This window comes from Herpetosiphon giganteus (assembly GCF_016907925.1).
In the GTDB taxonomy this organism is placed as follows: Bacteria; Chloroflexota; Chloroflexia; order Chloroflexales; family Herpetosiphonaceae; genus Herpetosiphon; species Herpetosiphon giganteus.
Genome location: NZ_JAFBCZ010000027.1, coordinates 1 through 57671, shown reverse-complemented (window position 1 = coordinate 57671; position 57671 = coordinate 1). Strand labels below are relative to the sequence as shown.

The following is a 57671-nucleotide window of genomic DNA, read 5'->3' as shown; positions in this document are numbered from 1 at the left end:
ACACATTCGCAATCTTTCGGGCGGGCAGCAACAGCGGGTCTTTTTGGCCCGCGCCTTGGTTGCCAAACCAGCCATGTTGGTGCTCGATGAACCAACCACCGGGATTGACCCACGGGTGGCCGAAACAATTTTGCACCTGCTGGCTGAGCTAAATCAACAAGGTATGACGATTTTAATGACCACCCATGATTTGAATGCTGCTGCAGCCCATGTGCCGTGGATTATCTGCATGAATCAAACAATTATCGCCCAAGGCACGCCCGAAGCGGTGTTTACCCCCACCGTACTTGAGCAAACCTATCATAGCGAAATGGTTGTAGTGCGTCATGAAGGCATGCTGTTAATTCAACAACGCCCGCATGGTCATAGCTACCGCGATTTAATTCCCAACCCAATTATTGGCGAAGTGCTTAAACCAGCCATGGAGAATTCAAGTGAATCAGCTTTTAGAACCGCTGAGCTTTAGCTTTTTTCGCTATGGCATCGTTGCCGCAGTGCTGATTGGCAGTTTGTGTGGCCTATTGGGCGTGTATATTGTGCTGCGTGGCATGAGCTATATTGGCCATGGTTTATCGCACGCAATTTTTGGCGGCGCAGTTGTTTCGTTTGTGCTGGCCTGGAATTTCTACCTTGGGGCTGGTTTGTGGGGGTTTGCTGCCGCAGTGCTGATTAACCAAACCGCGCGGCGCACCAAAATTAATGCCGATGCCGCAATTGGCATTGTGACAACAGCAAGTTTTGCGATTGGCGTGGCCTTGATTAGCCGCTATCGCAACTTTACCCGCTCGTTTGATGCAGCCTTGTTTGGCAATATTCTGGGCGTAACCAGCAGCGATCTTTGGGCAATCGGCGGAGTATGCATCATGGTCGGGCTGGTGGTGTTTTTCAGTTACAAACAACTGCTGTTTATGACCTTTAATAATGATGTGGCCCAAGTCTATGGCGTGCGCACCAACTGGCTGGATACGTTGTTTTCGTTGATGTTGGCTGCAACCTTAATCGTTTCGATGAAAATTCTGGGCGTGACGTTAATCGCTGCTGCCTTGGTTATTCCACCAATTACTGCGCGGCTTTTGACCGATAGCTTTCATCGGATGCTTGGAATTTCAACCGTCATTGGCGGGGTAACCGGCTGCGTTGGTATGTACCTGAGCTATTTCTTCGATTTGGCATCGGGAGCCACGATCGTCTTGACCCAAACTGGCTGTTTTATGCTGGCCTTGGGTATTGCAGCCTTGCGCAAACAACTGCGCAGCCGCATGATTCACACCCACGTTTAGCGTGCCAAGGCTCGCAACTGGGTTGGATGCTCGATATAGCGCGTCAAGATGCCCCGTAATTCAGCCAATGAGAACGGTTTCGCCAGAAAATCGGTAAAACCTGCTTCGCGGCACGCTTGGCGCGTATCCTCACCTGCATAGCCACTGACGGCAATCACCGGAATATCAAGGCACTGTGGATAACCACGCAGTTGTTGCAACAGCTCAAAGCCGTTTTCGCCAGGAAATGAGAGATCGAGGAAAATTAACTGGGGATGGAGCGTGGTAAGCGCAGCCCGCATTTCATCACCGCTGCTCACCGTCACCACCGTATGCTGCGAGCGCGACAAGATGCGCACCCAAAACGCTTGCATCAAGCCACTGTCATCAATTGCTAAAATAGTTGCCATCTACTTCCTCCTTGGCAATGCTCCATTCACGCTAAAATGCAGCCTCGCGTGCAACAGCACAACTTCAATATGGATAGTCTACCCCTAACACGTAGGCAGAAATGAGGCGCAATAGTGTTGTCTTCAACGGACGGAGAGTAATATAGCCATGGGGGACAATTGGCCTATGCATTGTAGTTTTTGCATGCATGGAAATGCTGAGCTTGGTAAGATCCCCTCACCCTAACCCCTCTCCCACGCGGTGGGCGAGGGGCTTTTCATGGTGTGGTTCTTGGACAATTCGTTGGAAAACACGGGCGAGGGGGCTGGGGGTGAGGGATTAAAAGCTCATTTGAGCTAAATCGTGAGTGCTGGTTGTCCACAGCAAACTATCCAAAACGACAGCTTGTACGCCAAGCGCTTGCAGGCTGGTGATGCTAGCAAGGCTCGGAGCACTACAAATTAATGATTTATCGCTCAGTTCGCGCAGCCGTTCAACCCCCCAAAGCAACAATGGCTCAACCGCAGGCCCGAGCAAACGCCCATAGTGCTCTCCATGCTTGGCTCGCGGCCCCGAACCAAGCATGATGCCATCGATTGCTTGGGGAATCGTGGTTAATTGGCTAATTTGATCGGTTGCAACGTGCAGCAGCAGCGGAGCTTCCCACTGATGTCGCACCAATTCGACCCAGCGCGCAAGGTGTTGCAATTCGCCACTTTGCTCCAAATCGAGCACAACTGCCGCCCACTCGCCTTCCTGCAAATTGCGCAATAATTCCTGGAGGTCTTGCAGGCTGCGTGGTTGTAACGTCAGCAACACAGGCAGATTCAGGGTTTGCCAATGCGCAGCATCGCGTTGCGCCCGCCGCCATGTGCGGGTCGATGAGCGATACAACACACCGCCAGTGATTGGTAGCAGTTGCAGCGCTTGATCGCGGGTTCCCAGCGGATCGGTAATAATTGCCCCAAGATTCGCCATATTTGCCAAGCGATCAGTGCCTGCGCCAAAGCCACCGCAGCGCCCAAGCACAGCGTTGGTGAGCGTCAAGCCATACGGGTTGTGGGGCGCAAGATCAATTGGCATCGCTTGGGGTTCCTTGGGTTTGGTCGTGCTTTTTCAAGGCTTTTTCAATATCATCAACCAACGTGCGCGCTTCTAAAAGATCCAAGTGGGTTTGTTCGTGGGCATATTGAATCGCCGCCAAACGATCGCCGCGAATCAACAAGTCCAAAATATCTTGGCGCACATCATCGCGAATGTTGGTAGTACGCACATGGCGATCCATCGCTCGCGCCTGAAAGCGCAAGCGTTCGCGATAGGTTTTGGTGCGCATAATCAGCAGGGTAATTAAGCCAATTGCCCCGATAATAACGACCAGCGCGCTCATAATTCCGTCCATAGCTATGCCCTCGATAGTTTAAGCTTGTGGCCATTCAATGCTGGCAAACGCTTGTTGGCCTGGCCCTTCGGAAACCCAAACCCCAACCATTTTAAGCGTATTAACCCCATCTTGGTGCAAGCGCTCGCTTAATTCGGCACAAAAATAGCTTGCCAATAGCTCAGCCGTGGTGTTTTCAATTGGCAGCAGAATCACTTCGGCCAGCGGAAAAACATAATATTTTTCTTCGTAGCGCACCGTAATGTGCTGCTCGGCTTGGCTATAGGCAATTTTTGCATTCTCAGCAGCCAACAACACCCGATGATCGAGCGTGCGCGCAATTTCAGCGGCATGTTTTTTCAACACGCCAAAATCTACCACATACTTATCTTCACCCAAAAAGCCTTCGACCTCGACGGTTACGCGATAATTATGCCCATGCAGGCGTTCACATTTGCCGCGCATGGTAATAAAATGCGCCGCTGCAAACCCAAGCTGATCCTTGGTGACTTGCAAGCGATAAATACGTTGGCTCATGCCAGAGACTCCTCAATGTGGCAGGTATAACAATGTTGGCACAACCGAAACGGTACGCCTGTATGACACGGAGTAACTAGATTTTCCCGCGAACCACAACAGCGACAAACACTGAGATTTTCAATATCATCAGCGCGCCAAAGTTGCGCCCGTAGCTCCAATTTGGGAATTGGCTCAGTGCGGAGAATTGCTAAATTGACACAAACCGCCGCCGGAAAAATTTCCTCGACGTTGGCATACAGCAATTGGGGATTCCACACCACCTCGTCACCGACACAAATATCTTTCATGCGTGGATGTTGGCGAATTTTAAATTTCATAATGTCACAACGACTACTAGCAATGGGCTGATTAATAAACAGTGCTAGTCATATTCTAGCGCATCTGTGCAGCGGTCGCCAAATCCGCAGGCGTTACAGCGCCATGGTTCTTCGTGCGAACGGTCAACCTCAGTTAGCGTCAGATCAGCGCGCATGGTTTCGAGCGTTTCGATCAAGGCCTGATAGAGCTGATCTGTCCAATCGACCTGAAAAGTATGCTGGGCGTAGCGCAACAAGCCATAGCGCGGCGCAACCCCAGTTGCTTCTTCAAGCAACAAACAATAGGCCGCCAGCTGCAAAATATCGCCTTGGCGTGGGCTGGTTGCTTGGCGCTGCGGCTTAACCTCAACTGGAATCAAGGCCTTACCATCGGCCAAAACGTAATCGGGCTTGCCAGTTAATTGATAACGGGCTGAAAATAAGGGTTTGCTCAATTCGCGCCGCGTTGTATCGTGATAAACCACTGCACGCCAAGGCAGGCCAGTGCTAGCACGCAAGGCATTGCTTCGCCGCCACAGCCACAGACCAAGCAAACCCAAAATAATCGCTAGCCAAATCATGCAAATACCAAAGCTAAGGCTGCTAGCAACAACAAACCAATGGCTACAGTACGCAACCATTGGCTTTGTTGAAGGTCTCGGCCATGGCGTTGATGCGCCAGTTCGCCTTGGGCTAAACGTTCAGGAAAGCGTCCTTGCCAGCCGCATTCACGCCGCAACCACCAAGCTCTGGCACAAAAATCATATTCGCCAAGCTCGCTGGCGCGGATAATCGGCTTACGCGCTGGCATTGGCTTACGGTCTAACGATTGGGGTTGGCGTTGGCGGCATGGTAATCGCTGGCTCGCCACTAATGATATTGCGCACGTCGGAAACCGTGATTAACAGCATCAGACCAAGCAACATCATCATGCCAATTGCATGCACCACTGCTTCGCGCTCGGGCGGAATTTTTTTGCGCCGAATGGCTTCAATCAAGGCAAAAATAATCCGGCTGCCATCAAGCGCTGGAATTGGCAGAATGTTGATCAAGGCCAAGTTCAAGCTCAACAAGGCGGTAAAGTTCAGATAATCGCGCAAGCCTGAGCGAGCTACTTGCCCCGTCAGGCGGGCGATACCGACTGGACCAGCCAAGCCACCTTCTGGCGCTGGATTCGTGCCCAGCAAGCCGCCAATCAACATCGCAAAACCCATAAACATTTCGCCAAGCAAGCGAAAACTATAGGTAAAACCATTGACGATTGCTTGAAAAATGTTAACTGATTCGCGCGGATTGCCCAAGCCAACGCCAAAGCGGTAGCGTTGCGCTTCGGCACTATATTGGGGCGTAACGCTCAAAGTTTGTTCGACACCATCGCGTTGCACAACGACACTGACTGGTTTACCATCGCTGGTTTCGACCAATTGCCGCACTTGTTCATCGGCGCTAATTGGCGAGCCATTGATCGAGACAAACACATCTTCAACCACAAAGCCTGCTTTCGAAGCAAATTCGTCGGTTGAAGCAACCATCACTTTATCAAGATTTGGGTAGCCCCAAATTGCAAAAATGATTGCAAACATAATGATTGCCGTAATCACATTGGCAATCACGCCAGCTGCCATCACTGGAATCCGGCGGCGTGGTGGCGCAGAGGCAAGGCTATCAGGGTCGTCGAAGCCACCTTCTTCGCCAGCAAAGCGCACAAAACCGCCAAGTGGCAACCAATTGAGCGTAAACGGAATGCCCTTACGCACGAACAACACTTTGGCGCGTGGCGGTAACCCAATGCCAAATTCTTCGATCTTAATGCCCATTTTGCGGCCAACCCAATAGTGGCCTAGCTCATGAACAACAACTAAAAAGCCTAAAGCGGGAATAACCGCAAGCCACGCCAAACTGCTAAAATCCATAAAGATCTCCCGTGGATAGTGGTGTACGGCTACGCAAGCCGCGATTGAATCTTACTTGAGTTACCTAGTAGCGTCAACCGCTTTTGATGAGCAAGTTGTTAACAAGGATGAAGTCAAAAAAGAGCATAGAGCATAGAACATAATCCTCACCATCTGTGGCAATCTGTGGCCAACGGCAAGGATGAAGGATGAAGGATGAGGGATGAAGGCAAATGCAAAAGCTAAAATGGGGATCGGGAATTGGGGATCGGGAGTCGGGGATTAGATGCTGATTTTTGTAAATAGAAACAGTATTCGTGAAATTCGTGGAATTCGTGGCTAAAAACTTGTACTTTGTGAATCAATAGCTTGATTGCTAATTTCTATGTTCTATGCTCTATGTTCTATGTTCTCATTTAACCAACTTAGCAATTTGGATTATAATCAACGTGCTGGCCAATACAGAAGTAGGGCTGAATTGGTCTTGTCGTTTTCATTTTTGCGGGAGGTCGAAGATGCCCTTCTACCACAAACTTGGCAACATTCCACACAAGCGCCATACCCAATTTCGCAAGCCAGATGGTTCGTTGTATTCGGAACAGTTGATGGGAACCAAGGGATTTAGCGGGGTCGAAGCCCTGTTGTATCACCATTATCCCCCAACTGCGATTCTCAAAGTCGAAGATCTCGGTTCAACCGCGATTGAGTTGGAGCCAGATGGGGCGCTGCGCCATCGCCACCTCAAAACCTTTGCCCACAAACCAGGCGGCGATCCCATCGGTGGCCGTAGGATGTTGTTGGTCAACAACGATGTGCGCATGGGAATTGTGCACCCAACCGAGCCACAAACCTATTTCTATCGCAATGGCGAAGGCGATGAAATGCTCTTCATTCACGAAGGCGAGGGCGTGCTCGAAACAATTTTTGGCAATATTCCCTATCGCCGTGGCGATTATTTGGTAATTCCGATTGGCACAACCTATCGGGTCAACACCAACGGCACGCCAACCAAAATGCTAGTGCTCGAAACCGTGGGCGAAATCACCACCCCCAACCGCTATCGCAACGAACATGGCCAATTGCTGGAGCATGCGCCGTTCTGCGAACGCGATATTCGGGTTCCGATGGAGCTTACGCCCCACGATGAAAAAGGTGAGTTTGCCGTGCATGTGCGCGCCCATGGCCGCATGACCAAGCATGTGCTCGACCATCATCCATTTGATGTGGTTGGCTGGGATGGCTATCTCTATCCATTTGCCTTCAATATCGAAGATTTCGAGCCAATTACTGGGCGCGTGCATCAGCCGCCACCAGTGCATCAAACCTTCAGCGGGCCAAATTTTGTGGTCTGCTCGTTTGTGCCACGCATGTTTGATTATCATCCTGAGGCGATTCCAGCGCCCTACAATCACTCAAATGTTGAGAGTGATGAAGTGCTGTATTACGTTGAAGGGAATTTTATGTCAAGACGCGGCGTTGATCTTGGCTCGATTACCTTGCACCCATCGGGCATGCCGCACGGGCCGCACCCAGGCACGGTCGAAGGCTCGATTGGCAAGGCGGCGACCGAAGAATTAGCGGTGATGGTCGATACCTTCAAGCCACTGTACCTGACCAAAGAAGCCTTGAGCATCGAAGAGCCAAGCTACACCTATTCGTGGGTCAACCACTAAACACCGCCACAGCTCAATAATTAAGATCCCTCACCCCAACCCCTCTCCCGTCGAACGGGAGAGGGGCATTTATTTGGCATTTTTTAGTAAATCATCAGCGATTATTGCTGCAACATCACTCACGTTTGACGGAAGCTAGGAACTAGCTACTCAAACGGCAATAATTAAATTTAATAATTATGCCTTCAAGCACGCATTTTTGCGAATCACACGGCGTAGTACAATTTGGTTATGCAGATCGCGCCAATCCTACCTTGGTAACGATCCCATCCTGAATCAAACTTCGGTGCTGACTGTGGCCTTTGCGCATGATTGACAAGCATTCGACAACTCGCTACAATAGCACCACTAGGCAGTGGTGACACCAATGCACGATGAATCTCTCATTGATCAACTCAGTGATTTAGGCTTAAGTCGCTATGAATCAACGGCCTATTTGGGGCTACTCGGTCGGCAATCGTTCTCGGCGGCGCAGCTCGCAACCCATACCAGCATTCCGCGCCAACGGATCTACGATGTGTTGCAATCGTTGTCCAGCAAAGGCCTAGCCCATGAACGGATGGGGCCACGCCGCACCTTTGTCGCGGTCGCTCCAGAACAAGCCTTGCCAGCCCTACTTGCCGAGCGGCGCAGCGTGATGGAACGCGAATTGGCCGATGCCCAAACCATCGCCCAAAGCCTTGTCGCTACCATGCAGCCAATCTACACCGAAGGCAGCAACGAAGATAATCCGTTGGATTATATTGATGTGTTGCTTGACCCACGCCAGATTAGCGCCCGTGCTTGGACCTTGGCCCAACAAGCCGACCACGAAATTTTGGCCTGTTTCAAACGGCCACTCGTTTCGAGCCTAGAGGAAAATGTGGCCGAAGTGCGCGAACCACGCTCGCGCGGCGTGCAATACCGAGCTTTGTATGAACTGAGCGCCTTGGAAGATGAACAATTGCGGCCAGTGTTGGCCCAATTTCGTAGCCTTGGACAAGAATTACGGTTCGTGCCACAACTACCAATTAAAATGAACTTATTTGATGGTCGGGTGGCCTTGCTTTCACTGCAAGATCCCATCACGGGGCGACCATCGATCACGGCGTTATGTTTGAATCACCCATCGCTAGCGCAAACCCTGCGGGTCGCGTTCGAGGCATTCTGGGCGCAAGCTCAGCCCTATAGCGATTAATTGTTGCGGCGTTTTCATCAGAAGGAGCCTATCAATGACGATGGCAGAACAAGAAACCACCACTACGACTGATCCTTTAGCATTACGTGGCATCGATTATGTCGAGATGTATGTTGGTAATGCGCGCCAAGCAGCTCATTACTATCGGACGGCCTTTGGTTTTACGCCAGTTGCCTATGCAGGCTTAGAAACTGGCAGCCGCGACCGCGTTTCGTTTGTCATGCAACAACGCAATATTCGCTTGGTCTTGACTGGCGCGCTTAATCCGGATTCACCAATTGCCGAGCATGTGAAATTGCATGGCGATGGCGTAAAGGATATTGCGCTCGAAGTTGACAATGCGACTTCGGCGTTTGAAGCAGCCTTGGCTCGCGGCGCAACCGCTGTGCTAGAGCCAACCGTCTTGGAAAGCAAATGGGGCAAAGTCGTCAAAGCCACGATTCGCACCTATGGCGATACAGTCCATACGTTCGTTGAGCGCGACGGCTATACTGGCACGTTTATGCCTGGCTACAACAAGGTCAAAAACCCACCCAAGTCGGAATCCACTGGCTTGGCAGCGGTTGACCATATCGTAGGCAACGTCGAGCTTGGCAAAATGGATGAATGGGTCAATTTCTATGCCCGCATCCTTGGTTTTAGCCAATTGCAACAATTTACCGACGACGATATTTCAACCGAATATAGCGCCTTGATGTCGAAAGTTGTGCAAAATGGCACAGGCCGGATCAAGTTCCCAATCAACGAGCCAGCAGAAGGCCGCAAAAAATCGCAAATCGACGAATATCTCGATTATTATTGTGGCCCAGGCGCGCAGCACATTGCCTTGATTACGCCTGACATTATTCAAACTGTCAAGCATTTACGCGATAATGGCGTAGAATTTTTGCGCACGCCAGATACCTACTACTCAGCGTTGGCAGGCCGCGTCGGCCATATCGACGAAGACTACAATACCTTACAAGAACTGGGTATTTTGGTCGATCGCGACGACGAAGGCTATCTCTTGCAAATCTTCACCAAACCAGTTGGCGACCGCCCAACCGTGTTTTACGAGATTATTCAACGCAAGGGCAGCCGTGGCTTTGGCGCAGGCAACTTTAAAGCCCTCTTTGAAGCGATTGAACGCGAACAAGCCAAACGTGGCAATTTGTAATTAATCGCCGCACCAAGCCCGCAACGCTGCCCTACTCAGCACTGCGGGCTTGGTGTTTCTCACATTAATCCATTAATTAAATAGCTGCCCAGCCTGCATCGGCGGGAATAATCGCGCCGTTAATTTGGTGCGACTCGTCTGAGGCCAAAAACAAGGCTAAATTGGCAATGTCGGTTGGTTCGAGATAGGCTGGGGCAAGCGCAGTAAACTCGCTCACCCGCGCTGCATCAGTTGGATCGATCGTGCTGCGATTCATCGATTCGACGATGTTGGTTTTGGTAGCGCCTGGGCAAATTGCGTTACAGCGAATATTGCGTTTGGCGTAGATCCAGGCTGTGTTGCGCGTTAGCCCAACCAAGGCATGTTTCGAGGCGGTATAGGCCGCACCCGCCGAGCCGCCATGAATTCCCGCGGTTGATGCAACATTGATGATCGAGCCGCTGCCCTGCTCCAACATATGCTTGATTGCGCGCCGACTGGTAAACATCGGGCCTTCAAGGTTGATGCCCAACACCCGTCGCCAAGTTTCGTCAGAAACCTCAGCGATACCTTGCATCGAATCCATCACGCCAGCATTATTGCAAAGCACATCGATCTGGCCATAGGTGCTGATGGCTAAATCAACCAAGGCTTCAGCGCTTGCTTGCTCGGCAATATTGCCTTGAGCACCAACCACCGCTGCCCCAGTGGCTTGAATTGTGGCCAGCGCAGCTTCCAGCCGCTCAGCATTCCAGTCGCCAAGCACCAATTTGGCTCCTTCGGCAGCAAAACGAGTTGCCATCGCCAAGCCCATCCCTGAGGCCGCCCCGGTAATCACCACAACTTTATCCTGTAAACGCATCGATCAACTCCTGTAGGTAGCATGAAAATTTGAAAGTAACAGCGAGCTAGAAGTTTACTGGTAGGGCTTTGAGACCACGTAAATTGATGTTATCGCGCCAAGTGATTTGCTCGCGCGGCACTGCTAAACGCAAATTAGGCATGCGTTGCAATAAGCTTGTGAAAGCAATTTCGCCTTCTAAGCGGGCCAGCGGCGCACCCAAACAGAAATGCACGCCATGACCAAACGCCAGTTGGCGGCTAATTTGGCGCGCAATATCTAATTCTTCGGGGTTTTCGAACACGCTTTCATCGTGATTGGCTGAGCCAAGCGCCACCAAGACCAAATCGCCACGCCGAATCTGCTGGCCCGCCAGCTCCAAATCTTCGAGCGCAAAGCGTGGGGCTGGGCTGAAAATTGGCCCATTAAAGCGTAATAATTCTTCAACCGCCGCCGGAATTAAACTTGGGTCTGCTTGCAAACGGGCACGTTGCGCGGGATAATCAAGCAACATCAACGAGCCAATACTCAATAAATTCGAGGTTGTTTCGTGGCCTGCGAAAATCAACAAGCCAGCAGTTGCTAATAATTCCGATTCGCTGAGTGCATCGCCAGTTGCTTCCAACTCGACCAATTTGCTAATCAAATCATCCTGCGGATTGCGGCGTTTATCGGCGATTAGCTTTTGCACATACATGGCAAATTCACGCAATTGGCCTTGGCTTTCTGGTCTATGGCTGGTCAGCGCATCCGACCACAAACGCATCTGGTCGCGCTCATGAGCTGGCACGCCCAGCATCTCGGAGATGACGTTAATTGGCAGCGGATAAGCATAGTCATGCACCAAATCCATCGAGCCTTGGGCATGCACCTGATCAAGCAATTCGTCGGCTAGCTCTTGGATGCGTGGGCGTAACTGTTCGATATAGCGTGGCGTAAACGCCTTGGCAACCAAGCTGCGCAAGCGCGAGTGCTCGGCTCCATCAGCACTGACCATCGATTTTGCACCCAAGAAGCTACGATCTTCTGCTCCGTCAGCGGCAGTTTGGCCAAATACACCAGCCCCAGGGTTGAGAATGGTCGCATCGACCGTAAAGCGGCTATCTTTTAACACCTGCACTGCTTCTGCATAACGGGTTACCAGCCATGTATCGGCTTTAATAAATTCATAGGGCGAGGGTACTGCCACAACTGCGGCTTTGGCGCGCAGATCGGCAAACAACGGATACGGATTTTCAATTGAGCTTGGTTGAAAAATTCGGGCAATTGAATCATCGGCATATATGTGCGCTTGTTGTTGGGTCATAGAAAGCTCCTTGCTTATTCGATGGCAAAAAATGGCATTAACTGCTTGTGGTAACGATGCCGCGAAAGAAGATCTGGCTAATATGCGGAATCAAATCGGCAGGGCTGAATTGGTTGCTGGCGATTAATTGCTCGTAGCCACGCAACGATAACAAGCCAATAAATGTGGCCACCATAATTGGCGTTGGAATCTGAGTATTGAGTTCGCCGCTGGCTTTGCCCTCGTCAAATAAGCTGCTCAGGCGGTTCGTGGCCTGGACAACTTGGGCTTGAAGCTGAGGACGTTTTTCAATCACTGCGTTGGGCAAGCCAATCCGATGATGCAGCTCGAGCAGCACCCCGCTGTGTTGGCTATTCAAGCCAGCATAGGCATAGGCCAAAATCTGCTCCAAACGTGCGCAAACCGAACTCGGTTCTTGCAATACGCGATCAAGCATCGCCAGAAAATCGCTAATTTGTTGGGCAATCAGGGCCTCAACTAAATCCTCTTTGCTAGCAAAATGTTGATAGATTGCGCCTTTGGAGATGCCAACTTGGCCTGCAATCTCGTCAATCGAAGCCTCGTGATAGCCCTTGGCAAGAAAGACTGCATGCGCCGCCGCCAAAATCATGGCCTCACGCTGCTCGCGCTGCCGCTCTTTCAAGGGACGTACCAGCTCCTGAGAATGTTCGCTTGCTTGATTCGCTGCCATATTTGCCTGCTTCTAACGCTATTTGTGAGCAATTTCGACTCATCAGTATTTTAATGACTCATCAGTCATAAATATACTATCGATTCAAAGAAAGTCAATACACGAAAGATTAAGGATAGAGAAGAACATAGAGCATAGCGAAAGGATGAAGGATGAGTGATGAAGGATGAAAGGCCAAGTCAGAAATCAGAATGCAAAAAACATTTAATGCAGCGGCGCAGAGCAAATAATGTATGAATTATGAATTATGAGGGATGAAAGGCAAAATCAAATAAATCTGGGCAATCTGTGGCTAGAAACTTAACCTTCGCGCCCTTCGCGCTCTTCGTGGTTTCACTGCTTCGTGGATCAAATTTAACGCAGACGCTCAAGGAGAAGGATGAAGGATGAAATTTAACGTAGAGGCGCAGAGTTGCGAAATTATGAGGATGAAGGATGAATCCCATAGGCTATAGCCAAAAGTCTATAGCCTAATCATCATAATCTGTGCCAATCTGTGGCTAAAAACTTAACTTTCGCGTTCTTCGTGGTTTCGTGCGCTTCGTGGAGCAAATTTAAAGCCCAAAGGACACGAAGCATCATTTTTCGTGTCCTTCGTGGGTAAAAATTAATCTACCGATCCCCAGCCCCTAACAACCGATCCCCAATTATTACAACGGCATATTGCCATGTTTGCGCGGGGGCAGGCTTTGACGCTTAGTGCGCGATAAGCGCAACGCTTTGATCAAGGCTGGGCGGGTTTCGCGTGGCTCGATCACCGAATCAACATAGCCGCGTTCGGCAGCAATGTAGGGGTTAGCAAAGCGTTCTTCGTAATTGTGAATTAGCTCGGCATTGGTCGCCACTGGATCTGCTGATTCGGCAATTTCTTTGCGGAAGATAATCGAAACCGCGCCGCTTGCGCCCATTACGGCAATTTCGGCGGTTGGCCAAGCAAAGTTGAAATCGGCGCGAATATGCTTCGAGGCCATCACGTCGTACGCGCCGCCATAGGCCTTACGCGTAATCACAGTCAGCTTTGGCACGGTCGCTTCGCAATAGGCATACAGCAATTTTGCACCATGGCGAATAATCCCGCCATACTCCTGATTGGTGCCAGGCAAGAAGCCAGGCACATCCACAAAGGTAATCAACGGAATATTGAAGGCATCGCAAAAGCGTACAAAGCGCGCACCCTTGACCGACGAATCAATATCCAAGGTTCCGGCCAACGCGGCTGGCTGATTGCCAACGATGCCCACGGGCATGCCATCAAGCCGCGCAAAGCCAATGACCAAATTGGGCGCAAAATGCGGCTGAACTTCGAAGAAAAAGCCATCATCAACAATTAATTCGATCACGGCTTTCATATCGTAGGGCTTTTTGGGCTGATCGGGAATAATGCTTTGCAACGCGTCATCCATGCGCTCAGGATCATCGGTTGGCTCAATAACTGGCGCATCATCCATATTATTCAGCGGCAGGAAGGAAAGCAGGGTGCGCAATTGCTCGAAACATTCATCTTCATCATCGGCGGCAAAATGGGCAACCCCAGATTTGCTGTTGTGGGTCATCGCGCCGCCCAATTGCTCTTGAGTCACTTCCTCGCCGGTCACAGTTTTAATCACATCTGGACCAGTGATGAACATCTGCGATGAGCCTTTGACCATCAAAATGAAGTCGGTCATGGCCGGCGAATAAACTGCGCCACCAGCACATGGCCCGGCAATAATCGAAAGCTGCGGAATCACGCCCGAAGCCACAACATTGCGATAGAAAATTTCGGCATAGCCGCCAAGCGCCACTACGCCTTCTTGGATGCGAGCACCGCCGCTATCGTTGATGCCAATCAGCGGCACGCCCATGCGCATTGCCAAATCCATCACTTTGACGATTTTTTCGGCAAACACTTCGCCCAACGAACCGCCAAGCACCGTGAAATCTTGCGAAAACACGCAAACTTGGCGGCCATCGATGGTGCCATGGCCAGTAATTACGCCATCGCCGAGGATGCGCTTATTTTCTAGCCCGAAGGCGGTCGAACGATGCACCGCCAAAGCATCGAGTTCAACAAACGAATCGGGATCAAGTAAGCGCTCGATCCGCTCGCGGGCAGTTAATTTGCCCCGCGCATGTTGCTTTTCGGCAGCCTTGGGATCGGTGGTTGCTGCTTGTTCACGTCGTCGCCGCAACTCAGCGATTTTTTCTGCTGTTGTCGTCATTGACAGATCTCCCACAGAATAGCGCTAGCCGTAGCAGGTTGGGAATGCAATCGCTACGACTAGGGCAGAATTTAGGCAACTGTTTGAGCTAGATTATTAATTACGTCAACTAAAATGCGCCGTTCAGCTTGTTTGATGCGTTCATGCAAACTGTCTTGATCGTCGTTGGGCAAAACAGCAACCTCAGCTTTGGCCAAAACTGGGCCAACATCAACGATTGGCGTAATTTGGTGCACCGTGCAACCAGTGACTGGCACACCCAAGGCCAAGGCATCGCGCACTGCATGCGCCCCACGAATCGCCGGAATTTGGCGGCCATCGCTGAGCGTGTAGAATTCGCCGCCATCGTCGGGCAACAAAGCTGGGTGCTGATTGATGATGTTGGGAGTCCAGCGCTCAACAAACGCTGCTGGCATGACCTTCATCCAGCCCGCCATCACAATCAAATCGGGAGTAAAAGCCGCCAATAGTTGGCTAATTTGCTCGGCCCATTGCTCGCGGCTGGCTTTTTTGGCCAACGGCACGCAAATTACGGGAATTCTGGCGGCCAAGGTGCGGCTGATTGCTTGGGCTTTGGGTTGGTCGCAAATGACCACATTGATTGTGGCCTTAAGTTGCTGCGCTTTTTGGGCATCGATCAAGGCTTGTAAATTCGAACCGCTGCCCGATACCATCACGGCAAGCCGCATCATTCTGCTAACCCCCGTGCGGCGATGTCGCTGCGCTGATATTTGCCAGCAAACTGTACCAATTCGCTCGCGGCGTAGGCTTTATCGCGGGCTTCGCGCAATGTTGGCGCAACCGCAGTAATGCCCAAAACGCGTCCGCCTGCGGTCACCAACTCGCCTTGAGCGTTGGTCGCGGTGCCAGCTTGGAAGGCCAAAACATCGCTCGGCAAGCGATCCAAACCAGTGATCACGTCGCCAGTGCGAGGTTTGGCGGGGTAGCCTTCAGCCGAAAGCGCTACACATACCGCCGCACCTTCGTGCCACTCGATGCTAACATCGGCCAGATTGCTGGTAGCAACCTTGTGCAGCAGTTCGAGCAAATCGCTTTTGAGCAAGGGCAGCAGGGCTTGGGTTTCGGGGTCGCCAAAGCGGGCATTAAATTCGATGACTTTTACGCCGTTGGGCGTGAGCATCAAGCCAGCGTATAACACGCCACGATAGGGAATATTACGCGCGGCCATGGTGCGCAGCACTGGAGTAAAAATCACATCGACCAAGGCTTGAGCCTCGGCATAGGGCAAGATTGGGGCTGGCGCGTATGCTCCCATGCCACCAGTGTTGCCGCCAGTGTCGTTATCGCCGATGCGCTTGTGGTCTTGGGCAGCAATCAGCGGTAGCGCGCGTTCGCCATCGCACAAGGCCAACAGCGAAACTTCGGGGCCAGTCAAGATTTCTTCAAGCACCAAGCGGTTGCCTGCGTTGGTCGCGGCCAATTCGCGAATCGCACTGATGGTAGCGGCAACATCGCCATCTTCGGGCACGATTACGCCCTTGCCAGCGGCCAAACCATCAGCTTTAACGACCCACGCTTGTTGCTCAGTTTCAACAAAAGCAATCGCGGAGGTGGGATCATCGAAGGTATGCGCGGCGGCGGTTGGCACGCCAGCCTCAAGCATAATCATTTTGGCAAAGGCTTTGCTGCCCTCAAGTTGCGCCGCCTCAGACGACGGCCCAAACATCGCCAAATCGACCGCATCGCAGACTTCGCCCAAGCCTTCGACCAAGGGCGCTTCTGGCCCAACAACCACTAAATCTATCTGTTCGCGGGTGGCTAAACCCACAATTCCCGCAGCATCGTCTGCGGCTAAATCGACATTTGTACCAAGCGTTGCCGTGCCGGGATTCCCAGGGACGATCCACAGGTGTTCGCATAAAGGCGATTGGGCGATTTTCCATGCCAAGGCATGTTCACGTCCGCCGGCTCCAACAAGTAATACTCGCATTGCTATCCTCAAATAGGCTCGTAACGGGTTCAAGCCCTATTATAATCCGAGAACAGCTAGTTGCCGATCGGGCCTAGACTCGTGGTTCGAGGCTTTCGAGCAAGCCCCGTTCGCGGGCAATATAGGCTGCCGCGCTGCGAGTCGAAACGCCAAGTTTGCGATAAATTGCCCGCAAATGGTTGTTGACGGTAAACGGGCTAAGTACCAATTCGAGCGCAATTTCGCTATTACTTTTGCCTTGGGCGATTAATGTGAGCAATTCGTGTTCGCGTTTGGTCAGCAATGGCGTGGGATGTTGGGTCGTTGGCTGGCGCAAGGTCACCATATCAAGCTCAAGCTGCTGGCCTTGCTCCCAATCGTGCTGATAGTGCTGCTCGCCAAGCAAGCGTTTAGCTTCATCCAATAAGTGTTGTTGAATGCGCTGCTCGGTGGCTGGCATTGGCTCGCCGCTTTGCAAGCGCAGCGTATCTGCGCGGCTGCTCAATTGCACCGCCCACGACCAATGTTGTTGGGCTTGGGCAACCCGCGCCAACGCTTCCAACGAACTGGCGATCATTGGTAATAATTGATGTTGGCGGCGCAGATTAAAGCTCTCGTAGAGCGAGGTTAATGCTTGATCGGGCTGCTGACGAGCCAGCGCAATCAAACCTAATTGATGCAAGCCCTCGGCGCGATGCCATGGATCGTGCAATTGTTCAGCAATCGCAATGCTGGCTTCGATAAAGCGCTGCGCTTGATCATAATCTTGCTGCGCGGCGGCGACAATGCCACAATGATTGAGCGCAAAGGCATCGCCCCACAAATGGCCTAAGCGCGAGAAAAGCTGATGCGCACGGGCAAAAAGCAAGGCCGCACGTTTCCATTGGCCTTGTTGAATACAGGCCCGACCTAAATGATCAAGCGACCAAGCCAATTCATTATGATCATCAAGCTGCTCGAAAATCTGCACACTTTCTTCGTAGAGCGTGATTGCTTGGGCATAATCGCCACGATGATAGGCAATTTCGCCAACGCCATGCAACGCCAAACCAATACTCATGGGAATTTGCAACGCGCGCGCGAGGCTCAGGGCTTGTTCAAAAATGGTTTCGGCTTGGGCAAATAAGCCTTGGTTGAGAATGAACCAGCCTGCCGTGGAAAGCGTTTCAACTCGTGCCCCAGAGCGAATCGTGCTGCTGGCCTCAAGCATGCGCTCGATCCACCAGACATCGCCATGGCGGCGGCGATAGGTAATCCACAGATTAATTGCTGGAAACAGTTCGATCGATTCAGCAACCGCATGATCAAGCGTCCATTGCAAGGCGGCGTAAATATTTCCCTGTTCTGCATCGAGCTGGCGCAACCAATGGGCTTGTTGCTGATCGCGCAAATGGGGTGCTGCTTGGGCAACCATCTGCAAATAATAACGCGCATGGCGTTGACAGATCGTCTGAAAATCCTCGCGTAGCACTGCTTGCTCGCGGGCAAATTCGGCGATCGTTTGCAACATCGTAAAGCGCGTTTGGCCATCGTGGGTTGTTTGCTCGACCACCAAGCTTTTGTTGACCAAAGCTAAAACGGTGGCGACCACATTGGCTTGGCCAGCGCACATCTGCTCGACAGCAGCCATTGTCCAGCTGCTCACCAGCACGCTAAGATAGCAAAAAACCGTTTGTTCCTCGGCGGTCAGGCGTTGGTAGCTCCAATCAATACATTGGCGCAGGGTTTGCTGGCGGTTGGGCAGATCGCGTGCGCCGCCCACGGGCACATCGAGGCTATAACTGAAACGATTTAATAATTCTTGCGGAGTAAAAACTTTGGTATAGGCCGCGACCAACTCAATCGCCAATGGCAGGCCATCGAGGCGCTGACAAATCGTGGCGATGCTTTGGGCATCATTGGCATTAAGCGGAATGTGGGGGCGGGCTGCTTTGGCGCGTTCGATAAACAGGCGAGTGGCGCTAAATTCGCTTAATTGTTCAATCGCCAACGGCTGGCTCGTGGGTGGCAAGCTGAGCGGTGGCACAGGCAAGCGATATTCGCCCTGAACATTCAGCACCTCGCGGCTCGTAGCCAAAATAGTTAATTTGGGAGCCAAGGCCAATAATTGCACCAACAACGAGGTAACATCAATCACCTGTTCCAAATTATCTAAAATCAACAATAACTCTTGTTCGGCCAACCACGCCCCAACGCTAGCCAAGAGCGATTGGTTGCCCAAGCGACTAATATTGAAAGCTTGGGCGAGGGTCGGCAACACTAAATCAACATCGTAAACGTGTGCCAAACTGACAAATAACGCGCCATCGGCAAACTGCTCGCAGACGGTGCGGCCTGCTTCAAGCGCTAAGCGGGTTTTGCCTGCGCCACCAGGCCCGGCCAAAGTAACCAAACGAATCGTGGGATCGGGCAAAAGTTGCTCAAGCTGAGCCATTTCCTGAATGCGACCAAGCAGCGGTGTAACTGGAAGTGGAATATGGCGTGGAATTCCCATCGGCGTAATCCTATCAGTGATGCACAACACACCTCACAACTCTATTATAGTGCAAGCCCGCCGCAGAAAATAGATGAGATTAAGAGCAGAGAACAGAGCGCATCGAACAGAGAAATAAAGGATGAAGGATGAAGGATGAGGGATGAAATGCTAAGTCAAAAGTCAAAAGTCAGAAAGCAAAAAAATAAACATTCGTGGTTTCTAGCCTTCGTGCGCTTCGTGGATCAGTTCTTTAACGCAGAGGCGCAGAGGCGCGAAATTATGAGGGATGAAGGATGAGGGATGAATCCGATAGCCGATAGCCAAAAGTCCATAGCCTAATCAAAATAATCTGTGTCAATCTGTGGCCAAAACCCAACTTCGCGCTCTTCGTGTTCTTCGCGGTTGCTAGCCTTCGTGCGCTTCGTGCTCTTCGTGGATCAACACATCCATTGCATGTTCTCGTACTAGAGTATGATTGATCTTTTAAAAACTTGACGTACAATTTGTTAGTTCAACTAACTAATTGAAATTGTAAGGATGTGCAACGTGCAAGCACAAATGGGAAAACCCCAAGCACAGCGTGGACAGAAAGCTGGCGGTGGATCGGGGGGGCTTGGTCGTGCGATCGCCTACCTTGGTGCCCAACGTACATCGGCAATTCTGGCCTATGTGGCCTTAGCGCTCGCAACCTTGGCCCAATTGGCAGTGCCGCAGTTGGTGCAAAACATGATCGATGCGGTAACCGATGGCTCCATTGCGCGAATTATTTTCAAGCAAGTGCCTGAGCCAATGCAAGCTGGCGCAGCCCAACAAGCTGGCACAACGATCGAGCAACTTCGGCTTGCTCAAACCAATGGTGAATCGTTGTTGATCAATGCTGCCTTGATTATTGTGGCCTTCGCCTTTATCCGTGGCATTTTCTCGTTTGTGCAAGCCTATATGGCCGAAAAAACCTCGCAAGGCGTGGCCTTTGATCTGCGCAATCAGATTTTTGCCCGCGTGCAACGCTTATCGTTTTCCTATTACGACCAAAATCAAACTGGTCAATTGATGATTCGTGCCACCGACGATGTGGAGAAAGTGCGAACCTTCATCGCGCAAGGTTTGATTTTAACTGCCCAAGCATTGTTGCTCTTAGTTGGCGCGTTGGTGATTTTGTTCTTCACCAATTGGCAGCTTGCGCTCGTGGTTGTGCCCTTGCTGCCGGTCGCCATGGTCATGTTTATGATCTTTGGCAAGGTCAGCCAACCGCTGTTTGGCGTTGTGCAACGCAAACTTTCGGCGCTCAACACGGTCTTGCAAGAAAACTTGGCTGGTATCAAAGTTGTCAAAGCGTTTACGCGCGAGCCATTTGAAGCCAAACGCTTTGATGTAGCGGCAACCGATTTGATGGCGCAACAACTGCGGATTAGCCGCGTTTTCTCGTTTTTGTTTCCGGTGATCTTCTTGGTGGCGCAGCTTGGCCAAGCAGGGATTCTCTATTTTGGCGGTCGCCAAATCTTAGGCGGCACGCTCGATCTGGGCGAATACCAAAAATTTAGCTTGTATTTGGTCTATGTCTTCTTTCCCTTGGGTCAGCTCGGTTTTATCATCTCGCTGATGGCACAGGCTGGAGCTTCGGCCACCCGTATTTTCGAAATTCTCGATGCCAAGAGCGAAATTACCGACAAGCCTGATGCCACAGAATTGCCAGCGATTGAAGGCACGGTTGAATTTCGCAATGTGACGTTCCGCTACTTTGGCAGCAGCGATCCAGTCTTGCGTGATGTGAGCTTTGAGGCCAAACCAGGCCAAACCATCGCCTTGCTGGGCGCAACTGGCAGCGGCAAATCGACGATCATTAACTTGTTGCCACGCTTCTACGATGTTAGCGAAGGCGCGGTATTGATCGATGGTCATGATATTCGCGATGTAAAACTCGATAGTTTGCGCTCGCAGATTGGGATTGTGCTGCAAGAAACCAATCTATTTAGCGGCTCAATTCGCGATAACATCGCTTTTGGGCGACCAGAGGCGACGATCGAAGAAGTTGAGGCGGCGGCCAAAGCTGCTTCGGCGCACGATTTTATTATGACCTTTGCTCAAGGTTACGATACCTCGGTCGGTGAACGCGGCACAACCTTGTCTGGTGGTCAAAAGCAACGGATTGCAATTGCCCGGGCGTTGTTGCTCAATCCACGCTTGCTGATTTTGGATGATTCGACCAGCAGCGTCGACTTGATGACCGAGTATCGCATTCAAAAGGCGCTTGATCAATTGATGCAAGGTCGCACCAGCGTCGTGATTGCCCAACGGATTAGCACGGTTTTGAATGCCGACCAAATTTTGGTGCTGGAAAAAGGCCAAGTGGTGGCACGCGGCAACCATGAAGAATTAATGGAAACCAGCCCCGTGTACGCCGAAATTTACAATTCTCAACTGGTCGGCGATGCCGACATTGCAGCGCTTGAAGCTTCAAGCGTTGAGGAGGCCTAGCGCTATGATGGGTGGATTAGGCGGCCCTCGCCACTTATTAGAAGCCGAAACCGAAAAACCCCAACGGCTGGGCGCAACTTTGGCTCGCTTTGGCCATTACTTTCGCAAAAAATGGTTTGGCTTTGCCTTGGCAATTGTGTTTATCATTATTGGCACATGGGCGCAGGTAGCAACGCCCGATTTAATTGGCCAATCGATCGATTGCTATTTGTTGCCCAATCCAAGTGCTTGCTGGTTCGACACAATTACGCCTGAAATCAGCAGTGCCGATCGCTTGAGCGGACTTGGCAGCTTGGTGTTGCTGTTATGTGGCATCTTCATCGGCGCTTCGATTTTGCAGGGCATGGCGTTTTATGCCATGAACTGGTCGGGCCAACACGCCTTGCGCCAAATGCGCGAAGATCTGTTTGCCCAAATTCATCGCTTGTCGTTGGGCTTCTACACCCGCAACGAAGCTGGCAATATTATGAGCCGCATCACGAGCGATACCGATACGATTCAGCAGATGCTTGGTTTTGCTTTGCTCAACGTGCTTGGCGGAATCTTGCTGATTGGCTGGGTCGCAATCAAAATGATGCAGGAAAATCTGCAATATGCCTTGTTGAGTTTAAGCGTTGTGCCATTTATGGCGATTGCAACCTTCTACTTCTCTGGCCAAGCGCGTAAAGCCTTCCGCAAAACCCGCCAACAAATGGGGAGCGTCAACGCTGGCTTGCAAGAAAGCATCGCTGGCGCGCGCGAAGTGCAAGCCTTCAATCGCGAAGAAGAAAGCATCGCCCAATTTGTGCGTACCAACGCTGCCAATCGCGATGCCAACGTGCGGGCTGCAACCTTTACCAGCGCGTTGAACCCAGTGCTCGAAGCTTTGGGCTATGTGGCAATTGCGATTGTCGTGGTGGTTGGCGGGCTTTCGGTGCTGCGCGATCAGCCACTCTTTGGCTCAAGCGCAATTTCGTTGGGTTTGGTTTTTGCCTTTTTGCAATACGTCCAACGCTTCAACCAACCAATTCAGCAAATTGCCGTGATGTGGACCAACGTGCAAAATGCAATTGCTGGCGGCGAGCGCATTTTCAACTTGCTCGATGAAATGCCCGATGTCACCGACAAACCCGATGCGCGCGAAATGCCCGAAATCGTTGGCAAAGTTGAGTTGATTGATGCCAAAGCTGAATACACCAAAGGCCAGCCAGTTTTGCGGGGCGTGAGCTTTAGCGCCGAGCCAGGCCAAACCGTGGCAATCGTTGGCCCAACTGGTGCAGGCAAAACCACGATCATCAACTTGCTGCCTCGCTTCTACGATGTAACCAGCGGCGCTGTCAAGATCGATGGCATCGACGTGCGCGATGTGAAGGCTGCTAGCTTGCGCCGCCAAATTGGCATCGTGCTGCAAGATTCGTTCTTGTTCTCCGATACCGTGATGAACAACATTCGTTATGGGCGGCTTGATGCCAGCGATGAAGAAGTGATTGCAGCAGCTAAGTTGGCTTCGGCGCACGATTTTATCGAACGCTTGACCAATGGCTATCAAACTGTGCTTGGCGAACGTGGCGGCGGCTTAAGCCAAGGCCAACGCCAATTGATCGCGATTGCGCGGGCTGCGCTGGCGAATCCCCGCATTTTGATTTTGGATGAAGCGACATCGAGCGTCGATACGCGTACCGAGCGCTTAATTCAACAAGCCTTTGATAGCTTGCTGCAAGGCCGAACCAGCTTTGTGATTGCCCACCGTTTGAGCACCATTCGCAACGCCGATTTGGTGCTGATGCTCAAAGATGGCGCAGTGATAGAGCGCGGCACGCACACCGAACTGCTAGCCCAACGCGGCGCATACTACGATTTGTATATGAGCCAATTCCGCCGCGAAGAGGAAGTGGCGGTTTAGAACAAAGAGCATAGAACATAAATGGATTGTTGAACCACGAAGGACACGAAGGGCACGAAGCATTAAGTTTCGTGTCCTTTGTGGTTTAATGTTAAAAACGAGAGCGCGAAGCTATTTTGATCCACGAAGAGCACGAATTGCACGAATGATTATTTGAGCCAAAAGCCTATAGCCTATAGCCTATAAGACATCATTCCTCTGCGCCTCTGTGTTAAAGACAAAACCACGAAGGACTCAAAGAGCTTGGGGATTGAAGAATTCATTCTTCGTGCTCTTCGTGTCCTTCGTGGTTCAAATGCTTACTTGGCTAGCCGCTCCAAGACCTCGCGGGCCAGCGCACAGGCTTGGCCACGATGGCTAATCCGATTTTTTTCCTCAGGGTCGAGTTCAGCCAAATGCTTATCATAATCCAAGAGATAAAACACCGGATCATAGCCAAAGCCGCCGACCCCGCGTGGCTCTTCGGCGATTACGCCAGGCAAAATCCCCTCAACGACCTCGGTTGGCTGGCCTGGCCATGCAATCGCAATCACACACACAAAGCGCGCAATTCGGTCGTGAAACGGCTTGCCCTTCAGTTCTTCCAGCACCCGCGCATAGGCCCGATGCGGATTATTTTGGTCGGGCAAGGCCCAGCGTGCAGTGTAAATGCCAGGTTTGCCATCAAGCGCCGCCACTTCGAGGCCAGAATCATCGGCCAAGGTCGGCAAGCCACTCATTTGGGCATAGGTTTCGGCCTTCAGCTGCGCATTTTCAACAAAGGTTGTACCAGTTTCCTCAACCTCATAATCGATGCCTGCATCGGCCAAGGTCAATAACTCGAACGGCAAGCCACTAAAAATTGCCCGTAACTCGCCAACTTTATGGGCGTTGTTGGAACCAATTAATAACTTTTGCATAAATCCTTACCTTAGGAACGGACATTTTGTTGTTGCAACACATAGCGATGCACCGCAACCGCAACTCCGCCAAAGCGCGCCGAGGGTGCAACCCAATCGGCGGCCTCGATTGCTTGCTGCATACTGCCAGTTAATGAAACCCCAACGCCGGCCCAGCGCAACATCCCCACATCAGCATCAGCATCGCCTATTGCCAATACTTCGCTTTGTTGAATGCCCCAGGTTGTGCAGAGATGTTCCAAGGCGCGTTCTTTGGTGGCATCGTTATGTGAAATGACGGTTGAATAGACCTCGCCGCTGCTGCGCAAATAGCGAAATTGCTTTAATTGCGAGTTGCGGCCCAAAATTTCATCGACGGCACGGGTTGCCAATTCGCCATGGCACAAAATGCGCGTCGGAGCCAAGCGCACGATTAATTCAAGCGACGAAACTGGCGTAGATACAGTGCGCGAACCAACTAAATTCGCGGCTTGCGCAGTGACAAAATTGGTTTCATCAATTGTAAATACAATCGGCAAGCTACGCTTATCAGCCATGGCGGCAATCCGCTGAGCCAACTCTAAATCAATCGTGTGGTGAGCAATCTCACGCCCACGTTCATCCCAAACGCGTGCGCCATTATGGCAAACGAGCGCGGTTGGAATATGCAAACGCTGGGCAATTTCTTGGGCAGCTTCACGGCGGCGGGCAGTGGCTAAAACCACGCGAATCCCTTGACGAGCAGCTAAGGCCAATGCCTCGATATTGGTCGGGGGCAATTGGCCGCGGTCATCAAGCAGGGTAAGGTCAATATCGGTTGCAATCATTCGAATTGGCATAAGCCCTACCGTAGACAGTTCATGCGAAGCGCATCAACCATCGATTACACCGGCCACACACGTTGGCCAAAACGCTCGATGTGATAGCCGTGTGTTTCCAACATGTCAATGATAGATTGGCCATGCGCTTCATCGCGCACTTCGAGAATCATCTCAATTCCCACCCGATCAAGCGGCAGTTGCCAAACCGCCCGCCGATGGTTAATGTCGATCACATTCGCGCCAGCTTGGGCAATCGCATTCACCACGGGAGCAAGATTCCCCGGACGATCAGGAACGCTGGTGCGCACGCGCAAATAGCGGCCTTGTTTGACCAAAACTTGTTCAATAATTCGTGCCAAGAAATTGCCATCGATGTTGCCACCGCTCAGCACCACCAAGGTTGGTTCATTTGGGCGCAAGCGAATTGCGCCTTCGAGCAGTGCCGCCACGCCAACCGCACCCGCGCCTTCAACCACCATGCGGCTATATTGCAACACATGGACTAAAGCACGCGCCGCAGCATCATCATCAACGGTCACAATATCGTCAACCAATTGAGTGATAATCGGCAATGTCAATTCGCCTGGGCGTTTGACCGCAATCCCATCGCAGATTGTCGCTGCATGCGGCACAGCCACAGGTTTGCCTGCTTGTTGCGAGGCGATCATCGAAGGGCAACCAGCCGCCTGAACCCCGATTAAGCGCACATTGGGGCGCAGCGAACGCAAGGCCAGCGCAATTCCAGCCATCATTCCGCCGCCACCAATTGGCACAACCACGGTTCCACCTTGGTCAGGCAACATATCGGCAAGTTCTAGGCCAAGTGTGCCTTGACCAGCAATCGTAAACGGATCATCAAAGGCATGCACATAGATCGCGCCAGTTTTGGCTTGCAATTCGCGGGCATGCGCTCCAGCATCATCAAACGATGCTCCATGCAAAATTACTTCTGCGCCCATGCGCTGGGCTGAGGTAATTTTGGCCAATGGCGCAAACTCAGGCATTACCACGGTGGCTTTAATCCCATTTAATTGGGCAGCCAAGGCCACACCTTGGGCATGATTGCCTGCTGAGTGGGTAATGACACCGTGGGCTTTTTCTTCAACCGAGAGCGAATTGATTTTGGTATAGGCACCGCGCACTTTGAATGACCCGGCGCGTTGGGTATTTTCAGCTTTATAAATAATTTGGCCGCCAAGTTCTTGGCTCAGTTGTTCAGCTGGCAAGAGTGGAGTTTGGGTGATAATTGGGCCTAAAACATTGGCCGCAGCATAAATGTCATCAATCGTTGGCATAGACTTTTCTACCATGGTGAGTTCAATTCCTCCACAATGAGGATTGACCCGCAGCGTTGCGAGTCAATGGGGCTATTGTACCATAGCCGTTTTCAATTTCTGGTTGGTTTGCAAACGATTGAGCGTGCTTAAACACTCAATGAATAGAAATATTCATCAACAGTTTTTTGCCAGCCATGCTGCTCGTAGAGCCGTTGGGCTTGCAGATTCGTCACTTCGGTTTCGAGCACGAGGCCTTTGCTCTTGGTGCTAATCGCCCAATCACGCGCAGCATTCAGCAAGCCCGAAGCCACACCTTGGCCCCGCGCATGCTCCGCCACAAACAGATCGTTCAAAATCCAAATTCGCCGCATTGAAACCGAGGAAAAACTAGGGTACAGTTGACAGAAGCCTACGCCTGCTTCAGGAGTTTGCGCCAAAAAGATGATCGATTCACTATTGCTCAGCCGATCGTGCAAAAAAGCGCGCGCGGCAGCACGATCGCTGGCTTGACGGTAAAATTGGCGATAGCCATCGAATAATGGCACAAGGCGCTCAAGTTCATCCAAGCCCGCTTGGATAATTTGCATCGCAACTCCTTTGTGCGGCTGCACACAATCAATGTCGGTCTTTAGTAGCTAGTATCGTACCATATTTCGCCTTACAATAGCAGTCAAATCATTTGTTACAGATCGCACAATCGATGACCTTTAACGATTATGGAGTGGACGTTGATCTGTGCTGACGATTAATCATATTTTAGCGAGGAGCTCGCACATATGAAACCACTGATCTTTGAAATAAGCGGAGATATTGAGGCCCCAGCCGAGACGGTGTATCAAATTATTGCTGATTATCGCGATGGGCATCCGCATATTGTGCCGAAAAAATATTTTAAAAGCCTTACGGTCGAGCAAGGCGGCATTGGCAAAGGCACAATTTTTGTGACCGAAACTGAAGCTTTTGGGCGCAAACAATCAATGCGCATGCATGTGACTGAGCCAAGCCCAGGCAGTGTTTTGGTCGAAACCGATTACGATTCGGGGATTATCACAACCTTTACCGTCACACCCAATGGTGAAAATCGCTCGAAACTGACCTTGCACACTCGCGCCGAGGCCAAGCCAGGCCTGATGGGCTTGATCGAGCGGCTGCTATCGCCTGGCTTGTTGCGCAAAATGTATTTGGCCGAGTTCGAAACCTTCAATCAGTATTTGCGCAGCAATCAATATCGCGGCCACGGAAACTAACAGAACTGCGAAGAGCGCGAAGTACTCTTAGGGAGAGAAACAGCATAAACAGTAATAATCCATAACCCAAATATTTGGGGGTGCAGGGGGCTGAAAACCCCCTGCGTTTCCCGCCTTGAGGCGGGACGGAAGGGTGGTGAAACAAGCTGAATCTCTACTTGCGATCATTATTGCGCCAAATGCTGCAATTTATAGGGATTGAGCATGATGTAAATGCCACCAATCTGTTGATCAAGCAAATCTAAGATTAATGTGCCGCTGGCGTGACCATCGACCATCGCCACAAACCCAGGCTGGCCGTTGATCAAACGTGGCTCAAAAATGCTATTGGCAGGCAATTTTGGCAGCACTCCCAACAAGAAGCGCCCAACCGCCGATGGCCCATAAATTGGATTGCGCGCCGCTTGCACCACACCGCCGCCATCGCTGCGCAACACCACATCTTCAGCTAGTAAACTCATCAAGCTCTCCAAATCACCAGTGGCACAGCTTTGCAAAAATTGCGTGCTCAGCCGTTGCTGCACGCTAGGCTCCACATTGAAGCGTGGGCGGGCTTGGGCCACATGCGCTGCTGCGCGATGGCCGATTTGGCGACAGGCCGCCGCACTTTTGCCCACAATTTCGCCAATTTCGCTATATTCGTAGCCAAAAACTTTGTGCAGCAAAAAAACTGCCCGTTCTGCTGGCGAAAGCCGCTCCAAAAGCACCAAAAACGCGGTCGATAGCGATTCTGCTTGCTCAAGCTCGCTGCTTGGCGCTGGCGTAATTAACGGCTCGGGCAGCCATTCGCCGATATATTGCTCACGTTGATGGCGCGCCGTATTCAGCTGATCGAGACACCAACGAGTGGCTACGGTTGCCAGCCAAGCCCGTGGGTTTGCCACTGCTTCAACATGGCTTTGCCAGCGCAAAAAAACCTCTTGCAAACAATCTTCCGCATCCATCACGCTACCAAGCATGCGATAGGCGATGCCGAACAAATAGCCACGATAGCTCTCGAATAGTTCGATTTGGTTCATGCTACGGCTCCTACAGTGCGCATGTAGCTTTGGGTCGCAGGCTGAAGCATGGTTTTGGCCGCAGTGTAGCCGCTGGCAAAACTAGCATCAGCCAATTGGCCTTCAGCGCCAACCCAATCGCCAGCCAAATAAACATTTGGGCAATCGGCCAAAACCACTGGCGTGCGTCCGGCCAAGCCGCCAAATTGGGTTTGTGGCAGATCATAACTGACGGTAATTGAAGGCAAAAATCGGCTGGTAATCAGATGATCGCGCCAACCAGCTTGATAGTGGTCGAGCAAGCTTTCCAATTCGGCGCGGGTTTGCTTGGGATCGTTCGCTTGGCGCTGGTCGAGATATTTCATCACATGCAGCATGGTTTGGCCCTGCGGCGCAAGTTTGGCATAACGCGAGTGGGCAACCGCATAATACGGTTGATCAACGCCCAACAAAAATTGGCGCGTTGGCTGGGGCAATTGGCGCAAGCCCAAATCCAAGGTTGCAGCGGTAATTGGCTGTATCCGTTGATAATGGCGTTGAAACAGCTGGCTCTTGGCCCCAATTAATTCGTTGGCTGCTTGCGGCGTGACCGCCAACACCACCGCCTCAGCCTGAATGCTGCTGCCATCAGCAAGCTGAATTGTTGCGCCTGCATGGCTTAGTTGGATGGCCTGAACCCGTTGGCTGGTACGCAAATCAACGCCTAACTGCTGCGCTTTATCAACCAAGGCTTGCACAATCGTCAGCCAACCATGATCAACATACAACACGCCAGCAAGGCCAGTTTTGATATTTTCTAGGGTGGCGGCGGCACTTTGCAGATCGTTGGCAGCGCCGTAGGTGGTCAAGCGCCCAAACATCGCCAACAATTGGCAGGTACGCGGCTCGTCGGCCTGTTGCTCAATCCATTGGGCAAAACTGCGATCTGCATAATCGGCTGGGTTGGTAAATTGAATTTTGGCAAACGTGCGTAAAAATTGCCATTTAGCGCGGCGGCTGAGCAAGGGCGTAGTCAGCGCCGCCTTAATCGAGTTGGTTGGATACAGCTGCTTATCCACCCACAACACATCGGGCGCGACCGGCTTCGAGCCAGTTGGCATCAGCTGCAACTCGCGCAAGACCCGCGCGCCAGCACCCTTCAAATATAAGGCATGCGGGCCGAAATTCAACTCAAAGCCAGCTTCGCGATTGGTGCGGGCACGGCCACCAAATTCTTTGGCCCGCTCCAACACGATCACCTGTTTACCAGCTCGCGCCAGATAATTGGCCGCCGTCAGGCCTGCTAAACCGCCACCGATCACAACCATTGGTTTTTGGCTATTCATGCGAAAACTCCAGTTTATAAAAACGTTCTGGAGTCAAGACGGTTCAGCAACGCCAGATGTGACATGGATGCTTAGCGCTGTTCAACAGCTTTTTTTGCTTGATATGCGGTTGGGTTAGCATTGACAACGCGCTCGTGAAAATCGTTGGCAGTGGTTTGAATTTGGGCTTGCCAAGCGCTTTGGTTGCGGCGTAATTTGCGGCGTTGCCAACGATTTGCTAGCACCACCAACGGCACAAATGCACTTATCCATGAGCGTTTGATACCTAATTGGCGCGAAAGTTGCCGACCATGGAAATGATGAGTGAGCGCTGTGACCAAGGCAAACGAAAATTTAAACGAACGGTTAATCAGCGGTTGCACCAACTCACTGACCGATTGGATCATGGCGGCGGTCAAACGGCGCGAGCTAGCATTGGGCGGTTGCATGCTGCTATCAACCCAATCCAACAAACGCGCAGCCGAAGCTTGATCAACAACACTTTGATAAATGGTGGGATCGATTCCGAGCAAATAGCCAATGTAGCGCCAAAGATGATACAAATCGCCTAATTCGGCAGCAGTGAAATCGATGCCAAAGCGAGCCAGCGCCGTAAATGGCACATAGGTAAAATCCAGCCACGTGCGCACCATTTCCAGCTGATTGATTGGCAAGCCTGTTTTGGTTTGGTCCCAATTGCGTTTGAGCAACGAATTGCGAATTTGGGCGTGCAACAAGCGCACTTGCAAACTATGCACATAGCCAAGCCCGCCGCGTTGCAAGGCTTGCGGAATCGCAATCGCCATGCCCCATGTGCCAGTTTCGATGATGCGCTTGGTTGCCATGTGTTCCAGATCGCCTGTTTGCACCAAGAGATCGGCGATCGTTGGCGCGCTGTAGGTGTGCACCAACGAGCCAGGCCCAAGCGCCAAGGTCAGCCAAAGCACGCCAATTGAGCAATAGGCTTGTGCGCCGCGCTCAAGCTGCGCAACATCAACCCACGCAGGCAAGGTTTCGGCGGCAGTCAAAAAGGCACGCACCGCCGGAAAATCACCTTTAACCTGGTCAAGTCCAGCAGTTAAGCCAGTTTGGAGTGCGTGGCGGGCAGCGCCGCCAGCTTGGGCAAATTCAGCAATTACTGCATCGGCCAACGGATCGCCTTGATAGGTGGCTTGGACTAATTGCTCAAAACTGGCTTGACCAAAGGTTTCTATAATGTTGGGGTGGTTGATGACACTGGCTGGTGCTTGCATGAACGTCCTCGTGGCTAGGCCAAAAACAAAAAAGCACGCAGCAGCCGTAGCCACTGCGTGCTCCATAGTAGCAGTTTATTTCAATTCGCGTGACGAGAAGCCCAAAATCCGGCGGGCAATAATCAAGCGGTTGATTTGGCCAGTGCCTTCAAAAATGTCGTTGATCTTGGCATCGCGCATCCACTTTTCGGCCAAAAGTTCGCGGGTGTAGCCCAATGGCCCCAAGAGTTCAACAGCTTTTTGGGTGATCACGGTTGCGGCTTCGCCAGCTTTAACTTTGCAAGCTGAGGCTTCGACGGTGTTGGCTTCGCCTGAATCCATCATCCAAGCAGCTTTGAGCGTGAGCAACCAAGCTGCTTTGTGCTGAGCTTCCAGCTCCAATAAATCGCGCTCGACGGCGCTCATCTCGTGGACTGGCACATCGTCGCGAATTGCCACGCCAGCGGCGGTCAATTGTTCGCGCAACAATTCCAAGGCTGCGCGGGCAATGCCCAAGGCCGAGGCGGCAACCGCAGGACGGGTGGCATCAAAGGTTTTCATTGCGCCTTTGAAGCCCTTAGGAGCATCGGCGCTAGCGGCGGTTGCTTCAGGCTTGGGAATTTCGGGGTTGCCAAGCACGTTATCGAACGGAATCCGACAATCGGTGAAAACGACGGCAGCAGTATCGCTGGCGCGAATCCCCATCTTATGCTCAAGCTTGGTCACTTCCATTCCAGGCGTGCCAGCTTCGACCACAAATGCCTTCATGCCAGCACGGCCAAGCTTGGGATCAACGGTAGCCCAAACCACCACCAAACCTTGTGATTCTTCGAGCGACAAACGACCACCAGTACAATAGATCTTTTCGCCGTTTAAGATCCACGAATCGCCATCGCGCACGGCGGTGGTACGAATCGCCGAGGTATCCGAGCCAGCTTGCGGCTCGGTCATGGCCATCGATCCCCAGACTGGGGTTTCGCTATCGGCGAAGCGAGCCAAGAAACGGCTTTTTTGCTCGCTGGTGCCAGCAGCAGCAACAGCAGCGCCACCTAAAGCACCGCCTGGGGTTGTTAAATAGATGCCAGCATCGCCCCATGAGAGGGCTTCGATCAAATGCACCATGCGCACGTTGCCAGTTTTGGGCTTTTTGGGTTTGTTATGGTCGACCGCCGTTTCGGGCTTATCGACCACGCCAAACATAGGATTTTGGCGCATAATTGGCCACATCGCATTGATGTAATCCCATGGAATATCGTGTTCGTGCTCATCGAAATGGCGCGAGACAGGCCGCATCATTTGCTCGGCCACCATCTGCGTCATTTGGCGTTGGGTATCAATGCTTTCCGATAATTTAAAATCAATCGCCATGAGAACCCCCGTTGTTAAGGATGAGGTATGAGGGATGAAGGATGAATAAATTATGAAATATGAGGGATGAAGGATGAATATTTAGCTTGTCGGTCTAAAACAAAGATTTAACATCACTAAAGTTCAAATTTCATCCTTTGAATTATTCATTCCTCATCCTTTTATTACACCATTGCTAAATCATTGATGGACAGTGAAGGAATAATGAGACTATTCATCCCTCATCCTTCATCCTTCATATTTTCCTAGACCATTGCCAAGCCGTCGAAGGTGGTGAAGCCGCGGGCGTTGCGCAACCACAACTCAACAGGAAACTCGCGGATGTAGCCGTGACCGCCAAGAATTTGTAAGGCACGGTCGCAGACCATCAGCACGGTTTTGTCGGCGTTATGTTTGGCCATCAGCGCGTCGCGGGTCACTTCTTGGTTGTTATCAAGTTTCCAAGCTGCTTCCCACACCATCAAGCGTGCGCCATCAATTTCGACCAACATTTCGGCCAGCATGAAGGCGATTGATTGGCGTTGGCCGATTGCTTCGCCGAAGGTTTGGCGATTGCGGGCGTAATCGAGCGCATATTCGTAGGCTCCCCGCGCAACCCCAATTGCCAATGCTGAAAGCGCAACTTGCGAACGAGCGTACAAACGGCCAAAATCGATCCCTGCGTCGCCGCCAAGTTTGGCATCTGCCGCAACGTTGACGTTATCAAGGGTTACGCGGGCAACTTCGAGCGCACGCACGCCCATCAATTTTTCGCGTTCGCCAACGCTGAGGCCAGCGGTTTTGGCGGGCACAATAAAGGCTTGAGTTTGGCCATCTTCAGCAGCGTAGATCAAGAAATGTTCGGCGTTGCTGGCCAGTGGCACATAGCTTTTAACCCCATTCAACACATAGCCATCGCCATCGCGGGTGGCCGTGGTTTGCAATTTGCGCGGGTTAAATTGCAGGCGTGGCTCGATCAAGGCCGAAGTGGCGTTGACAAAGCGTTCTTCGCTAAATTGGGGCAAAAGGGCTTCGCGCTGGGCTTCTGTGCCAGCTGCCAAGACAGCAAAGGCAAAACTGGCAGGCGCGCTTAAGGCCAGAGCACTGGCCAAATCGCCCCACGCCAATTCTTCGAGCGCCAACGCGCCAGTTACTGCCGAAAACTCGCCGAAGCCGCCGTATTGCTCAGGAATCGACGAACCAACCAAACCTAATTCCCAGCCCTTGTTCAACAAGTCGGCTGGCAATTCGCCATTTTCATCGGCCTCGCGAAAAATCGAGCGCAGGCGATCCTTGGCAAAACGTTTGAGTGTATCAACAATCAGGGCTTGTTCTTCAGATGGAGAGAAGGAAATCATCGTTGCTCCCTCAAAGAAAGGATGAAAGATGAGGGTTGAGGGATGAAAAAGTAACAAAATTTCATCCTTTATCCTTCATCCTTCATCCTTCTGCAATTACATGAGTGTGCCGAGCTTCATGAGGAAATTCATGTCGCCTTTGAACTTGAGTTTGCCGGTCATAAACGCCATTTGGCTGTTGAGTTCGCCTTTGAGGATTTTGGCGTAATCTTCGGCCTTCATCATGAGGGTAACTTCTGGGGTATCAACGCCATTGAAGGTGGTGGTTGAATAGGCCACGCTGCCATCGGCTTTGGTCAATTCAAGATTGAATTTACCCTTGAGATTTTGCAATTTTTCGAGGCGGCTGGTGCTCATTTTAGCTGGGCTAACCAAGGCATCTGCCGAAGCAGTTTCTTCGGTAATCACGCCGCGCCAGGTTGGCTCGTCAAGCGTCACCGTCAATAAAGGATTTTCGACCGTGCCAGTGACAACTTCGCCGCGACCGCCGCTGTAGCTCACAGCGTAGGCCGTTCCGTCTACCAGATATTGAATTGCATAGGTTGCATCTTCCAAGCCACTGCTTTGGCTGGCCAATTGTTCCGGCAGGGCGGTCGCAATGTAATCACTAACAGTTATCGTGCTGAGGTCTGCCATCGAAGGTGCTCCTTTGCAATTGACGCAGATTACAAATTGATTTGAGAGGATTTTTGGTTGCTTATTTTGAAGTATATCATTGATTTATGACATACTGCGTCATGATTATAACGAGTTTTAAAAATGCTGCAATGTTGCACCAAATTTCACAAGGCATAAGGGTTGCGATGCTGATAATTAAACCAGCGATTAACAACAAACCCCTTGAGCAGCTATTGCCCAAGGGGGAATCAACGCAAACGAACTACGATGCGTGCTTATTTCAAGGTTGCATTCAATTCGATGCTTGGCACTGCTGCCAAAGCCTTCGAGATTGGGCAGTTGACTTTGGCTTTTTCAGCGATTTCAGCAAATGCTGCTGCATCGATGTTTGGCACTTCGGCTTCGGTGTGCAATTCGATTTTGGTGATGCTAAAGCCACCTTCGCCGCGTTCGAGATGCACCTTCGCAACGGTGTGCACGCTCTTTGGTTCGTAGCCACCGCGACCAAGATCAGCGGTCAAGGCCATTGAGTAACACCCAGCATGCGCTGCTGCAATCAGTTCTTCGGGGTTCGTGCCAGTGCCATCTTCAAAGCGTGAAGGAAATGAGTAGCTACCTTCGACTGCGCCACTGCCAGTTTTGACCGAGCCTGCGCCTTCGCGTAAAGAGCCAGTCCATGTTGCTTCAGCTGAACGTACTGCCATAGGAATCATCCTCCATAACTTAATCGTGGTTGTATGGTAACAGAATTTTGCTATTGTGTGCGCTGATTGGGTATAATATTTGCTGGCTAGGTTGCACCAAATTGTGCTTGTGCCCAAGCCTTATCATTCTAGGAACATTCATGTTAATTGATACCCATACCCACGTTCATAGCGATCAATTTAATGATGATCGGGCAGCTGTGTTTGAGCGTGCTCAAGCAGCTGGCGTAACCCGCATGATCAATATTGGCTACGATTTGCCCTCATCACGCGCCAGCGTTGCCCTTGCCCAAAGCCAGCCCATGGTGTGGGCCAGCGTTGGAATTCAACCACATTATGCTTTAGAAACTGGTGAGGCTGAATTAGCCCAAATTCGTGAGCTGTTGGCGCAGCCGCGGGTCGTGGCTTTGGGCGAAATTGGCCTCGATTATTATCACGATCGCGCGCCCCACGATGTTCAAGAGCAGCTGTTTCGCCAACAACTGGCCATGGCTCGCGAGCTTGATTTTCCGGTGGTCATCCATAGTCGCGAGGCAGTTGCCGATACGGTGCGGGTGTTGGATTCGGCGGCGCGGGGCCAAGCTGGCGTGATGCATTCGTTCAGCGGCGATTGGGCTTATGCAGAAGCATGTTTGGATGTGGGCTTTTATCTTTCGTTCTCTGGGCCAGTTACCTTCAAGAAAGCAGTTGAATTGCAGGATGTGGTGCAACGTGCGCCGCTTGATCGGATTTTGATTGAAACTGATGCGCCCTATCTTACGCCGCACCCATATCGCGGCAAGCGCAATGAGCCAAGCTATGTTGCGTATGTCGCTGAGGCAATTGCCCGTTTGCGCAATTTAAGCCTTGATGAAGTTGCCACCATCACCACTGCCAATGCCGAGCGCTTATTTAAACGCTTGCTGGCCTAAGCCGATGCTCATCAACTACTAACCCAGCAAGCCCAAGAGCCATTTTAAAATAGAAGTAGCCCGCATGCTAGATTGAGGAATCCCCTATGCTGCAACGAGTTCGCGCTTTTTTTCAACCAAGTTATGGTTTGCTAACCTGGACATTAGCCAGCATTATGGCCTTGCTAGTCGTGACCAATGTGGTTGAATCGGAATGGGTCGAAGGCTTTGAACGCATGCGGATTGTGGCGCTTGGCGGGTTGGTGGTAGCAGCATTATTTGCCCGTTGGCAAGCCTTGCCTTCGTTTATTGCCCATGTGATCAGCCTTTTTATGGGCTTGGCGTGGGCAATTCGCTTTGTGCCGCTCGATCCACGCCTCGATGGCCAAGTTGATCGCTGGACGGATCTGCTGATTCGGGGGATTGCAGCAATTCGGGCGGCCAAAACTGGCGAACGGATCGAAGATTATTATCTTTTTTCGCTGGCGGGTTTGCTTCTGGCTTGGATTTTTGCCTATAGCAGCATTTGGTTGCTCATGCGCTGGCGCTGGAATTGGCGCTTGGTCATGCTGAATGGTAGCCTGTTGATGGCCAATCTGACCTACGCCATTCCCAAGCCAATTGCCTCGTTCTGGCTCTTTTTGCTGGTTGCGCTACTCTTTTTGGTAACCCAAACCTATGCCCAACGCCAACATACGTGGGATGCTGGCTTTTTAGAGCAGCAGGAATGGCTTTCGTTACGTTACTTGTGGGCGGGAGTGTTGGCATGTTTTAGTTTGGTTTTGATGGCAGCATTGATGCCAGCCAATATTACCAATGCCCAATTACGGATTTTTGGCGAGAATTTGAGCCGCCCGATTGATTTCTTCCTGCCCGACAATGGCGCTATCCGCGCTGATCGGGGGCAGCAAGGAGTGGGCAATGTGGTCGTGCCAAATGGCAACGGAGCCAATTTCGCCAACAATACGGTGCAACTTGGCGGCGCTCGCTCGGCAACCAACGAGGTTGTGCTCGAAGTCAAAGCACCTGCTGCCGAATATTGGCGCTCGAATGCTTGGGATTTATACGATGGCAAAGGCTGGCAAAACACCACTGGCGACATTGCCTGGCAGGTGCGGCGCACATCAACACGTCGCGAAGCGCTGACCCCGATTAATCCCGATGATACGCTGACCCAAATTGACACGAATGGCCGCGAGCCATTTACCCAAACTATCAAGCTGATGCAAACTCGTGGCGATCAGCAACTGCCTGCTGCAACCTCGCCGCTGACGTGGAGCGTTCCCGTCTTGGTGCAGCACACGTTCATCATCTCCGATAGTGAAACGACGCTGCCAAACTTTGCCGATAGCGCGATTTATTTTAATCAAGGCCCAGCCAACCGCGATTTTGAATATAGTGTGGTTTCGCTGATTAGTAATGTTGATAAGCAAAGTTTGCGCAGTGCATCAATTGACTATCCGCCTTGGCTTCAGCGCTATCTGCAATTGCCCGATAGCCAAGCGATGCGCAATATTGGTGGCTTGTCGCGCCAATTAACCACGGCAGCAGGCGCAGAAACCGCCTACGACAAAGCGGTGGCACTTGAAAATTATCTGCGCCAAATGCCCTATGATGATCAAATTCCTGCGCCGCCAGCAGATGCCGACCCAATCGAGAACTTTTTGTTCAATTTGCGCCGCGGCTATTGCGATTACTTTGCAGGCTCGATGGTGTTGATGTTGCGTGCGCAAGGGATTCCGGCACGCTGGGTACAAGGCTATGCAACTGGCGATTACGATGCTGATCGTCAAGTCTACGTTGTACGCGACTCGATTGCCCATAGCTGGCCCGAAGTCTATTTTATGGGTTATGGCTGGATTCGCTTTGAGCCAACTCCAGCTGGCTATGTGACCGTACCAATTCGGCCTGATGGTCCGCCACAAGCAGAAGATAACAGCGAGAATCCCGATGATATTGGGCCAAATGCAGGCCAAGTTCAGCAACCAGCAACCGATTTCGATGCCTTGCAAGATCTGCGCGAAAACTACCAAACCACCCCAATTCCAACGGTCGAGCCGCAAGCATTGCCAGTGGATGATGCAGCGCCTCCGGTTGTTGAACGCAGCCCATTCTGGCGCTGGCTAGCAATTATTTGTGCCATCATTGGCATAGTTATTTTGCTGCTCTGGGGATTGTTGCAACGCGAATTTCGCGGCTTGCGGCCTGCGGCGCGAGCTTATGGCTTTATCGGTTTATTGGCACGTTGGGCTGGTTTGGAGCAACGTGCAGAGCGCACGCCCCAAGAGTTTGCCAGCGAATTAGCTAAAGAAATGCCTGGCCAGCGCCGAACTTTACGCCGCCTCGCCGATGCCTACACTGCCGAGCAATATGGCAGCCACGTTCGGCTTGACCCCGAGGAAATTGAAAACGACCGCGCAATGGTCAGCAGAACCTTGTGGCCGCGCTCAATTAGTCGGGGCTGGCGCTCAATCGTCAAACAAATACTGCGGCCTCGTTGGCGACGCTAGTTGGCCTAGATCTTGCTTTACCTGAATATTGGCACTACCCGTAGCTGCTGTTGTTCCCTCAGAGGGGTGATAACAGCAGCTTTTACTCGACATATGATCCCAATTTATTCACCTTTATGGGTGTTGTGCCAGTACCAGCCACACGCTACAATAGTACCTATATGATACAAAAGTACTTGTATCAGTGTGGGTGGGGATGCTAGCAGCACAGTAGGAGACCAACCATGACCAAACGCATTTTAATTGCCGAAGATGATACAGCGATTGCCATGACCTTGATCATCGGCCTCCGCAGCATCCCTGACGTTGAAGTTGTTCGGGCCTATCATGGCGAGGAAGCGCTGAATTTATGGTTGCAAGAGCCAGCTAATATTCTGCTGACTGATCATCATATGCGTGAAATGTCTGGTTTGGATCTGATTCGCGCGCTGCGTTCGCAAGGTGCAACCCAACCAATGCTGATGATTACTGCCTATGATAGTGTCAAATTGCAACGCGAAGCCCGCGAGGCTGGGGTAACTGAGATGATTGCCAAGCCTTTTTTTATTGATCAATTGATCGATAAAGTGTCGGAGAAGTTGCTCGATGTAACGGCGGTTAACCAAGCCTAACTTGGTCTAGCTAGCTCAAAACTCTATATTTCTGTCAACAACCCACGCCTAAAGGCATTGGGCTTGTACCTCAACCCTAGGCAAGTAGCTCAGGATCGGACACGATAGGCTGGTTGACGGGCAGCCCACTCAGGCGAGATATACCCCCCTGAGCACGGTACTTGGACACAATATTGTAGGCGGCATTCAAGTCGGCATGTAGTTCATAGCTACACTTTCGACATCTGAATACGGCCCTAGAGCGACGGTTGTTGCGGGCTTGATGCCCACAGCAGCTACACATCTGCGAGGTATGTCGCGGGTCAACCGCAACCACCGTACTGCCTCGCTCCTGCGCCTTATACACAATAAACGCCAGCAATTGTGCAAACGACCACGAATGCAAGCGTCGCTTGGTTGCGGTGCGCCGCTTGCCCTTTATGCGTTTGCGGATATTGGTCAGATTTTCCACGACAATCGTGCTACCTGCTTCGACCGACTGCACGATCTGCTTACTCACAACGTGGTCACAATCACGCCGAAAGCGAGCCTGCTTGCGCCGCAGCGTTTTCAAGTGCCGTTTAGCCGACTTGGTGTTGCGCTGTTGTAAGGCCCGCTTGAGTTTGAACAGCCGACCTTCACGGGCCTTCCAGCGTTTCTTGCCCAAAAAGCGCCGCGTACTGGTCACAGCGGGATGGCTCAACCCCAGATCAACCCCAACAATCGTCTCGCTTGGCACGATGGTCGGCGCAGGAACCGTGACCACAACATGCAAGAACCAGCGACCATCGCGCTCAAGCAGATCCGCCGTATCAACCGGATAACCCACATACTTGGTAGCATAGGTCGGCACGCAAAAGCGGATCGTCTGCCGACCAGCGACGAGCGATAGCCGTACGGTCTGGCTTTCCCAATCGACGCGAAACGTATGCACATTGTAGCGCGGGGGGCAGTGATGTGATCGGGGCATCGAAACGGTGCGCGTGCGGTCTTTTCGTAAGGTAAAGGCGCTGCGGAGCGCCTCAGCCGCTTTGGCCCGTGCGGTATTTGTCAGATTGCTGTTGAGTTCGGGAAGCGCTGCGCGGACGGCATAGTAGGCCAGAAAATGGAGCTTTGTCGCATTCGACACGCTATTAGACCACCCCAACTGCGCAAACAGGTTGAAGGCCGTCGTAAATTGACGGCTGGTTTCCGCAAGTGCGGCAGCCTGTGTGGGCGATGGCTCAAGTCGTAGACGAATCGTTCGTTGCATAGGTGTATTATCACATACACCGAGCGTTTCTGCAAGAAGGCGAAAGCTAGGCACTCCTCTCAGGAATAAAGCTTCTGTGTGGAGGACACGGCCTACCTGAAATTTCAAGTAGGCCGTGTTCGGATTTTAGGGCTATTTAGTCGTCAATGGCAGGTAGACAACTGACGAGCCAGGAGTCGTCGTAACGGTTGGAGTAACCGTGGTTGATGTTGGAGTAACCGTGGTTGATGTTGGAGTAACCGTGGTTGCGGTTACGGTTGGCGTATTGGTTGGGGTTTCGGTCGTTACGCTCGTTGGCGTAACCGTTGCATTGCTGGCAGTTACGGTAAAGTTAGCATTGCCAATATCAAAGAAGATATTGTTGGCACATTGCACTTTAATCCGGCCTGTGGTGGTTGCAACGTTTGGTACGCTGATGCTTTCGCTGCCATCGTTGGGCGTGTTGCTCAACACGGCGCTAAAGCTCGTGCCGCCATTGCTTGAGAACAAAATATTAACGTTGCTACAGCTGACTGGAGCTGCCGTAGTGTTGGCAACATTCCAAGTGACAGTTTGGTTGCTAAAGCCCGCCCAAGTTACAGCGGTATTTGGCGCAGTTACTTGGAAGGGGCCAGCAGCATTGACCGTCGTCACGCGAGCAGTATCAAAGCCAAAACCGCCGCCACCAGCCCGATTGTCGCGCACGGTCAAGCGGAAGTTCATGGTGCGGTTGGTCGTCGCCATCACTTCACCAATCGTCGTGTTATTGTTGAGAATATTGGTCAAGCGTGGAAAGCTGCGGCTGGTTGATGTGCTTGAATTAAAGCTACGGAAAATTGGCCGATTGCCATTATCGGTGCTTGGTGGCGAGGCCGAACCCAAATCGTATTGTTCCCAATTGTAGGTCAAGCTATCGCCATTGGTATCGCTGCCGCTGCCAGTCAATTCAAATGGCGTGTTCGCTGGAATCGTGTAATCGGCCCCAGCATTAGCGGTTGGTGGCGTGTTACCAGTTGCGCTGGTCGTGCCACAGCTGGCTCCAGCCCCAGTTGTAATAAAGGCGCTCATTTCTTCCAAGCTCTTGGCGTGGAAGTAGGGATCACTGTTTGGTTGCAAGTTTTCTGAGCCACAGATACCAGCGTAGGCCATAATCGTGGAGCCACTGCCTGGTTCGTAAGCAGCTGGACCTTCGCGATTACCGCCACCACAACTCCCAGTTGTACTATTGAAGGTGTGGTTGCCGCCAAATTGGTGGCCAATTTCGTGAGCAACATAATCAATATCAAATGGATCGCCAATTGGAGCCGACGAACCAGTCACGCCAACTGCTTTCGAGCCAGTCACACAGACTGAGCCAAGCTCGGCAATCCCGCCGCCACCAGTGCTAAAAACGTGACCAATATCATAATTGGCGTTGCCAATCACTGAGGTAATGTTAGTTTGATTTTCATCAAGCATTATTTCGCCATCATCATTGGTGTAGGGGTCAGTATTGGCATTGGTATAAACAATTAAGTTATTGTTGGCAACCAAGACCATCCGCACCGAAAGATCGCGCTCGTACACACTATTCACCCGATTAACGCTGGTGACGATGGCCGCCATTGCGCCGTTGACTGTGCCACCATGAAAACTGGTATATTCGCCAGTTGCCGCCATAGCCAGCCGATAGGTGCGCAAGGTTTCGCCAATCGCGAATCGTTCAGGGAAAGGATTAGTGATTGGCGTTTCGCCAACATAATCGACCTCGCCTTTGCTCGCCAATTTGGCTGGGTCGGCCACAAAGTTACGGCTATCGTACACAAGGTAGTTGGCGGTATCGTTGCGGCTATAGGGGTCGATAAAATAGCGACCTTCAGGAGCCAAGATCAAGCCATGAAAGCCTGCTGGAGTCAAATCAAGCCGCGCAACCATTTCTGGGTCGTCGTAGCCTTGGGCCAAGTAGGTGCGCAATTCAGGGAACTTGGCCGCTAAGGCTGGCTCCATAATGGGCGATTCGACCACCCGAAATTGGCGGAATTCGCCGTTGGGCAAGGGTAAATTCAGTAAGAATGCTGATTGGTTAACCTTGACCGCGCTTTCGAGCGGCGCTTGTTCTAGACGTTTGCTCAAGCCAGCCAAATCGAGGCCGACCGTGCGATAGACCAACGGCACAATTTCGCGCTGGCCTTTGAGCGTAATCCGTTGTTCAGCAACGTCTTGCCAAAGCCCATCCGACGATGAGGCAGCGCTTGATGAGCTGAGGCCATTGGCCGCAAACACACTCAACAACGCGATAGCCAAGGCGAGCCCAATGGCAACCAATGAACGTTTGGTTTGCATAACCCATCCTTATTAAAAAACACAGCGTTGTTTATTATAGCGGCTGGAGCAAAGAATGGGAAGGTGAATTGAATCACCCACGTGGCCAGCAAGCAGGCTCAATTTGCATCATTCTTCTAAAACCAAGTAATCGCGCTGAGCATCAAAAAAGTTATAGCGCTGATCATCAGGTTCGATGCTGGTCAATACATCGTTATAGACATGAATCAGATAATCATCGCCGTCGTGCTGACACAATGGGCAATCTTCGGAAATTGCTGAAAGAACAACATGCTTCATCCCAGGTGTGCCATCATTAGAGCGAGGATGGCGACTATTCCAACGCAATTGGTCATTAATTTTATATTCGTACTGCCAATTTTCTGCATACTTAAATTGCAATACTAGCGGAATTTCGACCCCACATGCCAAACAGGGTGCTTGCAAATGTAATGTGTTAAATAAACCCATGGGTTATACTTCCTCTTGCTAATAAATTATTTTTTAGGGGAGAACTGAGCATTATGTATCAAACGCCATTTGATCCAATTCCCCAATTAAAACGCCAACAGCGCCGTTTCTTTTGGTCGCGTTGGCTTGGAACGATCATTATGAGTATTCTCTTCTTCGGTTGGTTATTGGGTAGCTTAGGCTTAATCATTGCTTTAGTGATCAGTATTGTTAGTGGCAGAATAATATGGAAATACAGCCTAAATCAACTTGAAAAGCAAAAACATAGTCAACCCTAAATCAAAAAGGTGACGATCGAAGATTTTGATAATTCGATCGCCACATCTATGTTGATCAGTGCTTATTCGTAAAATTCGCTAGATTTTTTAATCTATAGCTGCTCAAAAACCATAATCCAGATGCTAAGACTGCGGCGACAATGCCAAATTGAACCCCAAATAAACTCCAAGAAAATAAACCATAATAGAACAAAACATCGGCTCCAGCACCCAATTCGCCTTGATTATAGGCAAATCCGTACATTGCCCACATCCCGATGATCCCACTCAGCATTCCAACAATAAAACGATAAAACGTTTTGGTTGGATACGCAGCAGCTAGGGTTACAAAACCACAAAACAACATCCAGCGGACATAATCGCCCAATGGATCAAGCTTCATTTCAACCACGGTTCCGTAGATAACTCCCAGCGCTAGCGACAGCACCAAAATTATTGAGCGTTTGGTATTCATTAAACGATCATCCTCCCATTAACATAATTAAGGAATTTTTTAGAATTAGCAGGCTTGATTAAGAAAATTTTAAGATGTTCGGGCTATACTGGCGGCAACGTGAGCAATCACGCAGGCTATTTTCTTCAGTGGAAGGAGCATGGATGCTGCGCAGATTAACATGGCGTTGGTTGGGAATCCTGAGTTTGGCGTTGGGTTTATTGATTCAACAGCCAATTGCGGCCCAAACCCGCAACCAGCAACGAGCGAATGTAAGCGTGACGGTCAGTAGCCCTGATGGCAAGCCGTTGCGCAAGGCCACAGTTTCGCTAGCAAGCGTAGGCCTAACAAGCATTACCAACGAAGCAGGCATTGCGCATTTTACCGTATCAACCAACGATAGCCAAGCGATTGAGGTTGCGGTCGAGGCGCAGGGCTATCGCGCTTGGCGCTTACGCAATGCGCAGTTGATTCCCAACGATACGCTGTTGGTTGATGCGCCACTTTCGCTGGCCGACAAAGCAGGTGATCAACAAGCTGAAATTATTGATGTGCAACCACACCGTTTAACCACCAATGCACCGCAAGAAGCTAGCCTCAACGATGCTGAATTAAACCAAGTGCTAGCAGGCACGAATACCACGCCACCAGCCACAATTCGGGTTTATCGTGTGAGCCTTGGCCGCGTTGATACGGTTAATTTCAAAACCTATGTTAAGCATGTGTTGCCCAACGAGTGGGTTGCTGGCTGGCGCACAGAATCGTTGCGTTCGGGCGCGATGGCCTCGAAAACCTATGCTTGGTATCGCACGATGTACCCCAAATATCCGGGCAAAGGCTACGACACCAAAGATACCACCGCCGACCAAGTGTATAACCCCAATGTTTCGTATGCCAGCACCAACGCAGCGGTTGATGATACGTGGAACTATCGCTTGATCAAAAATAATGCGATTTTCCAAAGCCAATATTGCGCTGGCTCCTACAACGGCAGCCGCAGCTCAGGCCAATGCAGCCAAAATCATGGCTGGACGGTTGGCTTATACATGAGCCAGTGGGGTTCGAAATATTTGGCTGATAATGGCTCAACATGGCGTTCCATCCTGACATTCTATTACGATAATGTTGCGATTGGCACGATCTCAGGTGGAACAACTCCGAGCTTGCCGGCATGGCCAACCCTGCGCAATGGCAGTTCGGGCAACGATGTTAAGGCAGCTCAATATTTGTTGCGCTCGCATGGCCATTCACTAACTGCCGATGGCGATTTTGGCGCTGGCACCGAGCAAGCAGTGCGCAGCTTCCAAAGTGCCAATGGCTTGACCTCCGATGGCATCGTTGGCACGCAAACCTTCGCCAAATTGATCAAAACCGTGCAAAATGGCAGCAACGGCGATGCGGTGCGCGCGATTCAGACGTTGCTCGGCGTAACGGCTGATGGCGCATTTGGCGCTGGCACCGAACAAGCAGTGCTCAATTTGCAATCGACCTATGGCCTAACCCGCGATGGAATTGTGGGGCCGTTGACCTGGCAAGCAGCATTTGGCAAATAAGCTTGCGCTTGCTCATTCCCTCATTCTCTAGACTTTTCCTTGTTTGTGATCCCCTCACCCTCCAAGCCTTACACGGGTAGGTTTTGAGCGATTGGTCGGCGGTGGAGCGTTCCCTCACCCCCCAGCCCCCTCTCCCACGAAAACGCGGGCGAGGGGGAGCACGCATTTTTTTACTAAGAATTGACGAAGAACCATGGCGTTAAATTCCCGCGCCCGAGCCACGGGAGCGGGGTTGGGGGTGAGGGGAAATTCCCTATAGGCATCAACCTTAGCCACTCCCAGCAGTTAAGGCCAGCAACCGCTGCGCTGTCGATGGCCGTTTTTGACGTTTCTGCACCCGCGCCAACCGCCCAATGATGCTCGCAAGGGTCATGAGCACCGTCTCCAATTGCTCACGACATCCGCGACTGCTCGCCAGATCGGTCGCATAGGCCATCACGATTTGCGCCGCTTTGAACAGACTGCGTTCCGCCATATCCCACGCACTTGCCACCAGAATCCACTGCTGGAATACCAGTCCAAGCAATTTCGCATAGATTTCGCACAAAATCCGGACAGGTTTTTTCGTTCGCCATTCATCCACGTGGCCATGACTCTTCCACAATTTAAACAACAGCTCGATCTGCCAGCGCATTTTCAATAAGACCATGGCCTCGGTGAGGCCGAGCTTGTCTTCCGGCGCGTTCGTAATAACCACCGTCCATGCCGCCAGATCCATGGCAGCGTTGGAGACCGGGCGGCACTTGTCATGCGCCTCGTCTTGTACCCGCTGGCGACGTTGTGCCGCCACGGCATCGGGGACGCGCTGCACCAATAAGCGGGCCGCGAGTCGCTCCTTGCTTCCAACCAGCACCGTCCCTTCCCAGTGATCCGCGTCCCCCAACCCCGTCACGACCTCCAGAATTGACTGTTCTTTCTGTCCTGGCAGCCGAATCCGACTGTGACTCTGGACGCGTGACAGCCAATACACCTCAGCGGCAGCAAGCTCACGAAAGAGACGGATGTTGTAGAAGCCGAGGTCAGCGAGCCGGAGACTTCCGGCAGGCAGCGGGGCACGTTGAACCGGTAACACCTGATCCGAAGCCCGTCCATCCGTGAGGTCAATCCCACACAGGGTTCCCGTGAGGAGATCGAGCTGGACACCACATTTCAAGCCTGCAGTACCGCGTGCCGAAGCATTGCCACAGCCACGATACGTGGTCGCCAGCGCATCAGGTAGGCCGATCGTCGTGCTGTCATGAATACGCACGCTGGTGAACCGTTGGAGGATGGACACTGCCACGGGATCAGCACTAATCGCGTACTCCATACTGGCCAGCAACACGTGATGGAGCAGATCGACGGTGGCCAGGGTAAAGCGGCGATCAATAGCTTGCGGTGAGACCGTCGCGCCAACCCGTGCCGCCATCTGAGCCAATTGGCCTAAACTGGCGGTTGGGTTCGCCAACCAGCCATAGACGAGGGTCTGCACCAACGTGCTCGGCGTGAAGGTCGCTCGATCGGCCCGCTTCACATAGCCGAGGGTGGCCGCGACGGTTTCGGTTGTGGTGGTCAGCAGGGTTTGCATCGCCCGGCTTACGTGCGGTATCATTGACATAGACGCTCCTTGGATTCATGGTGTGTAGCAATTCCATGATGCCATAGGAGCGTCTTTTATCAAAGATGGCGATAAGGTTGATGCCTATGGGGGTGAGGGGAAATTCCCCCAGCCACTGCTCAGCGCTCAATCAATTATGCAAAAAATGCCAACTTGCGCTACTTTGACTTATCGCGTCATGCAAAGTATGCTATGCGCAGTTTTACACCAGAGATCCTAACAAGGACAACGCTGTGAGTATTGAAACAACAACCCTCATTAGCGAGCTGGAGGCGATTCATGCGACCCGCGAAATCGCGCTCAAATCTGCTCGCGAACTCATTCGCCAATGCGCAAACACAATTCGGGCAGTTCACCGCCATGAATGGGCTGTGGCCGAACCACTTTTAGCCGAAACGGCAGCGGCAGCCCAAAGCTTGCGCGAACGCCTCCAACCATATCCAGCTTTGCTCTACGCTGGTTATACCCAAGATGCTTTCAAAGAATATGCCGAAGCTGCCTTGACCTTGGCCTTGGTGCGCGGCGAAAGCTTGCCTAGCCATCAAACCTTGGGCGTGGAGGCAGCAGCCTATTTGAATGGTTTAGCCGAGGCCGCCAGCGAACTGCGGCGTTATATTCTCGATGGCCTGCGCCACGGCAAGGTCGATAGCGGCGAACGCTTGCTCGATCAAATGGATGAAATCTATAGCTTTTTGGTAACTGTCGATTTCCCTGATGCTGTAACCAGTGGCCTACGCCGCACCACCGATGCGCTGCGCGCCGTGCTAGAACGCACCCGTGGCGACCTGACCAGCGCCGTGCGCCAAGAACAGTTGGTTGCCGCCCTCGCCCGCTTTGAACACCACATGGGGCTGCCCCCCGCCGCAATTCAGGAGTCAACGCCCGATGAAACAGACAGTTAGTCATGCCAAGCGCCTGCGTGGCGCATTCAGTGTGCCTGGAGATAAATCGATCTCGCATCGCTCAGTGTTGTTCAATGCCTTGGCCGAGGGCAACGCCGAAATCACTGGCTTCTTGCCAGGCGCTGATTGTCTTTCATCGATCGCCTGTTTACGCCAAATGGGCGTTGAAATCGAACACAGCGATGATAAAGTGCGGGTATTTGGGCGCGGTTTGCGTGGCCTGCGCGAGCCAAGCGATGTTTTAGATTGTGGTAATTCGGGGACGACGCTGCGCTTGCTGGCTGGCTTGCTGGCTGGGCAGCCATTTTTGAGCGTGCTGACTGGCGATGCCTCGCTGCGTTCACGGCCACAACGCCGGATTACCGATCCATTACGTCAACTTGGAGCTAACTTAGATGGCCGCGACAATGGCAATCGTGCGCCGCTGGTGATTCGGGGCACAACGATTCATGGCGGCAATTATGAATTGCCAATTGCCAGCGCCCAAGTCAAATCGGCCTTGCTCTTGGCGGGCCTCACTGGCGATGCCCCGATGCGCTTGACGGGCAAGATCGTCAGTCGCGACCATACTGAGCGCATGCTGATTGCAATGGGCATTGATCTGACGGTCAAAGATGATGAAATTGTGCTCTATCCACCAAGCCATCCTGTTTTCCCCTATCCGCTATCGTTGCACGTCCCTGGCGATCCTTCGTCGGCAACCTTTTGGTGGGTAGCAGCAGCAATTCACCCTGATGCCGAAATTACGACCTTGGGCGTGGGCCTGAATCCAAGCCGCACTGGTGCGCTTGATGTGCTCAAAGCCATGGGCGCGAATATCACCATTAGCAACGAGCGCAACGAAGGTGCTGAGCCAGTTGGCGATGTAACTGTGCGCGGTGGTGGCCTACGCGGCACCCGCATCGATGGCGATTTAATTCCACGCTTGATCGATGAAATTCCAGTGCTGGCGGTAGCCGCAGCTTGTGCCGTTGGCGAAACGGTGGTGGCCGATGCAGAAGAACTGCGGGCCAAAGAAACCGATCGGGTGGCGACGGTTGTGAGCGAATTGAGCGCAATGGGCGCAAGCCTCGAAGCCACGCCCGACGGCATGGTCATCGCTGGCGGCGGCGAACTCCACGGCGCAACGGTTCAATCGCATGGTGATCATCGCATCGCAATGGCCTTGGCGGTCGCTGGCTTAGTGGCCGAAGGCGAAACGATTATCGACGAAGCCGAAGCCGTGACCGTCTCGTACCCAACATTCTGGCAACATTACGCGCAGATCAAAGAAGCCTGATCGCGCCGATAGCCCAACAAGGAGGTTGTGCATGTTTCGTTCAGATCTGCTCAAAGACAAAGTGATCATCATCACTGGCGGGGGTTCGGGCTTGGGGCGTTCAATGGGTGAGCGCTTCCTTGAGTTGGGCGCAAAATTGGCGATTACTAGCCGCAATGCTGAAAAATTGACCAATGCTGCCAACGAAATGATGGCCGAAAAAGGCGGCGAAGTCTTTACGGTTAGCTGCGATGTGCGCGACCCAGAAGCTGTTGAACAGATGATCGATAGCGTGTGGAATCACTTTGGCACGGTTGATATTCTGGTCAATAATGCTGCTGGCAACTTCATCAGCCCCACCGAGAAGCTTTCACACCGCGCCGTTGATGCAGTTTTAGGCATCGTGCTCCATGGCACGTTCTACTGCACCTTGGCTTTAGGCAAAAAATGGATCGAAGCCGGACGCGGTGGCCAATGTTTGAATATCGTCACCACCTACGCTTGGACAGGCAGCGGTTTTGTGGTGCCATCGGCAGCAGCCAAAGCTGGCGTGCTCGGCATGACCCGTTCGTTAGCGGTTGAATGGGCGCGCTATGGGATTCGTATGAACGCGATCGCTCCTGGCCCGTTTCCGACCCAAGGCGCGTGGGAGCGGCTGGCCCCAACGCCCGAACTAGCTGAACAAGCGCTCAATCGGGTACCACTGCGGCGGGTTGGCGAGCACAGTGAGCTAGCCAATTTGGCAGCTTATATGTTGGCCGACGAGGCAGGCTATATCAACGGCGAATGTATTACAATCGATGGCGGCGAGTGGCTGTATGGCGCTGGCCAATTCTCAGGCCTTGATCGTTTGCCCAACGAAATGTGGGATATGCTCTCCAAAATGACCAAGAAAAGCGGGAGTTAAGAACATAGTTTTTAACCACGAAGGACACGAAGAGCACGAAGTATAAAACTTCAGGCCTTTCGTGTCCTTATTGATTCAGGCCTTTCGTGTCCTTGTTGATTAATGATCCACCAAGGCTGTTTTTCGCCACGAATTCCACGAATTGCACCAATGATATTCCACTAGCCAAAAGACCACAGCCGAGATCCGATCCCTTTTGACTTTGACTTTGACTTCTGACTTTTGATTTCTGACTTTTATTTCATCCCTCATCCTTCATCCTTTCGTGGCTCTGCGCCTCTGCGTTAACATACAACTACAACCCATAGTTTAGGCTTTTGGCTATAGGCTTTTGGCTATGGCCTTCATCCCTCATAATTCATCCTTCATCCTTTCGATTCATCCCTCATAATTCATCCTTCATCCTTTCGATTCATCCCTCATAATTCATCCTTCATCCTTCCAAACGGTTCCCACTTGGTAGTGAGTGCTAAAATAGCAATTAATCACCAGTATGGGCCTATTGCCGAAGGAGCATGGCATGTTGGATAATTGGTTGGGGCGCGATAAAGCATCGTCACAAGCGCCCAAGGAGGAATCCATGAGTAGTAACGATGCGTCACGCCCAACACCGCCACCACGCCAGCCAGATGATGGCTTGATTCGCCGCCCACGGCCTAATGATCGCGATAATGCCTTTAATTTGGCGCTCGAAGATTTGCGCCGCCAAGTGCAGTTGCTCTACGAAAGCATCGGTGCATTGGCTGAACACTATAATGAAACCGGCGGCGACCCACGCCGCGCCCGCGATTGCCGCGATTGCAGCCATTTTCGGATTGGCTTGCACGTTCCTTGTGTGATGGGCGTTGACCCACATACCGCGCCATATTTGGCCGTGCGTTGCCCCAAATTCGAAGAAACGAGCGAGAATCGTAAGCTGATCAATCGTGACGAAGCTGGCTTTAATGCAGCAGTGCGACGCGCCCGCGAAGGCTAAATGTTAGCAATCCCGTAATGTCATTCTTCTACGATCACGTCAGCACCCATTGCTCGACGTGATTCTTTTTGTTTTCATTGGGTAATAGCAATAGGGCATAGGTTATGGCGCAAGCAGCAAACGATTCAGCAATTATCAAATTATTACAACGTGGCGATCAGGCAACATGGCGCATGCTGGCCGAGCAATGGTCGGGCGAACTCTATAATTTGGCTTGGGCAGCAGTCTATCAAGCGCCGCTCGCCCAAAGCTTGGTGAATAACGTCTGGGCTAACGCCATTCGCACGATCAATAGCGTCGATCAGCGGCTTGGGCTGCGCTTATGGCTCTACACACTCACCTGCCATGTGCTGCTCGATCATTGGCGGGATTATGGCCAGCAACCGCACACCAATAGCCTGATTCGCGAACTTCAGCGCTTGCCAGAGGCCATGCACTTGGCGGTGTTATTGCATCTGCGCCACAATCTAAGCGCTGCCATGATTGGCGAAATTCTAGGCCGCACCCACCGCGCAACTGAACAATTAGTGCAGCAAGGCCTGCAACGGCTTAATCACCAACTTGCAGCAGCAGAGGGATTGTATGAAACTAACCAAGCAGCAGCTTCAGCAGGCGATTAATCAGGCCTTGCCAGAGCAACAGCTCAGCCAAACCCAACAACAGGCCATCAATCAAACACTAGCCCAACAACTCGAACAAGTGCAACCATTGCAACCAAGCGCTAAGCGCCGCAAAGCTGCCAAAACCAAGCGTCGCTTGTGGCAATGGCAATGGAGCCGACCGCAGATTTTTGCCTTATTCGTTGCCAGCGCAATTTTATTTTTTGTAGGCTACGCCACCCTTGCCAGCTCCACGCCCAGCGTGCCACATAACGCAAGCGTGCAAATTTTCGATGGCACGGCGCTGATCAATAATGTGCGCACTGGCGCTGAACGCCGCTTGAATGCAGGCGATGTGACTATTTTAGAGCCAGGCGATACAATTCAAACCGAAAGCGCCACTGCATTAATTACCTATTTCGATGGCCAAACAACCGCCTTGCAAGCCAATGCCCGAATGACTCTCGAAACGATGGATGATGCCAACGCTGGCCAGCAAATTCGGCTTAAAGTTTGGTTTGGCCGCACCCTCAACGGGGTTAAACGCTTGCTTGGGCCAAATGATCTGTTTGAGGTTGAAACACCATCATCAGCAGCTTCAGTCCGTGGCACAGAATTTACTGTGGAATCTCGCAGTAATACTACAACCTTCTATGCCACCGACAAAGGCAATGTGCAGGTAGCGATGGATGGCCAAAGTGTGTTTGTGCGGGCTGGCGAACAATTGCTGGCTGAGCAATCCAAGCCCTTAGTGGTGCAGCCGCAGATCTCACCAACGCCAACGCCAACCAACACGCCAACGCCAACGCCGACGGCAACGCCAACCAATACGCCAACCAACACGCCCACGCCAACGGCGACCCCAACCAATACCCCAACCAATACGCCAACCAACACGCCGACGGCAACACCACAGCTGTATGTCACGCAGGCCGGCGATACAATCAATGGCATTGCCCAACGCTTTGGCATTACACCCGATGCGTTGATCAACGCCAACCCAAGCATTCGTGATCGCGATGAGATTCCGGTTGGCCTAACCTTGATTATTCCGCAGCCATAGGAGCAAGCTGGTGCTACGTTCGCAACAAATTCGACGGGGATTATGGTTTAGCGCAACAGGGCTGGCATGTTTGCTAGCCCTGTTGTTGAGTGATACTTGGACATGGCGCAGACAGCTTGATCGTTCAGCAGCCGACTTGTTGGTGCGCCAAGTGGCCAGCCATAGCCCGCAACCAGCGATTGTGATTGTCGCCATTGATGACCAAGCGCTGAGCAACGATACAGGCTTTGGGCGGCTCACCGAGTGGGATAGGAGCATCTATGCTCAATTATTAGATAAGGTTAAAGGCGCACGGGTAATTGTCTTTGATATGCTGTTTACGGGAGCTAATCCTGCTGGCGATCAAGCCTTTGCCCAAGCGCTAGCGCCTTTAGAGCACCCAATTTTGGCGGTTTCGCGCGAGAACCAAAGCAAGCAAATGATTGAGCCAGCCCAGCAATTGCAAACTGGCAGGGTGGTTTTGGCCCATAGCGATATCATCGCCGACAGCGATGGCGTAGTGCGGCGCATTCAAACCCACTACGATCAAAGCGGGCTTTACCCAGCGATTGCGCTCGCTAGCGCCCAAGCGTGGTGGCATTTGCCAGCAGAATTAACTTTCGAGCCAACAGCTACCACGCTTGCCAATGGGGTTACAATTCCGGTTAATAATGCCAGTTTTATGTTAAATTATGCAGGCCCAAGCCAAACCTATCCCCAAGTCAGTTTGCTGGCGGTGCTCAATGGCGCGGTTGATCCAGCCATATTCAATGATAAAATTGTGCTGATTGGCTCGACCGCCGCCGCCCTTGGCGACCGTTACACCACACCAACCAGCCCATTAATGGATGGAGTCGAGATTCATGCCAACGCAATTGGCACGATTCTGAATGCCAATGCCTTGCGCGAACAAAGCCCAGCAGGTCGGCACGGCATTTTGAGCGGCTTGATCATCGCACTCACATTAATCGCCATGATTCGGCGGCCATGGCTTTTGTTTAGCGCCATGGTCATTGGCACAAGCGTGATGGTGATTAGCGCAGTTAGCGGGCTACAACAACAGTTAATCCGCATCGATCTGGCTAGCCCATTATTGGCGATTGGCGTAACTGGTTTGGTTATGCTGCTCGTTCAAAACAATCTACAACGCCAAGATCACAGCCAAGTGCTCGACCTGTTTGCTAAACGCACGCCGCCCAGTGTGCTCAACGAATTGTTGAAGGCTGCCGAACGTGGCCAATTAAAACTTGGCGGCGAACGGCGCGAAGTCAGCGTGGTGTTTATGGATATGCGCGGCTTCACCACCTTGGCGGAGCGCTTGCCACCAGAAGCAATGATGCAGATTATCAATACCTATCTTGATCTGATTGCTAAGGCATTAATTCAGCATGGCGGCACGCTCAATCAATATGCTGGCGATCAAGCGATGGCGATTTTCAACGCTCCCGTTGGTCAACCAGACCATGCCCAGCGCGCAATTCGCGGGGCGATGGCAGCGTTAACCGCAGTTGTGGCCTTTAATCGTTCAGCGGCAGCCCGCGCCTTACCAGCCCAAGCCTCGTTTGGCGCAGGCATTAATACAGGAATCGGTGTGGTTGGCAATGTTGGTGCACATGAGCGCTTCGACTATAGCGTGATTGGCGATGTAACCAATGTGGCAGCTCGTTTGTGTGGCGCTGCTCCAGCCAATACGATTTATCTTGGCCCCGATACCTTGGCCGAGGATTTGGGTGATTTGCAAAGCAACATTCAAACAATTGGCCCGTTGGTGCTCAAAGGCAAGGAAACGACGCTTGACGTTGCCGCAATTGTAGTAGCTGAGTAAGCAGCCATGCAAGGATTCAACCGTTTATTGATCACAATTATTGCGCTCGCTTTGGCCGTTTTGGCAATTACGATTGCACTGTTGCCATTGCAAACTTTTGATTTAGCCTTGCGTTTGTTCCAATATTTGCGTGCTCAAGCGTTAATTTATAGTCAAACCACGCGCATTGTGGCTGGAATTGTGGGCTTGCTCATGCTTGGTTTGGCTTTGGCCCAAATGTTTATTCGCCAAAGCCAATATGTGCCAGTGCGTAATACAGGTTCGGGCTATGCCCAACTCGATTTGCAAACAGTCCAGCGTGCCGTCGATCAAGCTTTGGGCCAAGCGCTTGATGTGCGTAGCGGCAAAGCCAACGTCCAAGCCTACGGCGAAGGAGTGGCAATTTACTGCGAGCTTGAGTTGCACCCAACCGCCCATTTAAATGATACCTTGGCCGATTTACACCAACGGATTCGCGCAGAAGTTGAAGAACGCTTGGGCGTGGCGATTCTAACGCTCAAAAGCAAGGTTAAAAGCAAGCCCTACCCGAATGCGCCGCATAGTCAGCAAAGCAGCGCTGCGCCAGCTGATCTCGACCCGCGCCAACCAGTCTGGGATGTGCGCGAATTACGCCGCCGCTTAGAACGGGGCATTTTGAACCAACCGAATGTGGTTGATCTTGAAGTAGTACTTGGCTATCACCCCGATGGAGCAAGCGTGTTTGTGCAACTATTTCTCGAACAAACTGCGCCAGTCCCAAGCACAATAGCCAGCGTCGAGCGCTTAATTCACACCATCGTGGCAGATGACTTTCGCCTAAGCGTCTACGATTTGCGTGTGACCAGCCAAACCATCGACTAATTAGTGAGTAGCGAGCAACGGAGTAGGAATTTAGTCCTATAATTACGCCGCAATTTGCCTCTCGTGGGGGATGGCAAAAGAACTATTGATTGCATACAATACGCTAGACTTATTGTGGCTCTTAGCAACCAGCATTGTTGATACTTCCCAAGAAAATTGTAAACCGGTTTGTTAAGCCAATTGCGATAATGACGGTATTTTATTGGTCAAGGAGTTATTATGGGCCGGCAGCCGTTTCGCTATCAACGCCTCGCACTACTCAGCCTTGTGGCTTTGCTGGGGTGCATCACACCAACCAAAGCCGTCGAAATTCCGCCAGCAGGCGCGTCGGTCTATTTGCAAACCAACGGGCCTACCAATACCTTGAATAATGGTGATTGGTATACGAATAACACTGCTGGCGCAGGCAATGGTTCCCATTATTTCACAATCGAAATTCCATGTAGTGTTAACACCACCACCACAACTGGCGGGTGGCCAAGTAATCAGCCAGTGCATATCGATATTTTTAGCCCTGAAATGAATACCAATGCACCATTGAGCGATGAACGACGTGGCTCGCTTTATGATAATACCCAATTTGAGTTTTATGCTGCTGGCACGCCAATTGGCCCAAGCCCAGCTACACCTGCGCCAGGAGGTGCTGGCAGCTTGCATCAACAAACCTTTGTTTCAGCCTCAACACCTGAAACATGGACACGCTTGTATACGATTGCGGCCCCAGTGACCTGTGGTAAATATGTATTGCGTGCTTCTACATCGGGTAACGATGAAAATGGTTGGCGCTTGCGGGTTGGTCGCGATGATGATAACGATCCCAATACTGCACCACCAGCCAACACCGATAACTTCGATGGTGTGGCTGGCACTGGCGATGAAATTACGATTGGGATGCGCCAAGCTTCGTTTCAGCACGATGCAGGTTTGCCCGATACAGTCGCCACCTGTTTAACCTTATATGAATATGTCAGTCCGGGCCAACCAAGCATCACCTTCAATAACTTCGACATCGATAATTTGCGTCGCGTTCGCTACTATGCTCCGGGCGATGCCAGCTATACGCCAATGGGCAACACTGGTGGGATTGCAGGCACTTTGAGCAATGATCAAATTTGGAACGGTACTGGCGCAACCTTAGATACCAGGGTTGGCGATACGATCAACAATCCAACCACCGGTTGGTGGCGAATCGTTACCTGTACCAGCGATCACAACCAGTTTATTCAAGAAGGCCAAACCGGCGTGCAGGCCTATTATCAGCAACCTCCAACTCCCATTATGGCCTTGAGCAAAACCGATGGGGTTACCTTGGTTATGCCAGGCGATACGCTGAACTACACAATTACCTTTACAAATACCTCAAATACCACCGCCACACCTGGTACGGCAACCAACGTGACCTTGACCGATAATCTGCCACCGTCGACAACCTTTGTTAGTTGTGCGATTAATGCGCCATTCACGGGGATATGTAGCCATTCCAGCGGGGTTGTAACGTTCAACATCAACCAAGTGGTGCGCCCAGGCGAAATTGGGCAGCTGAATGTGCAAGTGACGGTCAACAATCCAATCACCGTGGTGCCAGTGGTCAACAATGTGACCTTGAATTTCAACGATAGCTTGAATAATATTTTTCAACCGTTGACGGCCAGCGATAGCGATTTGGTCAATCCAACCGCTGTTAATGTGGTCGGGTTAACTGCGTTGGCCCGCACGAACGCGATTCAAGTTCGTTGGAGCACCAGCAGCGAAGTCGATAGCCAAGGCTTCCACATCTATCGCAGCACCAGCGATGATGAATCGACCGCCGTGCAAGTTACCGAAAGCTTGATTCCAGCCTTGGGAGCACACAGCAGCTATCAATGGCTCGATACCAATGTTGTGCCAAATGTGCACTATTACTATTGGCTTGCCGAAGTCGATACCAACAACACGCTGACGATGGTCGGCCAAACTGAGGCCCAAATCGAACGCTACACCATTTTCACGCCCTTTGTGCTGCGCTAAACTGTGAAGCCCCTCACCCCAACCCCTCTCCCGCGCCACGTTTAAGGGCGGACAGGTTGAGGAATAGCTATCAATAGATGTTAGGCCATTTCCAAGCCCAGTCGTCTGCCCCGCATCACCGTCGTTGCCCAGCAT

At 51.8% G+C, this 57671-nt stretch carries 53 protein-coding genes (1 of these 53 running past the window's edge); 22 read left to right on the top strand and 31 right to left on the bottom strand.

The features are described from left to right. A protein-coding gene (locus JOD20_RS20390) for a metal ABC transporter ATP-binding protein (protein WP_204757039.1) crosses the window boundary here: on the top strand, positions 1-466 show its 3' portion. Its footprint begins 401 nt before the window's first position; only the last 466 of its 867 coding nucleotides appear in the window; its start codon lies beyond the left edge, outside the window; its stop codon occupies positions 464-466. After that, positions 435-1280 (top strand): iron chelate uptake ABC transporter family permease subunit, encoded by an 846-nt coding sequence (locus JOD20_RS20385; RefSeq protein ID WP_204757038.1) that lies wholly within the window; start codon positions 435-437, stop codon positions 1278-1280. Before JOD20_RS20390 ends, JOD20_RS20385 begins: the two co-directional genes overlap by 32 nt. Here the strand turns inward: JOD20_RS20385 and JOD20_RS20380 are convergent. From JOD20_RS20380 to JOD20_RS20345, 8 genes are all read right to left on the bottom strand, one after another. Beyond that, entirely contained in the window at positions 1277-1669 is a 393-nt protein-coding gene (locus tag JOD20_RS20380) for a response regulator (protein WP_110515274.1), read from the bottom strand. The two genes, JOD20_RS20385 and JOD20_RS20380, sit on opposite strands and share 4 nt — an antisense overlap. A 319-nt stretch (positions 1670-1988) precedes the next feature. Continuing rightward, positions 1989-2732: a hypothetical protein gene (locus JOD20_RS20375; RefSeq protein WP_204757037.1), complete on the bottom strand. Its 744-nt coding sequence runs from the start codon at positions 2730-2732 to the stop codon at positions 1989-1991. Next, complete coding sequence (locus JOD20_RS20370; RefSeq protein WP_054533597.1) at positions 2722-3036, bottom strand: hypothetical protein; 315 nt, start codon at positions 3034-3036, stop codon at positions 2722-2724. Before JOD20_RS20370 ends, JOD20_RS20375 begins: the two co-directional genes overlap by 11 nt. Before the next feature lie 30 nt (positions 3037-3066). Beyond that, the gene (locus JOD20_RS20365) at positions 3067-3564 is read right to left on the bottom strand and encodes a 6-pyruvoyl trahydropterin synthase family protein (protein WP_204757036.1); all 498 of its coding nucleotides are present in this window, start codon (positions 3562-3564) and stop codon (positions 3067-3069) included. Next, the gene (locus JOD20_RS20360) at positions 3561-3884 is read right to left on the bottom strand and encodes a hypothetical protein (protein ID WP_110515277.1); all 324 of its coding nucleotides are present in this window, start codon (positions 3882-3884) and stop codon (positions 3561-3563) included. The genes JOD20_RS20365 and JOD20_RS20360 overlap by 4 nt, the downstream gene beginning before the upstream one ends. Positions 3885-3928: 44 nt before the next feature. Continuing rightward, positions 3929-4444, bottom strand: a complete 516-nt coding sequence (locus tag JOD20_RS20355; protein WP_204757035.1) for a CRISPR-associated protein Cas4 — start codon at positions 4442-4444, stop codon at positions 3929-3931. Continuing rightward, complete coding sequence (locus JOD20_RS20350) at positions 4441-4674, bottom strand: hypothetical protein (protein WP_204757034.1); 234 nt, start codon at positions 4672-4674, stop codon at positions 4441-4443. The genes JOD20_RS20355 and JOD20_RS20350 overlap by 4 nt, the downstream gene beginning before the upstream one ends. 4 nt (positions 4675-4678) lie before the next feature. Next, positions 4679-5776 (bottom strand): M50 family metallopeptidase, encoded by a 1098-nt coding sequence (locus JOD20_RS20345; RefSeq protein WP_204757033.1) that lies wholly within the window; start codon positions 5774-5776, stop codon positions 4679-4681. A gap of 494 nt (positions 5777-6270) precedes the next feature. Between JOD20_RS20345 and JOD20_RS20340 the strand changes: the two genes are divergently transcribed. From JOD20_RS20340 to hppD, 3 genes are all read left to right on the top strand, one after another. Beyond that, a complete protein-coding gene (locus JOD20_RS20340) occupies positions 6271-7428 on the top strand; it encodes a homogentisate 1,2-dioxygenase (RefSeq protein WP_204757032.1) in 1158 nt (385 codons plus the stop codon). Between the two features lie 367 nt (positions 7429-7795). Further along, the gene (locus JOD20_RS20335) at positions 7796-8605 is read left to right on the top strand and encodes a TrmB family transcriptional regulator (RefSeq protein WP_204757031.1); all 810 of its coding nucleotides are present in this window, start codon (positions 7796-7798) and stop codon (positions 8603-8605) included. 34 nt (positions 8606-8639) lie between these two features. Next, on the top strand, positions 8640-9761 hold the full coding sequence (gene hppD, locus JOD20_RS20330) for a 4-hydroxyphenylpyruvate dioxygenase (protein ID WP_204757030.1): 1122 nt from the start codon (positions 8640-8642) through the stop codon (positions 9759-9761). A gap of 76 nt (positions 9762-9837) precedes the next feature. Here hppD and JOD20_RS20325 read toward each other — a convergent pair whose 3' ends face one another. The 7 genes from JOD20_RS20325 to JOD20_RS20295 all read right to left on the bottom strand — a co-directional run bounded on the left by JOD20_RS20325 (position 9838) and on the right by JOD20_RS20295 (position 19203). Then, entirely contained in the window at positions 9838-10602 is a 765-nt protein-coding gene (locus JOD20_RS20325; protein WP_204757029.1) for a glucose 1-dehydrogenase, read from the bottom strand. 46 nt (positions 10603-10648) lie between these two features. Continuing rightward, the gene (locus tag JOD20_RS20320) at positions 10649-11887 is read right to left on the bottom strand and encodes a cytochrome P450 family protein (protein ID WP_204757028.1); all 1239 of its coding nucleotides are present in this window, start codon (positions 11885-11887) and stop codon (positions 10649-10651) included. 37 nt (positions 11888-11924) lie between these two features. Further along, complete coding sequence (locus JOD20_RS20315) at positions 11925-12578, bottom strand: TetR/AcrR family transcriptional regulator (RefSeq protein ID WP_204757027.1); 654 nt, start codon at positions 12576-12578, stop codon at positions 11925-11927. A gap of 650 nt (positions 12579-13228) precedes the next feature. Continuing rightward, a complete protein-coding gene (locus tag JOD20_RS20310) occupies positions 13229-14779 on the bottom strand; it encodes an acyl-CoA carboxylase subunit beta (protein ID WP_204757026.1) in 1551 nt (516 codons plus the stop codon). Between the two features lie 71 nt (positions 14780-14850). Continuing rightward, positions 14851-15471 (bottom strand): phosphoribosylglycinamide formyltransferase, encoded by a 621-nt coding sequence (purN, locus tag JOD20_RS20305; RefSeq protein ID WP_204757025.1) that lies wholly within the window; start codon positions 15469-15471, stop codon positions 14851-14853. Then, positions 15468-16730, bottom strand: a complete 1263-nt coding sequence (gene purD, locus JOD20_RS20300) for a phosphoribosylamine--glycine ligase (RefSeq protein WP_204757024.1) — start codon at positions 16728-16730, stop codon at positions 15468-15470. The genes purN and purD overlap by 4 nt, the downstream gene beginning before the upstream one ends. A gap of 73 nt (positions 16731-16803) precedes the next feature. After that, the gene (locus JOD20_RS20295) at positions 16804-19203 is read right to left on the bottom strand and encodes a tetratricopeptide repeat protein (RefSeq protein ID WP_204757023.1); all 2400 of its coding nucleotides are present in this window, start codon (positions 19201-19203) and stop codon (positions 16804-16806) included. 540 nt (positions 19204-19743) lie between these two features. On the opposite strand from JOD20_RS20295, the gene JOD20_RS20290 reads away from it, so the two are divergent. Beyond that, complete coding sequence (locus JOD20_RS20290; RefSeq protein WP_239583975.1) at positions 19744-21660, top strand: ABC transporter ATP-binding protein; 1917 nt, start codon at positions 19744-19746, stop codon at positions 21658-21660. Between the two features lie 4 nt (positions 21661-21664). Beyond that, positions 21665-23542, top strand: coding sequence for an ABC transporter ATP-binding protein (locus JOD20_RS20285; protein WP_204757021.1), 1878 nt, complete (start codon positions 21665-21667; stop codon positions 23540-23542). Between the two features lie 299 nt (positions 23543-23841). On the opposite strand, the gene rdgB is transcribed toward JOD20_RS20285, so the two are convergent. The 4 genes from rdgB to JOD20_RS20265 form a co-directional block, all read right to left on the bottom strand. Continuing rightward, on the bottom strand, positions 23842-24441 hold the full coding sequence (gene rdgB / locus JOD20_RS20280) for an RdgB/HAM1 family non-canonical purine NTP pyrophosphatase (protein WP_204757020.1): 600 nt from the start codon (positions 24439-24441) through the stop codon (positions 23842-23844). Positions 24442-24452: 11 nt separating this feature from the next. Next, the gene (locus JOD20_RS20275) at positions 24453-25259 is read right to left on the bottom strand and encodes an HAD family hydrolase (protein ID WP_204757019.1); all 807 of its coding nucleotides are present in this window, start codon (positions 25257-25259) and stop codon (positions 24453-24455) included. 44 nt (positions 25260-25303) lie between these two features. Continuing rightward, positions 25304-26536 carry a threonine ammonia-lyase gene (gene ilvA / locus JOD20_RS20270; RefSeq protein WP_239583972.1) on the bottom strand — a complete coding sequence of 411 codons (1233 nt, stop codon included), beginning with the start codon at positions 26534-26536 and terminating at the stop codon, positions 25304-25306. Positions 26537-26664: 128 nt separating this feature from the next. Beyond that, positions 26665-27105, bottom strand: coding sequence for a GNAT family N-acetyltransferase (locus tag JOD20_RS20265; RefSeq protein WP_204757017.1), 441 nt, complete (start codon positions 27103-27105; stop codon positions 26665-26667). A 189-nt stretch (positions 27106-27294) separates the two neighbouring features. Here JOD20_RS20265 and JOD20_RS20260 point away from each other — a divergent pair, with 189 nt between their 5' ends. Further along, positions 27295-27765 carry an SRPBCC family protein gene (locus JOD20_RS20260; protein ID WP_204757016.1) on the top strand — a complete coding sequence of 157 codons (471 nt, stop codon included), beginning with the start codon at positions 27295-27297 and terminating at the stop codon, positions 27763-27765. A 167-nt stretch (positions 27766-27932) separates the two neighbouring features. Here the strand turns inward: JOD20_RS20260 and JOD20_RS20255 are convergent, their stop codons facing one another. The 7 genes from JOD20_RS20255 to JOD20_RS20225 form a co-directional block, all read right to left on the bottom strand. Then, positions 27933-28784: an RNA polymerase sigma-70 factor gene (locus JOD20_RS20255; protein WP_204757015.1), complete on the bottom strand. Its 852-nt coding sequence runs from the start codon at positions 28782-28784 to the stop codon at positions 27933-27935. Continuing rightward, the gene (locus JOD20_RS20250; protein ID WP_204757014.1) at positions 28781-30088 is read right to left on the bottom strand and encodes a phytoene desaturase family protein; all 1308 of its coding nucleotides are present in this window, start codon (positions 30086-30088) and stop codon (positions 28781-28783) included. The genes JOD20_RS20255 and JOD20_RS20250 overlap by 4 nt, the downstream gene beginning before the upstream one ends. A 71-nt stretch (positions 30089-30159) precedes the next feature. Beyond that, positions 30160-31320 carry an oxygenase MpaB family protein gene (locus JOD20_RS20245; RefSeq protein WP_204757013.1) on the bottom strand — a complete coding sequence of 387 codons (1161 nt, stop codon included), beginning with the start codon at positions 31318-31320 and terminating at the stop codon, positions 30160-30162. Between the two features lie 75 nt (positions 31321-31395). Next, a complete protein-coding gene (locus JOD20_RS20240) occupies positions 31396-32667 on the bottom strand; it encodes an acyl-CoA dehydrogenase family protein (protein ID WP_204757012.1) in 1272 nt (423 codons plus the stop codon). 245 nt (positions 32668-32912) lie between these two features. Further along, on the bottom strand, positions 32913-34004 hold the full coding sequence (locus JOD20_RS20235) for an acyl-CoA dehydrogenase family protein (RefSeq protein WP_204757011.1): 1092 nt from the start codon (positions 34002-34004) through the stop codon (positions 32913-32915). Between the two features lie 96 nt (positions 34005-34100). Beyond that, the gene (locus JOD20_RS20230; RefSeq protein ID WP_204757010.1) at positions 34101-34640 is read right to left on the bottom strand and encodes an SCP2 sterol-binding domain-containing protein; all 540 of its coding nucleotides are present in this window, start codon (positions 34638-34640) and stop codon (positions 34101-34103) included. 257 nt (positions 34641-34897) lie between these two features. After that, the gene (locus JOD20_RS20225; RefSeq protein WP_110515306.1) at positions 34898-35326 is read right to left on the bottom strand and encodes an OsmC family protein; all 429 of its coding nucleotides are present in this window, start codon (positions 35324-35326) and stop codon (positions 34898-34900) included. 140 nt (positions 35327-35466) lie between these two features. Here JOD20_RS20225 and JOD20_RS20220 point away from each other — a divergent pair, with 140 nt between their 5' ends. The 3 genes from JOD20_RS20220 (at position 35467) to JOD20_RS20210 (ending at position 39337) form a co-directional block, all read left to right on the top strand. Continuing rightward, complete coding sequence (locus tag JOD20_RS20220; protein WP_204757009.1) at positions 35467-36237, top strand: TatD family hydrolase; 771 nt, start codon at positions 35467-35469, stop codon at positions 36235-36237. Positions 36238-36323: 86 nt separating this feature from the next. Beyond that, entirely contained in the window at positions 36324-38726 is a 2403-nt protein-coding gene (locus JOD20_RS20215; RefSeq protein ID WP_204757008.1) for a DUF4129 domain-containing transglutaminase family protein, read from the top strand. Between the two features lie 224 nt (positions 38727-38950). Further along, a complete protein-coding gene (locus tag JOD20_RS20210) occupies positions 38951-39337 on the top strand; it encodes a response regulator (RefSeq protein WP_204757007.1) in 387 nt (128 codons plus the stop codon). Between the two features lie 76 nt (positions 39338-39413). Here JOD20_RS20210 and JOD20_RS20205 read toward each other — a convergent pair whose 3' ends face one another. The 3 genes from JOD20_RS20205 to JOD20_RS20195 form a co-directional block, all read right to left on the bottom strand. Continuing rightward, on the bottom strand, positions 39414-40568 hold the full coding sequence (locus JOD20_RS20205) for an RNA-guided endonuclease InsQ/TnpB family protein (protein ID WP_239583971.1): 1155 nt from the start codon (positions 40566-40568) through the stop codon (positions 39414-39416). A 132-nt stretch (positions 40569-40700) separates the two neighbouring features. Next, positions 40701-42869 (bottom strand): reprolysin-like metallopeptidase, encoded by a 2169-nt coding sequence (locus JOD20_RS20200; protein WP_204757005.1) that lies wholly within the window; start codon positions 42867-42869, stop codon positions 40701-40703. A gap of 108 nt (positions 42870-42977) precedes the next feature. Continuing rightward, a complete protein-coding gene (locus JOD20_RS20195) occupies positions 42978-43319 on the bottom strand; it encodes a hypothetical protein (RefSeq protein ID WP_204757004.1) in 342 nt (113 codons plus the stop codon). 53 nt (positions 43320-43372) lie between these two features. Here JOD20_RS20195 and JOD20_RS20190 point away from each other — a divergent pair, with 53 nt between their 5' ends. After that, positions 43373-43597 carry a hypothetical protein gene (locus JOD20_RS20190; protein ID WP_204757003.1) on the top strand — a complete coding sequence of 75 codons (225 nt, stop codon included), beginning with the start codon at positions 43373-43375 and terminating at the stop codon, positions 43595-43597. Between the two features lie 55 nt (positions 43598-43652). On the opposite strand, the gene JOD20_RS20185 is transcribed toward JOD20_RS20190, so the two are convergent. Next, the gene (locus tag JOD20_RS20185; protein ID WP_204757002.1) at positions 43653-44051 is read right to left on the bottom strand and encodes a hypothetical protein; all 399 of its coding nucleotides are present in this window, start codon (positions 44049-44051) and stop codon (positions 43653-43655) included. 143 nt (positions 44052-44194) lie between these two features. Between JOD20_RS20185 and JOD20_RS26520 the strand changes: the two genes are divergently transcribed. After that, positions 44195-45583 carry a peptidoglycan-binding protein gene (locus tag JOD20_RS26520; protein ID WP_239583970.1) on the top strand — a complete coding sequence of 463 codons (1389 nt, stop codon included), beginning with the start codon at positions 44195-44197 and terminating at the stop codon, positions 45581-45583. Positions 45584-45851: 268 nt separating this feature from the next. Here the strand turns inward: JOD20_RS26520 and JOD20_RS20175 are convergent, their stop codons facing one another. Beyond that, entirely contained in the window at positions 45852-47180 is a 1329-nt protein-coding gene (locus tag JOD20_RS20175; protein ID WP_204757001.1) for an IS4 family transposase, read from the bottom strand. Between the two features lie 233 nt (positions 47181-47413). Here JOD20_RS20175 and JOD20_RS20170 point away from each other — a divergent pair, with 233 nt between their 5' ends. The 9 genes from JOD20_RS20170 to JOD20_RS20130 all read left to right on the top strand — a co-directional run bounded on the left by JOD20_RS20170 (position 47414) and on the right by JOD20_RS20130 (position 57536). Then, positions 47414-48082, top strand: coding sequence for a haloacid dehalogenase (locus JOD20_RS20170; RefSeq protein ID WP_204757000.1), 669 nt, complete (start codon positions 47414-47416; stop codon positions 48080-48082). Next, the gene (aroA, locus tag JOD20_RS20165) at positions 48066-49361 is read left to right on the top strand and encodes a 3-phosphoshikimate 1-carboxyvinyltransferase (RefSeq protein WP_204756999.1); all 1296 of its coding nucleotides are present in this window, start codon (positions 48066-48068) and stop codon (positions 49359-49361) included. The genes JOD20_RS20170 and aroA overlap by 17 nt, the downstream gene beginning before the upstream one ends. Positions 49362-49392: 31 nt before the next feature. Next, on the top strand, positions 49393-50247 hold the full coding sequence (gene fadH / locus JOD20_RS20160; protein WP_054532954.1) for a 2,4-dienoyl-CoA reductase: 855 nt from the start codon (positions 49393-49395) through the stop codon (positions 50245-50247). A 580-nt stretch (positions 50248-50827) separates the two neighbouring features. Next, positions 50828-51223, top strand: a complete 396-nt coding sequence (locus JOD20_RS20155; RefSeq protein ID WP_152976540.1) for a hypothetical protein — start codon at positions 50828-50830, stop codon at positions 51221-51223. A 104-nt stretch (positions 51224-51327) separates the two neighbouring features. After that, complete coding sequence (locus tag JOD20_RS20150) at positions 51328-51843, top strand: RNA polymerase sigma factor (protein WP_204756998.1); 516 nt, start codon at positions 51328-51330, stop codon at positions 51841-51843. Further along, positions 51806-52885 carry a LysM peptidoglycan-binding domain-containing protein gene (locus JOD20_RS20145; protein ID WP_204756997.1) on the top strand — a complete coding sequence of 360 codons (1080 nt, stop codon included), beginning with the start codon at positions 51806-51808 and terminating at the stop codon, positions 52883-52885. The genes JOD20_RS20150 and JOD20_RS20145 overlap by 38 nt, the downstream gene beginning before the upstream one ends. A 10-nt stretch (positions 52886-52895) precedes the next feature. Continuing rightward, on the top strand, positions 52896-54689 hold the full coding sequence (locus JOD20_RS20140) for a CHASE2 domain-containing protein (RefSeq protein ID WP_204756996.1): 1794 nt from the start codon (positions 52896-52898) through the stop codon (positions 54687-54689). 6 nt (positions 54690-54695) lie between these two features. After that, on the top strand, positions 54696-55529 hold the full coding sequence (gene amaP / locus JOD20_RS20135; protein WP_204756995.1) for an alkaline shock response membrane anchor protein AmaP: 834 nt from the start codon (positions 54696-54698) through the stop codon (positions 55527-55529). A 219-nt stretch (positions 55530-55748) separates the two neighbouring features. Further along, entirely contained in the window at positions 55749-57536 is a 1788-nt protein-coding gene (locus JOD20_RS20130; protein WP_204756994.1) for a DUF11 domain-containing protein, read from the top strand. The last annotated feature ends 135 nt before the right edge of the window (positions 57537-57671 follow it).

What these genes read in the sequence shown, in the direction of transcription:
- JOD20_RS20380 (WP_110515274.1), bottom strand. Translation starts at nt 1,669, where the DNA reads ATGGCAACTATTTTAGCAATTGATGACAGTGGCTTGATGCAAGCGTTT.
- JOD20_RS20375 (WP_204757037.1), bottom strand. Translation starts at nt 2,732, where the DNA reads ATGCCAATTGATCTTGCGCCCCACAACCCGTATGGCTTGACGCTCACC.
- JOD20_RS20370 (WP_054533597.1), bottom strand. Translation starts at nt 3,036, where the DNA reads ATGAGCGCGCTGGTCGTTATTATCGGGGCAATTGGCTTAATTACCCTG.
- JOD20_RS20365 (WP_204757036.1), bottom strand. Translation starts at nt 3,564, where the DNA reads ATGAGCCAACGTATTTATCGCTTGCAAGTCACCAAGGATCAGCTTGGG.
- JOD20_RS20360 (WP_110515277.1), bottom strand. Translation starts at nt 3,884, where the DNA reads ATGAAATTTAAAATTCGCCAACATCCACGCATGAAAGATATTTGTGTC.
- JOD20_RS20355 (WP_204757035.1), bottom strand. Translation starts at nt 4,444, where the DNA reads ATGATTTGGCTAGCGATTATTTTGGGTTTGCTTGGTCTGTGGCTGTGG.
- JOD20_RS20350 (WP_204757034.1), bottom strand. Translation starts at nt 4,674, where the DNA reads ATGCCAGCGCGTAAGCCGATTATCCGCGCCAGCGAGCTTGGCGAATAT.
- JOD20_RS20345 (WP_204757033.1), bottom strand. Translation starts at nt 5,776, where the DNA reads ATGGATTTTAGCAGTTTGGCGTGGCTTGCGGTTATTCCCGCTTTAGGC.
- JOD20_RS20340 (WP_204757032.1), top strand. Translation starts at nt 6,271, where the DNA reads ATGCCCTTCTACCACAAACTTGGCAACATTCCACACAAGCGCCATACC.
- JOD20_RS20335 (WP_204757031.1), top strand. Translation starts at nt 7,796, where the DNA reads ATGCACGATGAATCTCTCATTGATCAACTCAGTGATTTAGGCTTAAGT.
- hppD (WP_204757030.1), top strand. Translation starts at nt 8,640, where the DNA reads ATGACGATGGCAGAACAAGAAACCACCACTACGACTGATCCTTTAGCA.
- JOD20_RS20325 (WP_204757029.1), bottom strand. Translation starts at nt 10,602, where the DNA reads ATGCGTTTACAGGATAAAGTTGTGGTGATTACCGGGGCGGCCTCAGGG.
- JOD20_RS20320 (WP_204757028.1), bottom strand. Translation starts at nt 11,887, where the DNA reads ATGACCCAACAACAAGCGCACATATATGCCGATGATTCAATTGCCCGA.
- JOD20_RS20315 (WP_204757027.1), bottom strand. Translation starts at nt 12,578, where the DNA reads ATGGCAGCGAATCAAGCAAGCGAACATTCTCAGGAGCTGGTACGTCCC.
- JOD20_RS20310 (WP_204757026.1), bottom strand. Translation starts at nt 14,779, where the DNA reads ATGACGACAACAGCAGAAAAAATCGCTGAGTTGCGGCGACGACGTGAA.
- purN (WP_204757025.1), bottom strand. Translation starts at nt 15,471, where the DNA reads ATGATGCGGCTTGCCGTGATGGTATCGGGCAGCGGTTCGAATTTACAA.
- purD (WP_204757024.1), bottom strand. Translation starts at nt 16,730, where the DNA reads ATGCGAGTATTACTTGTTGGAGCCGGCGGACGTGAACATGCCTTGGCA.
- JOD20_RS20295 (WP_204757023.1), bottom strand. Translation starts at nt 19,203, where the DNA reads ATGGGAATTCCACGCCATATTCCACTTCCAGTTACACCGCTGCTTGGT.
- JOD20_RS20290 (WP_239583975.1), top strand. Translation starts at nt 19,744, where the DNA reads ATGGGAAAACCCCAAGCACAGCGTGGACAGAAAGCTGGCGGTGGATCG.
- JOD20_RS20285 (WP_204757021.1), top strand. Translation starts at nt 21,665, where the DNA reads ATGATGGGTGGATTAGGCGGCCCTCGCCACTTATTAGAAGCCGAAACC.
- rdgB (WP_204757020.1), bottom strand. Translation starts at nt 24,441, where the DNA reads ATGCAAAAGTTATTAATTGGTTCCAACAACGCCCATAAAGTTGGCGAG.
- JOD20_RS20275 (WP_204757019.1), bottom strand. Translation starts at nt 25,259, where the DNA reads ATGCCAATTCGAATGATTGCAACCGATATTGACCTTACCCTGCTTGAT.
- ilvA (WP_239583972.1), bottom strand. Translation starts at nt 26,536, where the DNA reads ATGCCAACGATTGATGACATTTATGCTGCGGCCAATGTTTTAGGCCCA.
- JOD20_RS20265 (WP_204757017.1), bottom strand. Translation starts at nt 27,105, where the DNA reads ATGCAAATTATCCAAGCGGGCTTGGATGAACTTGAGCGCCTTGTGCCA.
- JOD20_RS20260 (WP_204757016.1), top strand. Translation starts at nt 27,295, where the DNA reads ATGAAACCACTGATCTTTGAAATAAGCGGAGATATTGAGGCCCCAGCC.
- JOD20_RS20255 (WP_204757015.1), bottom strand. Translation starts at nt 28,784, where the DNA reads ATGAACCAAATCGAACTATTCGAGAGCTATCGTGGCTATTTGTTCGGC.
- JOD20_RS20250 (WP_204757014.1), bottom strand. Translation starts at nt 30,088, where the DNA reads ATGAATAGCCAAAAACCAATGGTTGTGATCGGTGGCGGTTTAGCAGGC.
- JOD20_RS20245 (WP_204757013.1), bottom strand. Translation starts at nt 31,320, where the DNA reads ATGCAAGCACCAGCCAGTGTCATCAACCACCCCAACATTATAGAAACC.
- JOD20_RS20240 (WP_204757012.1), bottom strand. Translation starts at nt 32,667, where the DNA reads ATGGCGATTGATTTTAAATTATCGGAAAGCATTGATACCCAACGCCAA.
- JOD20_RS20235 (WP_204757011.1), bottom strand. Translation starts at nt 34,004, where the DNA reads ATGATTTCCTTCTCTCCATCTGAAGAACAAGCCCTGATTGTTGATACA.
- JOD20_RS20230 (WP_204757010.1), bottom strand. Translation starts at nt 34,640, where the DNA reads ATGGCAGACCTCAGCACGATAACTGTTAGTGATTACATTGCGACCGCC.
- JOD20_RS20225 (WP_110515306.1), bottom strand. Translation starts at nt 35,326, where the DNA reads ATGGCAGTACGTTCAGCTGAAGCAACATGGACTGGCTCTTTACGCGAA.
- JOD20_RS20220 (WP_204757009.1), top strand. Translation starts at nt 35,467, where the DNA reads ATGTTAATTGATACCCATACCCACGTTCATAGCGATCAATTTAATGAT.
- JOD20_RS20215 (WP_204757008.1), top strand. Translation starts at nt 36,324, where the DNA reads ATGCTGCAACGAGTTCGCGCTTTTTTTCAACCAAGTTATGGTTTGCTA.
- JOD20_RS20210 (WP_204757007.1), top strand. Translation starts at nt 38,951, where the DNA reads ATGACCAAACGCATTTTAATTGCCGAAGATGATACAGCGATTGCCATG.
- JOD20_RS20205 (WP_239583971.1), bottom strand. Translation starts at nt 40,568, where the DNA reads ATGCAACGAACGATTCGTCTACGACTTGAGCCATCGCCCACACAGGCT.
- JOD20_RS20200 (WP_204757005.1), bottom strand. Translation starts at nt 42,869, where the DNA reads ATGCAAACCAAACGTTCATTGGTTGCCATTGGGCTCGCCTTGGCTATC.
- JOD20_RS20195 (WP_204757004.1), bottom strand. Translation starts at nt 43,319, where the DNA reads ATGGGTTTATTTAACACATTACATTTGCAAGCACCCTGTTTGGCATGT.
- JOD20_RS20190 (WP_204757003.1), top strand. Translation starts at nt 43,373, where the DNA reads ATGTATCAAACGCCATTTGATCCAATTCCCCAATTAAAACGCCAACAG.
- JOD20_RS20185 (WP_204757002.1), bottom strand. Translation starts at nt 44,051, where the DNA reads ATGAATACCAAACGCTCAATAATTTTGGTGCTGTCGCTAGCGCTGGGA.
- JOD20_RS26520 (WP_239583970.1), top strand. Translation starts at nt 44,195, where the DNA reads ATGCTGCGCAGATTAACATGGCGTTGGTTGGGAATCCTGAGTTTGGCG.
- JOD20_RS20175 (WP_204757001.1), bottom strand. Translation starts at nt 47,180, where the DNA reads ATGTCAATGATACCGCACGTAAGCCGGGCGATGCAAACCCTGCTGACC.
- aroA (WP_204756999.1), top strand. Translation starts at nt 48,066, where the DNA reads ATGAAACAGACAGTTAGTCATGCCAAGCGCCTGCGTGGCGCATTCAGT.
- fadH (WP_054532954.1), top strand. Translation starts at nt 49,393, where the DNA reads ATGTTTCGTTCAGATCTGCTCAAAGACAAAGTGATCATCATCACTGGC.
- JOD20_RS20155 (WP_152976540.1), top strand. Translation starts at nt 50,828, where the DNA reads ATGAGTAGTAACGATGCGTCACGCCCAACACCGCCACCACGCCAGCCA.
- JOD20_RS20150 (WP_204756998.1), top strand. Translation starts at nt 51,328, where the DNA reads ATGGCGCAAGCAGCAAACGATTCAGCAATTATCAAATTATTACAACGT.
- JOD20_RS20145 (WP_204756997.1), top strand. Translation starts at nt 51,806, where the DNA reads ATGAAACTAACCAAGCAGCAGCTTCAGCAGGCGATTAATCAGGCCTTG.
- amaP (WP_204756995.1), top strand. Translation starts at nt 54,696, where the DNA reads ATGCAAGGATTCAACCGTTTATTGATCACAATTATTGCGCTCGCTTTG.
- JOD20_RS20130 (WP_204756994.1), top strand. Translation starts at nt 55,749, where the DNA reads ATGGGCCGGCAGCCGTTTCGCTATCAACGCCTCGCACTACTCAGCCTT.